Here is a 57671-nt window from a genome sequence, read left to right as displayed (position 1 = left end):
CGAGGATCGTGCGATCGACGGGATTCGCCAGGACTTTGGCGAAGCTGGTCGTGTCCTCCAGCGCCCAGCCGTACGCGGTCGCCGAATAGTCGCGGACACTCACCAGGCAGTCCTGCTTGCGGCGACGCGCTTCCTGCTCGGTCAGGCCGACGCTCGCGATCTGCGGGTTGGTGAACACCGCGTGCGGAGCGAGCTTGTTGGAGAGCGTACGGAGGTCCTCGGGATGGAGGATGTTGTGCTGCACCACTCGCGACTCGGCATTCGCCATGTGCTTGAGCTGGAAGTGGTTCACCGCGTCGCCGAGTCCCCAGACACCTTCCACCGACGTGCGGTAGGTGCCGTCCGTGACGATGTGACCGTGCTCGTCGAGTTCGAGCCCGCCGGCAGTGGCGTCCAGTCGATCGGTGTTCGGCCTTCGGCCGACGCAGACCAGCAGCATGGCGGCCTCGATGGCATGCGTGCCGTCGGGGCACGTCACCGTGACCTGCACCCCGCTCTCGGACGGTGCGACGGACGTGGCCTTCGCGTTCAGCAGCACGCGGTGACGCCGGGACGCCAGTTCGGTGAAGCGGGCCGACACCTGTTCGTCCTCCGCCATCAGCAGGCGTGGCCCGCGCTGCAGGATCGTGACATCCGTCCCGAAAGCGCTGAACACGTGGCTGAACTCCGCTGCGATGAAACCGCCGCCGAGCACCACCATGGACGGCGGCACCTCGTCGATCCGCATGATGGTGTCGGAGGTGTGATAGGCCACGGTGTCGAGGCCGGGGATGTCGGGTAGGACGGGACGCGATCCGACCGCGACGACGAAGGTGTCCGCCGTCATCTGCTCGTCTCCCACCTGAAGCACCTTCGGCGCGACGAAGCGTCCCGGCTCGGTGTAGACGTCAACTCCCTTCTTCCTGCGGTAGTCGACGGCGCTTTCGTGCAGTGGATCGATGTGGTCGAAGACCCGGTCGCGGATGGCTTTCCAATTGACCGGTTCGACGCTCGCGTGGACTCCTAGACGCGTCGCGGCGTGTGCCTCCTCGACCGCGTCGGCGGTGATGACGAACATCTTGCTGGGTATGCAGCCGCGGTTGAGACAGGTGCCGCCGAAGCGGCCCGGCTCCACGATCGCGGTGCGAAGGTGATCGAATTCTTCGTTGAGCAGCATGTTGCCGCTGCCCGTCCCCAGGATGACGAGATCGTAGTGCCGCATGCCCGTCCACCTTCCGTCGACGAGACAGTGACCTTGCGGCGCAGGGTCATGGGCTCATTGCCTCTTTGGTCTCAATTCTGGCTGTACGGCCCTGTTCCCACCACCAGATCGGCTCGACGGCGCGACCTGGCTCGCACCGCCGACCTGATGTTCCGCGACGCGGCGTCACGGATTGCGACGGCCCGTATCGTCTGGGTGTCCGTCCTCGAACGGTCCGCCGGCTGATTCCCCTGGCGGGGTCGGACGGCTCCGGCTGAACTTTCATGTCGGCTAAGCCAGAATTGTCTTACAGGTGGTGCGGGCGGCCCCGGACAGGATTCGGGTGTGCTGCCTCAGCACGGCCGTCCGCGGGCCACGCCCTGAGCGGACACGCGGCAAGGAGGTGGGGATGAGCACCTCACAGGCAGGACAGGAAGCCGCGGCGAGCGGTGTCGAAACGCCCGCGACGACGATGAAGTTCGAGGTCGCGGCCCTCCCGGTCGCCGACGTCGACCGAGCCCTGCGCTTCTACCGAGCGCTGGGATGGAGACTCGACGCGGACTACGAAGCCGGGCCGGAGTACAGGATCGTGCAACTGACGCCGCCCGGATCGGAATGCTCGATCCACTTCGGCCGCGGCGTCACCCCAGCGGCACCAGGCTCCGCCCACGGTCTCTACCTGGTGGTCCAGGACATCGAGGAGGCCCGCGCCGACCTCCTCGGAAGAGGTGTGGACGTGAGCGAGGCCTACCACAACACCTACGACACGGGTGCGCAGGTACGGGTGGACGGTCCCGCACCGGACGGGAGGAGCTACGCCACGTACGCCTCGTTCAGCGACCCCGACGGCAACGGGTGGCTCCTGCAGGAGGTCAAGGAGCGGCTCCCCGGCCGCTGACCGAACTCGTTGCTCAGCCCCGATGGGCTTCGAGCAGCCTCAGCCACACCTCGCTGATCGTCGGGAATGCGGGGACGGCATGCCACAGCCGCTCGACGGGGACCTCGCCGGCCACCACGACGGTTGCCGAATACAGCAGTTCGGCGATACCGGGACCGACGAAAGTGACCCCGACGACCGTGCCCCGGTCCAGGTCGATCACCATGCGGGCCTTGCCCCGATACCCCTCCGCGTACTGGTGTGCCCCGGCCACGCCGCGGAAGTCGTGGTCCACCACCTCGACGCGCATTCCGGCGTTCTCCGCCTCGCGTGCGGTCAGGCCGACCGACGCGACCTCCGGGTCGGTGAAGACCACTTGGGGTACGGCGGCGCTGTCCGCGGTCGCGATGTGCGGACCCCACCTTTGGGTGTCGACCGGTTCGCCGTGGGCGCGCGCGCCGATCACGGGTCCGGCGATGCGCGCCTGGTACTTGCCTTGATGCGTCATCAGGGCCCGATGGTTGACATCGCCGACCGCATAGAGCCAGCCGTCCTCGACTGCGCTGACACGGAAGGTGTCGTCGACGGTGAGCCATCCGCCGGGAGCCAGCCCGATGGTCTGCAGGCCGATGTCGTCGGTCTGCGGTGTCCGGCCGGTGGCGAACAGGATCTCGTCCGCGTCCAGTTGCCCGCCGTCCGACAGCCCGATGTGCACCGCGCCGTCGGGTCCTTCGTCCCGTGCGACGGACGTGACGGAGACCCCGAAACGCAGGTCGACGCCGTCCTCGCGCAAGGTCTCCGCGACCATCTCGCCGGCGAAGGGTTCCATCCGCGTCAGCAGGCAGTCGCCACGGACCAGCATCGTCACCTCGGAACCGAGCGCACGCCAGGCGGTGGCCATTTCGACGGCCACGACCCCTCCGCCGACGACGACCAGACGACGAGGGACGGCATCGGCGCCCGTCGCCTCGCGGTTGGTCCAGTGACGGATGCCGTCCAGACGGGGAAGGTCCGGTAGCGCGGTACGCGTACCCGTACACACGGCGACCGCGTGACGGGCGTCGAGCCGGACCGTCCCGCCCTCCGGGGTGGTCACCACCACCTGACGAGGCCCGTCGAGGCGGCCGTGGCCCCGCACGAGGTCGACGGAGACGGAGTTCAGCCACTCGACCTGGTCCTCGTCGTGCCAGTGGTTGACCATGTCGTCGCGGTGCGCGAAGACGGCGGGCACGTCCAGTGGTCCGTCGACCGCGCGCCTCAGTCCCGGCACACGGCGGGCATCCGCGCGTGCCAGTACCGGCCGGAGCAGCGCCTTGCTCGGCTCGCATGCCCAGAACGAACACTCACCGCCGAGCAACTCCTTCTCGACGATGACCGTACTGAGCCCTGCGGCCCGGGTCCTGTCGGCGACGTTCTCGCCGACGGGGCCTGCCCCGATCACGACGACGTCATATGTGCGAGCGGTGTCGTTCATGGCTGCTCCTGTGTCTTCGCCGACCCTCGCGAAGGCCCGGCAGCGCAACGATAGACACAACCCCGGCGTCGGCGATCGAGGCGCGCGAGGTGTCACACCTCTTGGGCGACATGCCGCGAGTCCGGCTGCGCGAGGCAGCCCGACCGCGTCGGCGGTCATGTCGGGCCCCCGATACGTGGGCGGGGCGGACGGGTGCGAGGAGAGGGGCGGTCGAACGGCTCACGCCGGAGCGAGTCAGCCGCCCTGTCGGTGTCAGGACCCGTGCCGGCCCCCGGGCGACGGGGCTACCGCAGGCTGCGGAACCCGTCGCGGATCTCCTTCACGAGGAGTTCCGGCTGCTCCCAGGCGGCGAAGTGGCCGCCCTTGGGGAGCTTGTTGTAGTGGACGAGGTTCGGGTACGCCTGCTCGGCCCAGCTCTTGGGGGCTGCGTAGAGCTCGTCGGGGAAGACGCTGACGGCGACGGGGAGTTTGACGCCCTTGGCGCCGAAGAACGGGGTGGTGTTCTCGGCGTAGAGGCGGGCGGCGGAGATCGCCGTGTTGGTCAGCCAGAACAGGGTGATGTTGTCGAGGACGTCGTCGCGGGACAGGCCCTCGGGCACGCCGTCGAAGGCCCGCGTGATCATGGCCAGGCTGGCCGCGTCGTGGTCGAGCAGGAAGGCCGCCAGGCCGACGGGGGAGTCCGCCAGGCCGGTCAGCGACTGCGGACGCGAGGCCATCATGTAGGCGTAGTAGACATGCCGGTAGACGAAGTCCAGCTGCTCGACCGCCTTCTTCTCCTCCTCGTCGGCGAGTACGGTCCCGGCCGGCAGCGGGTTGCCGACGGCGATGGCCTGCTCGATGGCCGGGGGGAAGATGCCGGGCATGTTGGTGTGGATGCCGAGCAGTCCCTCGGGCTCGTGCACGCCCAGCAGGTCGGTCACGACGGCACCCCAGTCGCCGCCCTGGGCGACGTACTCGGTGTGGCCCAGACGCTTCATCAGCTCGGCCCAGGCGCGGGCGATGCGCTCCGGGCTCCAGCCCTTGGAGGTCGGCTTGCCGGAGAAGCCGTAGCCGGGCATGGAGGGGATGACGACATGGAAGGCGTCCTCGGCCTTGCCGCCGTGGGCGGTGGGGTCGGTGAGCGGCTCGATGAGCTTGAGCTGCTCGACGACCGAGCCGGGCCAGCCGTGCGTGATGATCACGGGCATCGCGTTCTCGTGCTTGGAACGGACGTGGATGAAATGGATGTCCAGGCCGTCGATCTCGGTGATGAAGTTCGGCACCGACTTCAGCTTCGCCTCGACCTTGCGCCAGTCGTACTCCTCGGCCCAGTACCGGGCCAGCTCCTTGACGGTCGCCAGCTGTGTGCCCTGGGACTGATCCGCAACGGTCTCCTTCTCCGGGAAGCGCGCCGCCTTGATGCGTGAACGCAGGTCCTCCAGCTCCGCGTCGGTGACCTCGAAGGTGAACGGTCGGATCGACGTGTTGTCAGGGGTGACAGGCATCTCGATTTTCCTTGGCTTCTTGCGTGTGGGGATGGGGCGATCGGCAGGGGGGACGGCACGGAGAGGTGCCCGTGGGGCGAGTGGCCCGGATGGGTCCTGCCAGGCGGCCGGGGCTGCCGGCGCCATGTGGACGGTGGACGACGGCCGCCGCGGTGATGAGGTCCTTCCGGCCTGTGAGGCGGGGACAGTGCCGCGACGTCGACAGACCCTCTGTCAGCCGCGGTGGGTCTCCAGCAGCCTCAGCCAGACTTCGCTGATGGTGGGGAAGGCCGGGACGGCGTGCCAGAGTCGGTCGATCGGCACTTCGCCCGCGACGGCGATGGTGGCCGAGTGCAGGAGCTCTCCGACCCCGGGGCCGGCGAAGGTGACGCCGGCGACGGTGTCGCGGTCGAGGTCGATGAGCATGCGCGCCTGGCCGCGGTAGCCGTCGGCGTACTGATGTGCGCCCGCGACGTGGGAGAGGTCGTAGTCCACCACCTTGATCCGGCGGCCGCTCTGTTCGGCCTCACGTGTGGTCAGGCCGACGGATGCGACTTCGGGGTGGGTGAAGACGACCTGGGGCACGGCCGTCCGGTCGGCCGTCGCGACATGCGCGCCCCAGGGGGCGTCGTCGACCTGTTCTCCCTTGGCCCGGGCGCCGATGACGGTGCCGGCGATGCGGGCCTGGTACTTGCCCTGATGGGTCAGCAGGGCTCGTTGGTTGACGTCGCCGACGGCGTAGAACCAGCCGTCGGCGACGTCGGTCACACGGAAGGTGTCGTCCACCTTCAGCCAGTCGCCCGGGGTGAGGCCGATGGTCTCCAGACCCAGGTCCCAGGTCCGTGGCGCTCGTCCGGTCGCCAAGAGGATCTCGTCGGCGACCAGTTCGCCGCCGTCCGTGAGGGAGACGCGCACCTCGCCGTTCTCACGTCCTACCGAAGCGGCGGACGTCCCGAACCGGATGTCGACGCCGGCTTCGCGCAGCCCGTCGGTGACCAGTTCACCGGCGAACGGCTCCATCCGCTGCAGCAGCCCGTCCTCGAGAACCAGCATCGTCACCTGGGAGCCGAGCGCCTGCCAGACGGTGGCCATCTCGACGGCCACGACGCCGCCGCCCACCACGACAAGACGCGCGGGTACCCGGTCCGAACTGGTCGCTTCCCGGCTCGTCCAGGGCCGCACGTTCTCGAGCCCGGGAATGCCGGGAAGAGCCGCGCCGGTCCCCGTGGAAACGGCCACCGCGTACCGCGCCGTGAGCCTGACCGTGTCGCCTTCGGGTGTCTGCACGCTGACCTTGCGGGGCCCGTCCAGCCGGCCGTGGCCGCGTACGAGATCGACCGACACCGATTCCAGCCAGTCGACTTGGTCGTCGTCCTTCCAGTAGGAGGACATCTTGTCGCGGTGGGCGAGGACGGCTTCCACGTCCAGCGGTCCGTCGACGGCATGGCTCAGCCCGGGTACGCGGCGGGCGTCGGCACGCGCCACGACGGGACGCAGCAGGGCCTTGCTGGGGTCGCATGCCCAGAACGAGCATTCGCCGCCGAGCAGTTCACGCTCCACGATCACGGTGCTGAGCCCCGCTGCGCGGGTACGTTCGGCCACGTTCTCGCCGACCGGTCCTGCGCCGATGACGATCACATCGTAGGTACGGGCGGTCTCGTTCATCATGCTTCCGTTCATGAGTGCTTGGTGACTGGGTGTGCCGTCGAGCTGCCGGTCGGGTGGTCAGCGTCCGGGGAGGCGCGTCTTGACCTCCTGCAGGACCCAGCCGTTGCCGTCGGGGTCACTGAAGGTCAGGTAGCAGCCGTAGGAGGCGCGTTCGGGGTGCAGGCCGGACAGGCGCTGCTGGCCCTCACCGTCGTGGGTGACGTCACCGGCGTGGTGGCCGTGGTGGAGGAGGCCGCCGGCGTCGTGGAAGACGTCGCTGACCTCGATGCCCCGGGCGGAGAGCTCGGCGTGGGCCTCGGCGATGTCGGACACGATCAGGTACAGGCCCTGGACGGAGCCCGGGGCGGCGGTGGTCATGCCCTCGCCGAAGATGATCGAGCACTCCGAGCCGCTGGGGGTGAGGTGGACGGCGCGGAAGTCGTCGGTGGCGGTGTAGTCGACGTCCAGGCGGAAGCCCAGCTGCTCGTAGAAGGCCTTGGCCCGGTCCACGTCGGAGACGGGCAGCACGATCATTTCGAGTTTCAGGTCCATGGGGGGTGTCCTTGATTTCTGGTGTGGGGGCGCCGACCGGGTCGGCTCGGTTGTCTGCGGCAGTGGCCGGATCGGCGGTGTCCGCAGTCCCGGAGGCCGTGACGGCAGGTGTCCGGGGTGGGGGTGGATCGTCCCTGGGGCTCGATCCATGACAGGAAACCTACGTCGCGCTTAGCTCGCGCACAAGGTAATCGTGACAAAGGAAAGTGTGACGAAGGTATCCAGATCATCCGGCATAACCGGGCTGCACTGCCTCGCACCGGGTCTCTCGCCCCCTCGCGAGGGCGTCGCAGCAACTAGAGTGCTGGGTGAAAGCGCAGGTAGAGGCGGACTCGGCCGAACTCGCGAGTGTCGGGCGGGTGGACCCGCGATCGGCACGGAGGTGCTTTCGCATGACCCACGACAACGTGCTTCTGCTCATCGACGAGGATGGACGGGTGGCCGCGTGGGAGCAGCCGGCGGAAGAACTGTTCGGTTGGTCCGCAGCTGAAGCGGTCGGCCAGTCCGCGAAAGCACTCATGCGCAAGCTCTGCACCGACGACGGACAGCCCCGCGAAGGGTGCCCCGACGCGGGGGCCCTGCTCATCAAGCCCACTCTCCAGGGCGATTCCCTGGTGTGGCGGGTGCTCGCGGCAGGGGACGGTGCGACGACGCTGGACGCGGCAGTGGTACGGGCGCTCTTCGCGCATTCCTCGGCGGAGCTCTGGGTTTTCGACGATGAGCTGCGCATGGTGCGCGCCGGCCGCCCGGCAGGACTGCGACGTGACCCGCCCGCCGGGCGGCCGCTGGGGGCGTCCTTCAGCGAGGTGTGCGGTTTCGCCGCCCCTGAGGAGGAGGCCGCGGTGGCGCGGGGCGTCCTCGAAACCGGTGTGCCGGTGGTGAACCGGCTCGTGCGCGGTACCGAAAGATCAGCCCGACTCGGCCGCCGCGTGCTCTCCGTCTCCTTCCTGCGCCTCGAGGACTCGGGCGGCACAGTCCTCGGGCTGGTGACACTGGCCGCCGACGTCACCGAACGCGAACGAGCGCTTCGGTCCCAGGCGCTCCTGGAAAAGGTGCGCACCACCATGGGGCACCGGCTGAACCTGGGCGATGTCTGCCTGGAACTCGCCGAGGCCGTGGTGCCGGCCTTCGCGGACACCGCAGTCGTCGAGATGGTGGACAGTGCGGTGCGCGGCGAGGCACCTCCCAAGGTGCCGGTCGGACCAGGCGTGCTGCTGCGCCAGGCGGCCGTACACGGGCTTCGGCCCGTGTCCCAGGTCGGAGCCGTGCATCCGCTGCCGGCCGATACCCCGTTCTCGCACGTTCTCTCGGACCTTCAGCCCCGCCTCCTGCAGATCGACACCGACTGCACTTGGCCGGCCGGTGACCCGGTGCGGGCCGCCCTCGTCGAGAACACCGAGGCGCGTTCGCTGATCGTGGCGCCGCTGGTGATGGACGACCGGATTCTCGGCATGGTCAGCTTCTGTCGCGACGATCCTGAAGACCGCTTCGCGCAGGACGACCTCGCCGTGGCGTCCGCCGTGTGCGCCCATGCGGCACCCTGCATCGACAGGGCACGCCTGTACATGCGCGAATGGATCATCACGTCCAGCGTTCAGCGCAAGATCCTTCCCGGAGAACTTCCCGACCGGCCCACCGTGGAGCTCGCCTCCCTGCACGTTCCCGGCGAGGAGGGCGGTGGCGCATGGTCCGACGCGATCGCGCTTCCCGGCGCGCGCACCGCCCTCGTCGTCGGCGACGTGGCGGGGGAAGGCATCCCGGCAGCCATCACGATGGGACTGCTCAGGACGGCCGTCCACACGCTCGCTGCCCTGGACCTGCAGCCCGACGAGCTCCTGGCCCGGCTCAGCGACACCACGGCCCGCCTCGTCGCCGCACGCGCTGCGCTGCCGCCCATGGACCCCCTCGTCCATGAGCCGCTCACCGCCGACTGCGCCATCGCGATCTACGACCCGGTCGAGCTCACCTGCACCATCGCCCGAGCCGGCCTGCCGGAACCCGTCGTGATCCTCCCCGACGGCACCTCGTCCACGCTCCCCGTCCCTCCGGGGCCACCACTGGCCGCCCTGGACGCCGCTCCCTTCCCGGCGACCACCGTCTCCCTGTCCGCGGGAAGCACGCTGGCCATGGGCACGACTGCCCTGGCGGAGGAGGCCATGGCGCCCACAGGTGCGCTGCGGCCCCTTCTGGACGAGGCCTTCAGCGGCCCCCTGCCAAGGGTGCGCGACGGCATCGAGCATGCCTACACGCAGCGCGGCCGCACGGGGGAGACCCTGCTGCTGCTCGCCCGTACGAAGATGCTGCCCGGTGAGCGGGTGATGACCTGCGGCTTGCCGGCGGGGTCCGAAGCCGCACCGATCGCCCGCAGGGCCGCACGTCGACAGCTCCAGACCTGGGGTCTGGACGACGAGACGGCGTTCACCAACGAACTCATCGTCAGCGAACTCGTCGGCAATGCGACCCGCTACGGCGCTCCTCCGTTGCAACTCCGCCTGATCCTGGACCAGATGCTGACCTGCGAGGTCTGTGACGCCGCGCTCAGCGCTCCGCACGTCAAGCATGCCCGCACCGTCGACGAGTCGGGCCGAGGGCTCTTCATCGTCGCGAGCCTCGCCGAACAGTGGGGCACCCGATACGCCCCTCACGGCAAGACCGTCTGGGCGGAGCAGTCGACCGGGACCATGAAGGCGGCTTGAGTCCTCCGCATGCGCCTGCTCGCAACAAGGACCTCGACTTTGACCCCGTTTAAAGAGTGCGCAATTGAATTGCGCCAATTGAGCTCGTGAGGTAGGATCCTTTGTTGCGACAACCGGCACGAGAGAGGGGTCGTGATGAACGACACCGACACTGCTCAGCGGCCAGCTGACCAGGCGGACGAAGTGAGCCTCCTTCTTGAGGACCAGTTGTGCTTCGCGCTCTACGCGGCGCAGCGGGCGCTCACCAATCGCTACCGCCCGTTGCTGGAGCAGTTCGGCCTCACATACCCCCAGTACCTGGTCATGCTCGTGCTGTGGCAGCACGGCGCTCTCCCGATCAAGCGGCTGGGAACGCTCCTGGACCTCGACTACGGCACGTTGACGCCGCTGCTGAAGCGTCTCCAGGCCCACGGTCTGATCCGCCGTGAGCGCCAGGTGGACGACGAGCGTTCCGTGCAGATCTCCCTCACCGAGCAGGGGAGTGAGCTGCGTGAACGCGCCCGCGTCGTGCCGGCCGCCATCGGTGAAGCCGCGGGCCTCACCGAGCAGGAGGCCAAGGACGCGAAGGCCCTCGTGGAGAAGCTGCGCACCAACATCTCCGCAGCCCACTGACGGCTTCCCGTGGTGGCGGGCACGGCCACGGCCCGCCACCTTCCCGCGGGGTCGGCTCAGACAGCGGCCGTGTCGACGGCTTCCGTGTGCCGGCCGGGCGCCCGCGCGTCCCTCCTCGGTCCGCGAGCAAGGACGTAGAGGAACAGGGCCCCCATGACGGCGACGCCGGCCCACATGGCCTGCTGCCAGCCCTCGACGAACGACTGCCGCGCGGCGTGGGCCAGTTGCCGAGCCCGCGGGCCTTCGCCGTCCGCGGCCTGCATGGCGTTGGCGACTCCTTCGCGGGCAGTGTCGGCGATGCTTCGGGGCAGGCCGTCCAGCTTGTCGTCGACGGCGCCACGGTACCCGGCCGACAGGAGCGCCCCGAGCAGCGCGACCCCCAGTGCGGTGCCGAACTCGCGCGTGACGTCGTTGAGTGCGGACGCGACACCTTGGCGGTCACGGGGCAGGGACGTGGTGATGGCCTCCGTCGACGGTGTCATCGACAGGCCCATGCCGGCACCCATGGCGAGCATGCCCGGGAGCACGGACGGGTAGCCGCCGTCGACGGAGACGATGGAGGCCATGAGCGCCAGCCCGGCACCCGCGAGCAGGATGCCCGTGGCCATGGTCGTACGAGGACCGACCCGCTCCGTCAGCCTCGGGGCGAGACCGGACGACACCATCATGAGGACGGCCATCGGCATCAGCGCGAGTGTGGACAGCAGCCCCGACCAGCCGAGGACGGCCTGGAGGAACGGGAAGAGGACCACGAAGATCCCGGCCTGCACCCCGAAGACCGCCAGCAGCGTGATCGAGCCGCCGGCCAGGCCGCGTTCGCGGAACAGGCGCACGTCCAGCAGGGCGGCGTCCCGGCGGCGCACCTCCCAGGCCACGAAGCCGACGGCGGCGAGGAGGCCGACGGCGAGGCCGGTCACGGTGGCGGGGGCACTCCAGCCGCGCTCGGGGCCTGCCTGCAGGGAGAAGATGAGGCCGACCGCGGCCACGACGGAGGACAGCGCACCGACCGTGTCGAAGGAGTGGCTCGATGTCTCACGGGAGTTGGGGACCGAGCGCAGTGCCATGACGAGCGCCACGACGACCAGTACGACGGGCAGGACGAAGAGCCACCGCCAGCTCGCCACGTCCACGAGCGCCGCGGAGAGGAACATGCCGAGGATGCCGCCGCCTCCGGCGACGCCGGTCCATACGCCGATCGCCCGGCCGCGTTCCTCCGCGGGGAAGGTGGAGGTGATCACGGCGAGAGTGATGGGCATGATCATCGCCGCGCCCACGCCGCTGAGCAGGCGTGCGGCGAGCATGACCGCGGCGGACTGGGCCAGGCCTCCCGCCACGCTTGCCAGGCCGAAGACGGTTAGGCCCGCGATCAGCATGGGTCTGCGGCCCAGCCGGTCGCCGAGGGCGCCGAGCGGGAGCAGCAGTGCGGCCAGGGCGAGTGTGTAGACATTGATGATCCACAGGATGGTGCTCTGCGAGGCGTCGAAGGCGACGGCCAGGTCGGGCTGGGCGACGTTCAGCCCGGACACCGAGGCGATGACGGCCATCAACGCGACGCACACGGCGATCAGGACGGAGCGCAGCTGACGCGCACTCGGCGCGCCGTCGGCGCGGAGGCCGCCGCTCGCGCCGGTTGCCTCCTGTGCGGACCGGTTCGTGGTCATGAATTCCTTCCGAGGGCATGCCGGACGCGACGCCGGAGCACATCCGGTCGCCGGGAGCGGCGGGAGTCGGTCGCGGGCGGGCGGCGCACACCGCGCGGCGCACACCGCGCGGCGCGTGGTGCCTGGCTGCGTACGCGGACGACGGTGGTGCCGCGCGCGGCCGCGGCGTATACGGCGTGACCCGAGTCGACCCGGGTCCGTCCGAGAACGACGCTAAGCGCGCCTTGCGGCCAAGGCATACGATGTTGCCCATGACGCAAGACGACGGCGAGCTGGACAGCCTGGTACGCAAACGCATCCGCGCCCTGCGCGTGGCTCAGGGCTGGTCCCTGGACGAGCTGGCCGGCCGCGCCAACCTCAGCCCGTCCACGCTCAGCCGTATCGAGAACGGCCGGCGCCGACTGGCCCTGGACAGCCTCGTCACTCTGGCCCGCGCCCTCGACACCACCTTGGACCAGCTCGTCGAGACGGCCTCCGACGACGTCGTGGTCAGCCCGATGATCGACGCCGCGCACGGACTGATGCGCTGGCCCGTCAAAGGCGACCCCGGCATCACCGTCGTACGTCAGCGGATGACCGAGCCGCCCCCGGACAACCCCGCACGCATGCGGGCCCACCCGGGCCGGGAATGGCTCGTCGTCCTGTCGGGCACCGCGATCCTCCTGCTGGGGCACCGCCGCATCCGCGTCGAGACCAACCAGGCCGCGGAGTTCCCGACGATGCTTCCGCACGCCATCGGGGCCGAGGGCGGACCCTGCGAGATCCTGGGGATCTTCGACCGCGACGCCCGCCGCGGCCACCAGCGCGCCGACCGCGACACGGACACGGACCGCTCCCGCATGTGACGTCACGCGACTTGAGGACTTGCGCGTTCGGCACCCCGGGCGGCCACCTGCTTGCGGAAGCGGGAAGCGAGCGTGCCGAAGGCGCGGGCGGGTCCTAGCGTGACGACATGCCACACCCACACGCACCCCACCACGGCACGCAGCACGCGCCTCGACACTGGCACGACGCCGACGGCCAGGCGGACATTCTCGACCTGGACGCCGAAGTCCTCTCCGAGCACATCGCCGCCGTCACCGACTGGCTGCCCCTTCGGACACCCCCCGCCCGGATCGTGGATCTGGGCTGCGGGACAGGAGCCGGCACCTTCGCCCTGCTCGACCGTTTCCCCACCGCACATGTCACCGCCGTCGACTCCTCGGCGGAACACCTTCAACGGCTGCGCGACAAGGCACGCGCCCTGGGTGTGGAGGAACACGTGCGCACGGTACGGGCCGACCTCGACGGCGCCGACTGGCCCGACCTCGGCACGCCGGACCTGGTGTGGGCCTCGGCCTCGATGCACCACATGGCTCACCCCGACCGCGTACTGCGCAAGGTCCACGACAGCCTCGCGCCCGGTGGCCTGTTCACCGTCGTCGAACTCGCCGGCTTCCCGCGCTTCCTGCCCGAGAGCGCTCCGGAGGACCGGCCCGGCCTGGAGGAACGCTGCCACGCCGCGAGCGATCAGCAGCACGCCGAGCATGTGACCCACCGCGGTGCCGACTGGGGAGCGATGCTCGCCGCCGCCGGATTCGCCCTGGAAGCCGAGCGGACCCTCACCGTCAGCATCGACGGCTCCCGCGACGAGGCGGTCGGGGCGTACGCCCTCGCCGGCCTGCGACGGATCCGCAGCGGTGTCGCCGAGGTCCTCGAAGCCGAGGACCTCGCCGCGCTCGACCGACTGCTCGACACCGACAGCGCCCGGAGCATCGTGCGCCGCGACGACCTCGCGATGCGCACCGAACGCGCCGTCTGGGCCGCTCGACGCAACTGAACCCCGATCACCCCGGAGGTGCCGGCACATCGGGATGAGGCGGCAGCGCGAGGGCGTGTGGTGGGTGCCGATCGCGGCAAAGGCAGCTTCAGCCCTTGTAGGGGTCGTAACAGTCCAGGGCGGGACGGTAGAGCACATGCCAGGTGCGGCCCTCGATGACTCCGCTGGGCGGCAGGCCGTGGCAGCCCTGGATCCATTCGATCTTCTTCACCATGGCGGAGTCGAAGACCCCGTCGAGGGCCAGCTTCGGCGGCTCGCCACCCCACACATTGCTCAGGCATTGCGCCTGTTCCACGGCGGGGCCGGTGTCCCCGTACGTGAGCGTGGGGCGATACGTCGACGGTGTGTAGGAGCAGTCGGCGGGGGCGGCCACGGCACCATGTGGCAGGGCCAGCCCGAGTGCTGCGGCAGTGCACAGCGTCGTGCTCAGTGTGACCCACCTGCTGCCTCTCATACCGCTCCTTCCGGTCCGGTCCGTCGTCGGGACACGCGGCACCCGAAAGCTGAGGGTATTTCCATTTTCGCGCAGCCTCGACGAGGCTCGCGAGCGGTGCCGTCGCGGCACCGGAACCCGGGCGGGTGGGGGACCGGAAACCGGTCTCCCACCCCTCTGCCCACGGGGGCGGACGAACAGGGTGGCACCGTCAGGGGGAGGCCACCCGGATGGACGGTCTGCGGCGCCGCCCGGACGGTCATGTACCGGAGACCGGAACTGCCGGACCGTGCTCGGTGCCGATCGTACGGGGCACATTCCAGGACGGCGTTTTCCGGAGTACCTCGCCGTGATGTGCGGGCTCGTCCGACGGTACGGGGCCGGTGAACCGACCGTCGTCCACGCCCTGCTTCGGCTGTTGCGCACCTGCGCGGTGGTCGTCGCCGACGACGCCGAGCGGTGCGCGGCGATCGAGGACCCTGCCGACGCGGACCCTGCCACGGCCCGGCGGGGCAGCTTCAGGCCCTACCCCTTGCCGGCCGCAGCTGCTTCTCGCGCCGGATTCCCCTCCCACCGAGCCAGAGGTGGGACTTCCTCGCCCTTCATCAGGAAAGTGTCGGCGTCGAGCCGTGCCCGGTCGCCGATCGTGGTGCCGTAGTGGACCAAGGTGTTCACGCCCAGGGTCACGCCCGCACCGATCGAGACGCGATCGCACTTGAAAGCACCGTCCTCCTGCGAGTGGCACTGAATGACGGAGCCGGCGTTGAGGGTGCAGTCGTCCCCGATGCGGACGAGGGTGCGTTCGGTGATGATGCAGCCGTCGTCGAAGACCCGGTGGCCCATCCGCACACCGAGCAGTCGCCAGATCATGGGCTTGAACGGTGTGCCGTTGAACGCGTGCATGTACTGGTGCGACGAGAGCTTCCAGAAGCGTTCGTGCCTCCAGAAGTCGGGGTCGTAGATCGAGCAGTACAGCGGCTTCACCGGTTGCACGCGGATCACCGTCCGCTCGACGAGCGTGAAGTAGACGATGGTGTACGCCCAGGTGAGCAGCGAGGCGAGCACGAACGACGCCACACCGATGCTGTGGTAGAGCTCGACCGCGGACATCGTGATCAGGGTGAGGACGAAGAAGTGGAACCAGCGCACCACCAGGTGCATGCTCGCGGTCAGGGTGTTGTGCCTGTTCTTGGCGGCGAGGCCACGGCGCAGCTCTTCACCCTGGGCCAGATGGTCGAAGCGGGAATCCCGCATCACCGAGCGGGGGATCTCGAAACTGGGGGAGCCGAGCAGTCCCAGGCCCTCGCGCCAGGGCCCGTCGATGGGAACCATGACCTTCGTCGCCAGCAGGCAGTTCTCACCGGTCCGGCCGCGTGTGGGATAGACGATGCGGTTGCCGAGGAAGTTCCTCGGCCCGATGAAGGTGGGGGTGAGACGGAAGGACGAGCTGGAGAAGTCGACGTTGATGATGGACAGTCCGTCGGCGATCATCGTGCCTCTGCCGACCGTGCTCAGGCGCGGGATGTCGTGCTTGACGAGCGAGCCGAAGTTCGACCCGGTCTGCTGGACCTGGCACAGGTCGTATCCGAGGCGTCGCAGATAGTGCACGATCGCCGAACTGTCACCGAACAGCGTGGTGAAGAACCTGACGTTCGACAGTCGTGTGATCGCGCGCTGGAGGCTGTGGTGGATGCCGTAGAGCGGATACGTCCTGCCGGGTTCGATCGCGAGGCTCAGCAACCGGGGGACCGTGCTCACCACCAGCAGGCCCACCACGATGCCGCCGAAGAAGGCCACCAGGGACGCGACGAACGCCTCGACGTAGAACGCGGGGTGGGTCAAGGCCAGCGGGCCCGGGTTGAACACCGCGTTCAGCTGGGGCACCGCCAGGAGCACGACGCTCACACCGGCCAGCGTCAAGGGCAGATACACCAGCAGGATGGCGAGCAACTGGGACAGGCTGTAGAGCACCCTGCGGCGGGTGCCGCACGCGGCCGGCTCGACGGCCCGGAAGTCGGTTGTCGTCGGCTGCGCCGGCGTGCCGTGCCACGACTGACCGGCCGGGATCGACTGCCCGGAGTGCAGGGAGGAGGCGTGGCCCAGTTGGGAGTCGTCGCCCATCGACGTCCTGATGTCGATGACCGTCTGCTCGCTGACCGTCACATTCCTGCCGAGCGTGACGTGATCCGTCTCGATCCAGCCGTCGTCCGCCCGATAGCAGGACATCAGCGCGTCCTTGCGGATGACCGTGCCGTCCCCGATGGACAGCAGATCGGTGCACACCGGCGCGGTTCGGGTCAGGATGGTGACGCCCTTCCCGATGTGCGCGCCGAGCGCCCTGAGATACAGCGCATAGAGAGGTGACCCGGTGAACAGACGCACCGGACTGGTGCGGATGAGGGACTTGACGCACCAGAAGCGGAAGTAGGCGGCGCTCCATATGGGGATCCTCCGCGGCGTGAAGCGGCCGACGAGCATCCACTTGGCGGCGACGGGCAGCGCGCAGACACCGAGGAAGAGCACCGCGCTGCACAGGACCGCCCGCAGGTAGACGTCGACCGTCCCCGCGCCATCCACGGTCCATTCGTAGCCGATGACGGTGATCGTGGCGCCGAGCGAGGTGAACACCAGGAACGCCAGGAGTTGCGCGGTCCCGCAGAGCGCGTGCTGCCACGGGCGCGCCGGTGGCCGGAGTTCTTCCTCGGGTGCGGCGCCGGGCTCCGTCAGGACGGGCGAGGAAGCCTCCGTCGTCGCCTGCGCGGCTGCCGGTGACCGGACGGTCGCCGCGGAACCGGCGAAAGCGGCAGCCAGGTCTCGGATCGTCGAATGCCGGTAGATGTCCTTCATCGAGACGGTGGGCAGGTCGTCGCGTTTGCGTACGCGGGCGCAGAATTGGGCCATCACCATGGAGTCGGCGCCCAGTTCGCGGAAGAAGTCGCCGTCCACGGGGACGTGTTCGGTGCCGAGGACGCCGGCGAGGACGTCTGCCAGGTGGCTCTCGGTGTCGGCGGTGGGCGCGCCCGTCGGGGATCCGGTCGTCCCGTCGGGGGTGGTGGGCGCCTGCGCCGGGGCGTTGTCCGTGAAGGCGGCGGCCAGGCCTCGTATCGAGGGGTGCTGGTAGATGTCCTTCATCGAGACGGTGGGCAGGTCGTCGCGTTTGCGTACGCGGGCGCAGAATTGGGCCATCACCATGGAGTCGGCGCCCAGTTCGCGGAAGAAGTCGCCGTCCACCGGCACCCGCTCGGTACCCAGGACCCCGGCCAGGACGGCGGCCAACTGCCCTTCGGCACCGGCCGCTGCATCACGTGTCTCCGTGGCTGGGGTTTCGGAGCGCATCTGCCCATCGCCTCCTGTCAGGTCGATGTCCTGTGGGAGCTGAATACGGACGTTCCGGGGCTCTGCACGGCAGGGTCCGGGTGGTGACGGACCGTGTCCAGAAGCTGCCTCGGACGCTCGACCGGGACGGCGCCGTCGGACAGCCGGTCGGCCGGTCGGCGCGGGTGGCAGCCGCGGGTCCCCGCTGCGGAGGTCCAGGGTGGCGTGTGCGAGAACCGGGCCGGCCTTCCACATGCGGGAAAGAAGGTCGTCCGAGGCCCGCGACGCGGACGACGTGGCCCCGAGCTGAGCCCTGTCCCATGATTCAAGGTTGCGGAAAAGATCGCCGCTTCAACCACCCGGCAGGTGGCTGCAGCACCCCCGCCGATCGGCGGGGGTGCTGTGGCCATGTGGCTGGCCGATCGGACCCGGTTGCCGGCACCGTATGGGGACCTGGCAAGGTGCCGGCGTACGTGGCCGGGCCGGGGTTCGCGACCCATCCTGATCACAGGGCGGAATCGGATGGCCACACCTCAAATGCGGATCTTGATGCGGGCGTTCGCAGCAGGCGCGAAGCACGGGATCCCGGTCGAGCGCCTGTCACCCGGTGCCGCGAGCCCGCTACGATCGGTCCATGACGTCACATCGGGCGGATGCCGCGTAGATCTCCGCACGAGTTGCGGAGCATTCTGCCCGACAGGCTCAGCGACGGTGCGGTGAGCACACTGCTCATCAGTGTGTGCCCCGGGCCGCCTGCGTGTGCTGCCATTCACACGTATCTCTTCGTGGACGGCCTCGACCTCGTGGCCCGCAGCGACAGCAGAATGGCCGGCCTCGACCCGAGGCGGCTGCTCCGCCCGGGCGGACCCCTCTACCCGACGGACATGCCGTGCACGGTGGATGTGGCACGCCAGGAGCAGTCCGGGACGGGGCCGGGCACGCTGACGGTCCGCATCCAGCTCCGGGGCGGGACGGTCGTCTGGTCCGGCCTGATGTACCCGGGCCTCGACGGGAGGCCCGTGGACCAGGTTCGGTTCCGCCTGGAGCAGTATCTCGGCGAGGTCGAGCGAGCGTTCACGGCGTTGGAGGACAGACCGTGATCGTCGACCGACCGCATCCGCCGATTTCCCTGTGGTCCCGACCGGGGAGCCCTCGCGATTGTGCGTGGACACTGGGGGGTCGGGTCATTGCTGACGCTGGGGAGGGGCTGTGGCAGACGTCAGTTTCGGGATCTTCGTCATCGTCTTGATGGTTGCGGTGAGCGCGTTCTCCGTACGAGTGGCGTGGCTCCACTGGACCGACTCGGACCGGGCGCCCGATGTGGCCATGTACCGGTACTCGACGAACCCGTCGGTCATCAAAGGGCACGAACGCGGCATCGTCGCCCTCGCCGGCTGGGTGGTGTTCATGACGCTCGGCCTCGTCGCCGCCGGAGCTGCCGCCGCCGGTGCGGGCCCCGCGGTCGACGTGGTCGGTACATGCCTCGCTCTGGGCTCGCTCCCGTTGCTGGCGCTGCACGCCACGATCGCCTGGTTCAACTGGCCGAAGATGCTGGTACCGCCTCACCGGCGCCGCGAGACGGGCTCGGTGACCGACTGGTGGCGTCACCGCCGAGAAGCCCGGGCCACGTCCGAAGCGTCCGCACGACGTCGTGTCACCTGATCCGGGGTTGTCGAACCAGCACGTCTGGTGGAAGTGGGCTGACCGCCCGTACGAACCAATGGAGTTGTGCCCGCATCCCGATCTGTTCGAGGACTGACGACCAGCTCGGCCTTTTCGGTCGGCCCGGCAAAAACCGGTGGAGCAGGGTCGCTGTGCGCCATTACCGTGCTGCCGGACCACGTCGTCTGGTGAAGGGCCTGCCGTTGTACACCCTGTGAGACCTCTCAAGCGCTGATTCGTCGCGCGTCGCCGATGTGCGCCGCGCTGCTTCTTGCTGCGGACTTCTCACTGAAACCGGTGTACTTCTGTGCTCAATAGCTGGGTGGTCATGCCCACCTGCCTGCCGTTCGTTCTCCGCCGCTGTCACGGCTGCGCGTCCGAGCGCTTCCGGGCCGACGGAAAATTTCGCGTCAACGCCCATCACAAGCTCATCGACGCCTGGCTCCTCGTGCTCTGTACGGGGTGCGGGGAAACGGCGAAGCTCACGGTCCTGGAGCGGATGAACGTGCGCTCCGTACGGCCCGAACTGCTGGACCGACTGCACGGGAACGACCCCGCCCTGGCAGCCGAGTTGCTCCAGGACCCGGTCGTGCGGCGCCGCAACCGCATCGCCCTCGACTGGGACAACGCCTGGCGCCTCGACACGGGGGGATCGGATCACCTGGACCACGAGGTGATCGACGTCTCGGTCCGCTTCGCGGCGCCGATCCCTGTGCGGCCGGTGCGGCTGATCGCTGAAGGCTGCGGTCTTTCGCGGGCCGAGGTCGAGAGACTGATCAAGGAAGGCAAGCTCGTCTCGGCAGTCCGGCTGACCGGCAGACACTCCGGCGACTTCACCTTCACGCTGAAGCGCTGAACCCTCGTCGGGACCAGGGTCTGTCCGGCAGCATCGGCCGGACAGACCCTGGTGCCGTGCGGTGCGCTTCAGCCGCGGCGTCCGGCGGACCAAGAGCCGGCCGGCCTTCATGACCGCTCGCTGTCGGCAACGCTCCCCGGAAAACGACGAGTTGGAGGCCGCCGCGCCGGGGAACGCCGAGCCGGAAAACAGCGAGCTTCCGTCGACCGTGCGGAATAGCCTCAGCACACGAGTCGTCCGACGGGGAGGGGTACGGCATGCGAGAACAGGACTGGATCGAACGTGCGCAAGAGGACTTCGAAGCTGCGATGTTCGGCGGGGACACGTCCGCGCTGGACCGGTCCGACGACGCTCTGGACGCGATCGAGGCACCGCTTTCCATGGCCCGAGGAAAGATACTGCACGTCCGGTTCCTGAACGACCGCGAAGAGAACAGCCAGGAACTGACGTTGTTCGAGCGCGCGGCGGAGTTGTACCGGCATCTCGCGAACGCGTCGGGGGAGGCGGACGCGTTGTTCTGGATCGGTTGCTGGCATCAGGTCGTCAAGGGCGACGGCGCGGCCGGCAGTCCGTACTTCGAGCGGTCGTACGCGCTGGCGAAATCCGTCGACGACCGGATGACGATGTCGTACGCGGTACGCCATCTCGGCTTCGCCGACAAGGACGCGGGCCGGTTCGACCAGGCCCGTGACCGGTTGACCGAATCGGTCGCACTGCGCCGGGAGATCGGCTTCAAGCCCGGAGAAGCCGCCGGCCTGGTGGCGTTGGCCTACCTCTCGGCCGAGACCGGGGACCGATCGGCGGCGCTCCACCACCTCGACGACGCCCAGTCGGTCGCCGAGGCGTGCGGTGCCAAGGCCGTGTTGGAGTGGATCGCGCGGGCCCACACGAACATCCGCACAGAGCGGCCGACTCGCTGAGCGGACCTCCGGCCGATCAGGCAGCCATGGAGTTCGACCACCCCCGCGGAGTCGGCACACGTGTGTCGGCCACTGCACGTCCCCGTAGTTGCCGCATGGGGCCGCTCCAGTAGGACAGCCCGAGATCCAGGGGCTTCGTTCGGATCGGCTCGGGTCCGCGGCGCCCGGCACGGCACCTCGCCGCGTTGTCGGACCACCCGAGTACGCCCGGTACGCGGGTGATCCTCCGCCTTGCGAGGCACCGCACCGGACGCCGCGGACCGATCCGAGCCGATCCGAACGAAACCCCTTAGTGGCAGATGGCGCCGCGGGCGGGGGAGCCGACGAGTCTGGCGTACTTGCCGAGGACGCCGGTGGTGTAGCGCGGTGGCGGCGGCTGCCAGAGGCTGCGGCGTCGCTCCAGTTCCTCGTCGTCGACAAGGAGATCGAGACGACGGGCCGGCATGTCGAGGCGGATGCGGTCGCCGTCGCGGACGAGCGCGATCGGTCCCGTGGCGGCGGCCTCCGGTGCCACGTGTCCCACGCACAGACCTGTCGTGCCGCCGGAGAAGCGGCCGTCGGTGAGCAGGAGGACGTCCTTGCCGAGGCCGGCTCCCTTGATCGCGCCGGTGACGGCGAGCATCTCCCGCATACCGGGGCCGCCCTTGGGGCCCTCATAACGGATGACGACGACGTCACCGGGGCGGAGTTCTCCGGCCGTGAGGGCGTCCATCGCGCCTTGTTCGCCGTCGAAGACCCGGGCGGTCCCTTCGAAGGCGTGCGCGTCGAAGCCGGCGCTCTTGACGACCGCTCCCTCCGGAGCCAGCGAGCCGTGCAGGATGGTCAGTCCGCCGGTCGCGTGCAGCGGATCGTCCAGGGGGTGAATGACCTTTCCGTCGGGGGCCGATGGGGCGAGGGCTGTCAGGTTCTGGGCGAGGGTGCTGCCGGTGACGGTCAGACAGTCGCCGTGCAGCAAACCGGCGTCGAGCAGGGCCTTCATGACGACCGGAATACCGCCGATGCGGTCGAGGTCGGCCATCACGTACCGGCCGAAGGGCTTCATGTCCGCCACGAGCGGAGTGCGGTCGGCGATCCGGTTGAAGTCGTCGAGCGCCAGATCGACACCTGCCTCATGGGCGATGGCCAGGAGATGGAGCACGGCGTTGGTCGACCCGCCGAGCGCCATGAGCACGGTGATGGCGTTCTCGAAGGCCTCACGCGTCAGGATCCGGCGTGTGGTGACGCCTGCGTCGATCAGTTTCACGACGGCCTGGCCCGAGGCGTGCGCCAGTTCGTCGCGGCGGGGATCAGGGGCGGGTGGCGACGCGCTGCCCGGAATCGACATCCCCAGCGCCTCGGCCGTGCTGGCCATGGTGTTGGCGGTGAACATCCCGCCGCAGGCCCCCTCTCCGGGGCACGCGTGCCGTTCGATCGCGTCGAGGTCCTCGCGGCTGATCTTGCCGCGCGCACAGGCACCGACTCCTTCGAAGGCGTCGATGATCGTCAGGTCCCGGCCTTGCCAGTGTCCGGGCAGGGTGGAGCCCGCGTAGACGAAGACGGCCGCCACGTCCAGGCGTGCGGCGGCCATCAGCATCCCCGGCAGCGACTTGTCGCACCCGGCCAGCAGCACCGCGCCGTCCAGTCGCTCGGCGAACATCACCGTCTCCACCGAATCCGCGATGACCTCCCGGCTGACCAACGACGCACGCATTCCTTCGTGCCCCATCGAGATCCCGTCCGAGACCGAGATGGTGCCGAACTCGAGCGGGAAGCCGGCGGCATCGCGCACACCCGCCTTGGCCGCCCGGGCCAGACGGGCCAGGGACAGATTGCAGGGTGTGATCTCGTTCCACGACGAGGCGATACCGATCTGCGGTTTGGTGAAGTCCTCGTCCGTCATGCCCACGGCACGCAGCATCGCCCGTGCGGCAGTCCGCTCGATGCCGTCGGTCACGTCTCTGCTGTGTGGCTTGCGGTCGATCGCCTGCTCGGGCACGACGGTCACCATCCTCCTCGGCGTCAGCTCCGGCGACAGCCTGCCGCAGGCCGGCCGCGGCACGAAGCGCCGAGGCCAGCCAGTCGGACGAAATGCATCCGCATGGCTCTGACCGACCGTCGGCCCGGCAGCCGCGCCATGGCTGCGGCCTCGCTCCCGTACTGCTGTCCGTGGGCTGCGCTTCGGCCTCGCCCCAGTGCCGCTGCATATCGGGCGTGCTGGGCGCCCGGACATCTGTCGACGGTCTTGTGGCGCACCATCGCACTCGATAGGTTCCCCTATCGGATAGAGGTCTCTATCGGATAGGAACCTCTATCCGGCAGGGGTGACCGGCATGACGAGAATGGATCGGGGCGCATGGCGAAGCGCGTGACCAAGAGACGGCTGGAGACGAACGAACGGCTGCTCGACGCGGCGGAACAGGCCTTCGCGGAGCACGGCTTCCACGGGGTGTCGATCTCCGAGCTGTGCGCGAGGGCCGGATACACGTCAGGCGCCTTCTACTCGAACTACGCCTCGAAGGACGAGCTCTTCCTCGCCCTGTTCACCCGGCGCTCCGAGGCCGTCCTCAAGCAGCTCGGCGAGGCGATGGACCAGGCCGTCGTGTCCGAGCACCCGGTCACCACGTTCATCGAGCTGGCGAGCGTCGTGGACGAGGAGACACGCACCTGGTTCCTCATCTCCACCGAGTTCACCCTCTACGCCATCAGGAACCCCGAGGCGGCCGAAGCACTCGCTCGCCACGACGCGGCGATGCGGGCGGAGATCAAGGAACTCGTCGCGCCACTCCTCACGAGCGATCCGAACGGCGTGGACGAGACGGACCTCGACATGGTGCTGCGCTTCGTCGTCGCCGTCCGGGAGGGCGGACTGGCGCAGAGCCTGGTGGAACCGACCGCTCTCCCGCACGGCGAGCTGGAACGCCGCTTCCTTCCCGCACTGTTCGGAGGACTCCGATGACGACCGACATCGAGAAGTGGTGGGCCGACGGCGATCTGGTGCCGCTCACCGTCGCGGGAGTGCAGCGCGAGGTGTTCGTCCGCCGGATCGGCCGTGGCCCCGTGATGACCCTGCTCCACGGCTTCCCCAGTTCGTCGTACGACTGGGCACGGGTCGTACCGGCACTCGCCGCGCACCACACGCTCCTCGTGCCGGACTTCCTGGGCTTCGGCGCGAGCGAGAAGCCGTCGGGGCACGACTACTCGATCCACGAACAGGCCGACCTGGTGGCCGCGTTGTGGCAACGCGAGGCAGTGACTTCGACACGACTCGTGGCGCACGACTTCGGCACCACCGTCGCCCAGGAACTGCTCGCGCGCGCCGCCGACCGCAAGTCGACGACCGAGATCACGAGCCTCACCTTGCTCAACGGCGGCATCTACCCGGAGCTCCACCGCCCGGAGCCGGCCCAGTCGGCCCTGCTCGACCCCGAACTCGGTCCCCGGATCAGCGCGTCGCTCGACGCCGAGCTCATGGCGGCCGCCCTCGCGCCGACCTTCGCCGAGGGCTACGACTCCACCACCGACGTGGCGGACATCTGGAAGAGCGTCTGCCGCGGCGACGGCCACCTGAACTCCCACCTGCTGATCCGCTACATCACCGACCGCATCACCCACCGTGACCGCTGGGTGCACGCCATGGAGACCAGCGATCTGCCCAAGACGTTCATCTGGGGCCTGCGCGACCCCATTTCGGGTGCCCACATGGCAGAGCGGATCGCCGAACGGATGCCGGACGCGGCGCTCCACGCCCTGACGGACGTCGGACACTGGCCCCCGCTGGAAGCACCCCAACGCGTCGCGTCCCTGATCCTCGCCACGGCAGAGAGCGAATAGGTCACCCAGGCGTCGACGCAGGCGCACTCACGATCCCACCGCGACTCCGCACACCGAGAGGAACGAATCCCATGGCAACCGCCCAGCCCTACGCACCCGAGATCCTGGACCTGATCCGCGCCAATGTCGGCCCGATCCCCGACGACTTCGATCTCCCGCTCCCGCCCATGAATCTCTCGGTCGAGGAGGAGCGGGAGGTGCGCAAGCAGGAACTCGCCGCCGCCTTCCGGGTGTTCGGCAAGCTGGGATTCTCCGAGGGCGTCGCCGGTCACATCACCGCCCGCGACCCCGAATTCCCCGACACGTTCTGGGTGAACCCCTTCGGCATGAGCTTCAACCAGATCAAGGTCTCCGACCTGATCCGCGTCGACCACGAGGGCAACCTGCTGCACGGCAGGCGCCCGGTGAACCGCGCCGCGTTCTGCATTCATGCCGAGGTGCACAAGGCCCGCCCCGACGCCGTCGCGGCCGCACACGCGCACTCCCTCCACGGCAAGGCCTTCTCGGCGCTCGGAATACCGCTGGCACCCCTCACACAGGACGCCTGCGCCTTCTACGAGGACCAGGGCATCTACAGCGACTACCGCGGGGTCGTGAACGACTCCGAGGAAGGGCGTCGCATCGGCGAGGCGCTGGGCTCGGCGAAGGCCGTGATCCTGCAGAATCACGGCCTGTTGACCGTCGGACACTCGGTCGCCGCCGCAGCGTGGTGGTTCATCACCATGGAACGCTCGTGCCAGGCCCAGCTGCTGGCGATGGCGGCCGGCTCACCGATCGAGATCGACCACGACACCGCCGCGCTGGTCCGCAAGCAGATCGGCGGACCGCTCGCGGGCTGGTTCCAGTTCCGTCCGCTGTGGGACCAGATCACCGCCTCCTCACCCGACTTGTTCGACTGAGGCCGCACCGCGGGCAGGCCCGCCACGGGCCTGCTCGGCGGCAAGGGCGGAGGCGGACAGAAGCGTCGCGGCGGCGAGGCTGCCCCAGAGCGCGGCCGAGCCGTGAGGAGCGAGAGCGGTGATGACCGCCGGGGAGACGGCGAGGCCGAAGCCCGTGGAGAGCTCGAAGCGGGCGAGGGTGCGTCCCAGGACGTGGGGCGGGGCGAGGGCGGTGACGAGCGGGGTGGCGCTGCCGGCGTAGATGATCTCGCCGACGGTGCAGAGCACGGACACCGCGGCGACGGCCGGGGCGGCCCAGCCGCGTCCCAGCGAGGTTGCCGCGAGGAAGCCCAGGTAGGACGCGGTCAGCACCACTCCGGCGAGGGCCAGCACGGTCTGCCGTGCGAACCGGGACAGCAGGACGGTGACCGGAACCTGCAGGGTGACCACCAGCACCGTGTTGGCCACGAAGATGGCGGCCGACCACACGGGGGATGCGTGCAACTGTGTCACCAGGACCAGAGGGAGTGCGATCTCGGGGACGTTGAGGCAGAAGACGTAGACCACGTTGGCGGCCAGCAGCGCGCGTATCCGAGGCGCGGGCACGTCGAACCTGCCATGGGCCTGGGCAGCGGCCGGACGCGCGCGCAGATGGACCGACCACACCAAGGCCGCCGCGGCGAGACAGGCGAGCCCGGTGACGGCCGACAGCGTCCGCAGCGCGCTGGTGCCGCCCGTCAGGCACGCGAGGGCGAGGAGCGCGCCCACGCCCAGGCCGGCGTTGCGCAGGGCGCGGGCTCCCGCGAGAGCGGCGTCGCGTTCCCGGCCGTGGGAGACCGTGGCCACGAGAGCTGCATGGGCGGCGGGCCAAGCCTGGTTGCCGATGCCGAGGAAGAGCGCCGCCGCCGCGAACAGCCAGACGTGCCCCGCAGGGGCGGCCAGCAGCAGCACCACACCCAGTACCCGCACCAGCATCGACGCCGCCACGACCGTGCTGCGCGCGCCCCGGTCCAGCCATCGGCCCACCGCGGGTATGCACCCCAGACCCGCGACGACGCCGGCCGTCATGGCGATGCCGGTGGCAGGCGCCGACAGCCTCAGCACCGTCACCCCGTAGAGCAGCAGAAACGGCCGCAACAGGCCGGTGCCGAGCGCGTCCACGGCCAGGGCGACGGCATATCGGGGGCCTCCGGAGGCCCGGACGAGGGCGCGCGGCCGGATCTTGAGGGTGGTTGTCATGGCGCCCACGGTGGGTTCGGCCGTCGGGCCGGTCACGTCGGTTGACGGACAGCGTCAACCGACGCCGTCGCCGGCCGCCGGGTCGGCGATGCTGGGGGGATGACGTTGAGGATCGACATCGGCGGCCTGCCGTCCGAGCGACTGCGGTTCGCCGCCTCCCCGCTCGCCGAGCTGACCGCGATGCTGCACGTGCTGGCCGAACCCGGGCACCATCCGCAGTTCGCCGGCTGGGCCGGGGACGTCTGGTCGGGGCTGCGGCCGGAGCCGGCCGAGCGGCTCAGGGAGGCAGAGTTCCTCTGGCGCTCCTCACAGGCCGACTTCCTGATCCCTGCCCGACCCCGGCCGACCCTCGCCGAGGAGTTGGACGACGTGGACCGGATCGACGACGAGACGTATGTGACCGCCGCGCTCGTCAGCACCTGCGGCAGCAACCGGGTCCCCTTCAGCACTGCGTCGCCACTCACCGACGCGACCGCCCGCGAACGGGCCCTGGACCTCGCCCAGGCCCGCGGCCCGCGACAAGAGGCCTTCGCGGAACGGCTGCTCGCGGACCCCGCAGCCGTGCGGGCGCGCGTACGCCAGACCCTGGAGCAGTGCGCCGAGGCCTTCTTCGACGCCGCCTGGAAGGATGTCGCCCTACAACTCGCCACCGACCTGCGGCTGAAGAACGACCTTTTGAAGCGACAGGGCATCGGCGCGGCGCTCGCATCGGTGTCCGACGCGGTCACCCTGGCACCGGACGGCGACTGCATCGTCGTGGACAAGCTGCAGGACAAGGCGACCGCCGCCCATGGCACCGGCGTGAGCTTCATCCCCAGCGTCTTCGGCAGCCCGCACCTGGTGGTGGTGCACGCGCCGGGATGGCAGCCGGTGGTGCAGTACCCCGTGGCCGGGCCGCGACCGTCGCAACCGGTGTCGCTGGAAACGGTCACGCTACGACTGGAGGCCCTGGCACATCCTGTACGGCTGCGGCTGCTGCGCACCCTCGCCCGCGGCCCGCACACCACCGGTGAACTGGCCCACGCCTGGCAGCTCTCACCCCCTGAGGTCTCCCGCCACCTCGCCGTCCTGCGCCGCGCGGGCCTGCTCACGTCCCGGCGGCACGGTCGTTACGTTCGCTACACCCTCGAACTGCCTGGTGTGGCGGCGCTGGGGTCCGACCTGCTGGCGGCCGTACTGCGCTGAGGGGCCTCCGCCTGCCGCAACGGGGAAGACCGCGACCTTCGTGGCGGCGAGGTCGTCAGCCCAGGTAGAAGTCCTTGCGTGCCGCCACGAACTCCTCGATCGACTCGGCTGGGGCACCGCTGAGGCGCTCGACGTCGGCGGAGGCCCGGTCGTACCGGTTCTGATGGTGGAGGCGGCACATGGTGACGATGTGCTCCTCGACGTGCGGCGGCAGGCCGATCGTGGAGAGCACCTCCTCGCGCCACCGGTCGAGAGGGACGTCCACGTAGGAGACCGGCCGACCCAGTGCCTTCGAGAAGGCGTCGGCCATCTCCGTCATGTCGACCGTGCGTGGGCCGGTCAGTTCGTAGACGTGCCCCACGTGGGGGCCGGGGTCACTCAGCACGGTCGCGATCACCCTGGCGACGTCGTCCACGGCGATCGGCGAAGTGCGTCCGTTTCCGAAGGGCAGCTCGATGGTGCCGTTCCTCTGGATCGTCCGGGCCGTGAGCGTGGTGAACAGCGGGTTGTCCAGGAAAGCGGTGGGGCGGATGTGCACCACCGGCAGGCCCGACCAGTTGAACACCTGCTCCGCCAGCCAGTGCAGCCGCTGCTGGCGGGACTCCGTGGTGCTGGTTGCGGTCATCTGCGACACGGTCATCTGTGACATGTCGACGAGGGCGTCCAGCGTGCCGTACTCCCGCGCGACACTCGCCACGACGGTCGCCGCGAGAAGATGGTCGGGCGACACGGGCATGGCGAAGTACATGCTCCGGGTGCCCTCCAACGCGGCCGCGACGGTGTCCGGTCGTGTGAGGTCGCCGAGGACGACCTCCGCACCGAGCGCACGCAGCCGCGCGGCACGGTCGTCGTCCCGGCGGACCATGACCCGTACGGGCACGTCCTGCGAACGCAGCCTCTCGACGACGTTTCGGCCCACGTCGCCCGCGCCGGTGATGAGGGCGAGGTGTCTGGCAGCCATGGGTCTGCCTCCTTCTCCGTGAGCGGACCGCATCGCACGCGCATGCGCCGTCGTGCGTGCGTCCGCGCCTGTCCCTGCGTCCGCGCGCGGAACGGGCGTGCGTCCCCGGTCGGCGACGGCGTCCGAAGGTGCCGCGGGAGGACGACGAAGCGGAGCCGTGGAGGATGCCGGCGACCTCGTGAGACGTGACGTGTGCGCCTGCGGTGTCCGGGCTGCCGCACTTGACGACTTCGGCGCCCTTCGAGCGTACGCCCGATCGATCGGTCAGGGCGGCCGACCGAAGCGGCCGCCACTCCACCGAGCCGGACGATGTGACCGCGGTGACGCCGACGGCCGGGATGCGGTCGCGGCCGCCGAGGGCGACGCTGAAGGGGCGCACCCCCGCGGCCGCTCACCTCTGCTGACACCGACAGCGGGGGAGCGAAGCGGCACGGCAGAACGAGCGGCACAGAAGGGACCACCATGCCTGCCCTGCGCGTCGCCGTCGCCGGAGCGACGGGGAACATCGGCGCCCGTACCGCCACAGCCCTGGAACGGGCCGGACACGACGTCGTGCGCATCAGCCGCTCGCTCGGTGTGGACCTGACGACGGGCGACGGTCTCGACGCCGCTCTGAGAGGTGTCGACGCCGTCGTGGACGCCACGAGCCACGAGGCGACCGACCGGGACGAGGCCGTGGCGTTCTTCGCCACCACCACCCGGAACCTGCTCGCCGCCGAGGCGCGGGCCGGTGTCCGTCACCACGTGCTGCTCACGATCGTCGGCGTCCATCGCATCGAAGGCAACGCACACTATGCGGGCAAGCGGGAGCAGGAGCGCCTCGTGGCCGACGGCCCGGTGCCGTGGACCGTCGTTCCCTTCACGCAGTTCCACGACTTCGCCGCGACGGTGGTGAGTTGGACCGAACGGGGTGGTGTCGCCACGATCGCACCGTTGCTCGTGCAGCCGATCGCCCCCTCGGACGTGGCCGACGTCCTCGCGGAGATCGCCACCGGCACACCGCAGGGGCACTACCGCGATGTCGCCGGCCCGGAACCGCAGGACCTCGTGGACATGGCCCGACGTACCAACGACGCACGCGGGCACAGGGTCGAGCTCGTGCCGACGTGGTCATCGATCTTCGGTACGGAGATGGCCGGCGACGTGCTCCTGCCGGGCGACGGCGCTCGCATCGCGCCCACCACCTTCGACGAGTGGCTGGCCGGGCCGCAATAGCCTCACCCCCGGCGCCGTGAAGCCGCGGTGCGGGGAGGCCCCTGCGCTGTGACGTCGCGGCACCGCGCCCCCCTGCGCCGAGACGTCACGGCGTTGTCGTCGCCCGAGGGCCCGGTGCCACCGGATCTCACCGTCGTGCCACTCGTCCGTGGGTGTGAGCCCCGCGGCGACGGCGGCCCATGCCCGGCAGCGGGTCTCATGAAGCGCCGGTGAAAACCCTGTGGAAGCGGTGTCGGTGGGACCGCTTATGCTGCACCCGAAGATCACGCGGGACCTGGGGAGGGCGCTGCATGTTGGGCAAGCTGTTCGGCAAGGGTGGGGAGAGACCGGAGGCGGATCCGCACGCCCTTCCCGTCCCGCGCAGGCAGAAAGGCGGCATGTACGCGCTGCGCGCGCTCGGCGACAGGCGGGTGCTGACGCTGGTGGAGGCGGCGGACGCCGGTGACTGGGAGGCGGTCAAGGCGGCGCTGGTCCCCTTCGACCTCGGCCGCGATCACCAAGTCCTCGGTGAATTGGCCGACTTGGACGGTGTGCAGGACTGGATCGGTCAGGCCGTCGAGGAGGACAAGGAACACCGCGCGACGGCCCTGCTGATATCCGGGACGCGCCACATCAGCTGGGGCTGGGAAGCGCGCACCTCCGCACGCGCCGTGAACGTCTCGCAGGAGCAGTGGCGGGTCTTCCACGAGCGGCTCCGGATCGCCGAGGAACAGCTCCTCGAGGCCGCCGAGCTCCAGCCGGACTGGGTCACACCATGGCGCCGCCTGCTGACCTCCGGGCGCGGTATGTCGCTGGGCCCGGCCGTCAACGAGACCCGGCTCGACGCCGCTCTGCGCCGCGACCCGCTGGACCTGGAGACCCATGTCGAGTGGGTGTCGCAGTTGCAGCCCCGTTGGAGCGGCGAGCCCGGCCAGGCCCTGGCGTTCGCCCGCGACGCGTTCGCCCGTGCCCCGCTGGGGCATCGCCTCGGCTGCGTCATCGCCATGGCGCACATCGAGGACTGGGTCGAGTCGGACCGCGGCGACTGCCTGGAAACCCCGGAGATCCAGGCCGAGTTGCGGGACGCGGCCGACCGCAGCATCCTCCACCCCGCCTACGTACGTCGGCCGGGCTGGCAGCACGACTTCAACATGTTCGCCATGGCCCTGGCGCTGGCCGACGAGCGTCACACCATCCGGCGTGTCTTCCTGACCCTCGACGGCGCCTACACCAAATGGCCCTGGACGTACTTCGCGGAGCCCGAGAAGCAGTTCGCCCGTCACCACCGGCGCGCTTGAGCGTTCGCTCCCCGGTCCCGCCCGCCCCCAGCGGCGTTCCTGAGCGTCCCCCCTCGATTCCGCCCGTCATCACCACTGCCGCGCCCGAGCGTTCGCCGCGCCGGTTGCGCCCGCCACCGCCACTGCCGCTCCTGAGCGCACGCCGCCCCGGTCCCACCCGTCCCCGTCGCCCTCACAGGACTGTCCGATGACTCTGCCCGACACCGCCGCGAACCCGGTCGGCGCCGACCGCACCTTCCAAGTGGATCTGCGCGGCCTCGTCGATCTCCTCTCCCACCACCTCTACTCCAGCCCCCGCGTCTACCTGCGCGAACTCCTGCAGAACGCGGTGGACGCGCTGACCGCCCGGCACGGCCTCGAACCGGCCGCGCCCACCGACACCTACGGCATCCGCCTCTACGCCGACGGTTCGGTGGTACGCGTCGAGGACGACGGCGTCGGTCTCACCGAGACCGACGTGCACACCTTCCTCGCCACGATCGGCCGCAGCAGCAAGCGCGCCACGGGCGTCCCCGCGGACGAGCCCATTCGAGGCTGGGGGAAGATCGCCGAACAACGCGGCGACTTCATCGGCCAGTTCGGAATCGGCCTGCTCTCCTGCTTCCTGGTCGCGGACGAGATCCACGTCCTGAGCCGCTCCGCCCGCACCCCCGACGCACCCGCCGTGGAGTGGCGCGGACGCGGCGACGGCAGCTACACCGTCCGCACCCTGCCCGCCTCCGCCCGCCCCAGGCCAGGCACCACCGTCACCCTCACTCCGCGGGCGGATGCGGGGGAGTGGACCCGGCCGACGCAGGTGCACGCGCTGGCCCGGCACTTCGGCTCCCTGCTGCGCCACCCGGTGACCTTCGACGACGGCACGGGCGGCCCAGGCGCGTCCGTCAACCCCGAGCCGGCGCCTTGGACCCGTACGTACGCCACTCCGGGAGCCCGCTCCCGGGCCCTGGCCGCGTACGGCGAGGACGTCTTCGGTTTCGCACCGCTCGACACCATCGAACTGGACCTCCCGGCCGTCGGCCTGAAGGGCATCGCGTGTGTGCTGCCCGAGGCGGTGCCGGCCGGGCGCCGCCACGGCCACCGCGTGCACGTCAAGGGCATGCTGCTGTCCGAGCAGGCCGAGGAGATCCTGCCCGAATGGGCGTTCTTCGTCCGCTGCGTCGTCGACGCGGAGAGCCTGCGCCCGACGGCGTCCCGCGAGTCCCTGTACGAGGACGACACCCTCGCCGCGGTCCGCGACGCCCTCGCCGAGCGGCTGCGCGCGTGGATCGCCCGGGCCGCCGCCAGCGACCCGGACCTGCTCGCCCGCTTCCTCCAGGTCCACCACCTGGCCGTGAAGTCGCTCGCGGTGCACGACGACGAGATCCTGCGGATGCTGCTGCCCTGGCTGCCGTTCGAGACCACCGACGGGCACGCCACCCTCGACGAGTTCGCGCGCACGCACCGCACCGTGCTCGTGACGTCGAGCGTGGAGGAGTTCCGGCAGGTCGCCGCGATCGCCTCGGCCGCCGGTCTCGGCGTCGTCAACGGCGGCTACACCTACGACCGCGAACTGGTTCACCGACTCCCCGAGATCAGGCCCGAGAACAACGTCGCCGACCTCGACCCGGCGACCCTCACCGCCCATCTCGACCCGGTCGACCGGGAGACGGAACTGGCCGCCACGGCCTACCTCTCCATGGCCCGCGACGCCCTCGCCGTCTTCGACTGCGACGTCGCGCTGCGCTCCTTCCAGCCCGCGTCCGCGCCCGCACTCCTCGTCGACAGCCGCGAGGCCCGGCACGAGCGCACCCGCTCCCAGCTCGCCCGTGAGCAGGAGGGCGGCCTGTGGGGCGACATCCTCGGCGCCCTGCGCCAGGAAGCCCCGCGCGCCCAGCTGATCCTCAACCAGCTCAACCCGCTGGTCCGCACCGCCGTCACCATCGACGAGCCCGAACTGGCCCGCACCAGCGCCGAAGCCCTCTACGGGCAGGCCGCGATGCTGTCCCGGCGCCCGCTGCGGCCCGCCGAATCGAGCCTCATCAACCGCTCCTTCCTCGACCTCCTCGCCCACGCCCTCCGCAAGGACATCTGACGATGCCGACCGCACCCCAGACCACCGACGAGCTCTTCCAGGCCCTGAGCGAGAACGACCGGCGCCCCTACGGGCGTACCCGCACCGTCACGGCCGAGGAACTCGTCGACGCCGCCGAGCAGTTCGGGGAGCCGGAGCCGCTGGCGTACGCGCTCCTGGAACTCCAGGAGGCCTACACCTACGGCGCCGAACCCCGGAAGTCGCCCGTCGTCTTCGCACGGCTGCTGAATCTCTTCGACGAGCAGCCCGACGTCTTCGACGAGCGCCTGCGGCACATGCTGTTCTGGCGTTTCAAGTGGGTGGCCAACGCCCTGCGCGCCCTGCCGGAGGTGCCGCTGGCGAGCCTGCGCCAGTGGCAGACGGAGATGCGCGACCGGTACATGAAGGCAGGCCTCGACCTCCAGCCGTACTACGGCCAGGCATACCAACTGGCCGCCCACGTCGGTGAGGACACCGCCCTCGCATACGAACTGTGGGCCGGCCGCAGCCGCAGCCGGCTCAGCGACTGCGAAGCCTGCGAGATCTGCGAGCGCGCCCTGCACCACCTCGCCGCGGGCGACGACGAACGGGCGCTGCGCACATGGGAGCCCGTGCTCGCCGGGAAGGACTCCTGCCAGGAGGAGCCTGCCCGCTCCATCTCGTACGCGCTGCTTCCGCTGCTGCGCACGGGCGGCGTCGACACGGCCAGGGAGCTGCATCTCGCCGGATACCGCGCCTGCCGCCGCAACCCCTCGATGGCCGGAGAGGTCGGCCGGCACCTGGAGTTCTGCGCGCTCACCGGCAACGAGGCACGCGGCCTGGAACTGCTCTCCGAGAACCGCAACCTGTTCGACGAAGTGGACTCGCCGCAGGGCCAGTTCGACTTCCTCACCGGCGTGGAGGTGCTCCTCCGGCGTGTGGAGCTGCTCGGCCACGGCGACCTGCCCGCCGCCGGTTACGCGGGCCGCACGTGGACGGTGGCGACCCTGCGCGCCGAGGTACGCGGCCGTGCCGACGACCTCGCCGCCCGCTTCGACGCCCGCAACGGAACCGCGGCCCACACCGAACGCCGCGGGGCGCGCCTCGACCGTGCCCCGCTCCTGGACGCCCTGGAACTGACCCTGCGCACCCGCGGCCTCGACGAGGTGGGCCCGGCCGCCGCTCCCGTCGCCGCGCCGGCCGGTCGCCGGACCGTCACGGTCGCCGAGGCGCTGCCCGAACTCATCCTCCAGGCAAGGGCGTTGGACGAGCAGGGGCACCCGGACGCACAGGCCTGCTGGGCGCGGCTGCACACGCTTGTCACGGCCCGCGACTACACCCACCCCGACGACCCGGCCGTGGGTCCGCTCGTCCAACTGCGCGCGGATCTGCTGGCCGACGAGGCGGGCCGGGCGGGCGAGAAGGACGAGTTCGCCGACGCCGCCGCCCTCTACGAGGAGGCCGCGGGCCTGTACGAGGACGCCGGAGCGCCCGGGCGCGCCGCACTGGCCCGGGGCGGCGCCCTGCTCGCCGCCGCGGGCGTTCCCGCGGAGGACGGCGACGCAGCCGATGCGAAGGCCGCCGCGCTGAGCGCCGCCCACGCCTCCATGGTCCGCCTGCACGAGGAGACGCCCGGTCTCACCCCGTACCAGGAGGCCCGCCTGCTGCGGCTGCGGGCGACCGTCCTCGGCCTGCGCCTTCAGGCGTCGCGGAGTGAGGAGCACATCGCGCCGGTCTTCGCCGAGGTGGACCTGCTGCACGACTTCGCCACCCGGCACGACGTCGTCCCGCAGATCTCCGGCGCCCGCCTGTTGCGGGCCAGCACGCACGCCCTCTCCGGCGAACTGCCCACCGCGGTCACCGAGATCGACAGCCTCATCGACGATCTGAAGGCGCACGGACCCGCCTGGCACCTGCCCCGCACGCTGGGACTGCGTGGCCGGTTCCAGCTCGGTCTCCGGGACGCCCAGGCCGCGCACGCGGACCTCGCGGAGGCCGTTCGACTGGCCGCCGACTGGCCGGCCGACGCGGTCGACACGGCCCGCCTCCACGGCGATCTCGCCGAGGCCTGCATGCACCTGGGGCGCCCCGACGAGGCACTGCGGTACCTGACGCGCTCGGCGGAACTGGACCTTCGACGCGGTAGCCGGACGGACGCGTTCTGCACCTACAGCAACGCTGCCCAGCTGAGCCTGGACCTGGGCCGTGTCGAGGACTGCATCGCTCTGCTCGACTCCGTCCTGGTCGAACCGGACGTCGCCGCCGGCGAACTGGACGACCGGCTCGTGGCCCAACTGCGCCTGACACGCGCCCGCGCACTGAACTCGGGAGACGACCTCAAGGCCGCCACGGCGGAACTCGTCGCCCTCGCCGCCGAGTCGGCCGACTGGGACGACGACCCGGGGAGCCACGTCATGATCGCCGGGGAGACGGCTGTGCTCCTCGGCAAGTCCGGCGAGTTCGACCGGGCCCGCGAGGCGGCGGGCCAGGCACTCGCCGCGCACGCCAGGGCCCCGCGCTACGAGCAGCTCAGCAACTGCCTGCGCGAACTCGCCCGACTCCAGGCGCAGCAGCAGGGCCCCGACGGCCTGGCCGAGGCCCTCGCCCACCTCGCCGACGCCGGCCGGATCGCCGACGAGGCCCGCGCCGCCGAGTACGAGGCCCACAGCCGCTCCCTGGACACGGCCCTGGCGTACGAACACGGGCGGGTCTACGCCTACGCCGGCGAGTACGAGGACTCCCTGGCCGCGCTGGAGAAGACCTTCGCCCTGCTCGGTGAACCGGGACCGGACCAGGACCACGCCGAGGAGTGGGCCGAGTGCGTCCGCCTCGCGGGTGCCGTGGAGGGCCTCTACCTGAAGCGGCCCGCCCCGGCCCTCACCCGCCTCGACGCGGCCGTCTCCCGGCTGACCGGCCTGGGCCACACCGAGGCGACCGAGCCGCTGACCTCCTTGGCGGCCAGGCTGCGCGACGAGAAGTGATGCCACGACCGGTGCCGGCGCGTCGAATCGCGCCGGCACCGGGGTGCCCGGTGCTCACCTGCGGGGCGGCCGCTCGCGGCTGCCGTCGCCGGACATCTGGTGGACCGGGTCGGCTCGGGGATAGATTGCACAGCCGTGATCTCTGACAGAGGACCCGCCGAGAACGCGACCGTCCTGCGATACGGACGGCGGCAGTTCATAGCGGGGATGCTGGCCACCGTGCCGGCGAGCGTTCTGTGCGTGTTCGGACTGGACCTGCTGTTCGTGCCCGGAGCCCCCATCGTCTTGGCGCTCCTGCTCGCGGCGTCGGGCGCCGCTGGTGTGTGGATGTTCCGGCGGGCCTGGCGGCAGCGGAAATGGGCCATCGCCTTCGACCGCACCGGGTTCTGGTGGCTGCGGGGCGACGCGACCGAAGTGCTCCCGTGGAGCGCGCTGGACGGGGTCGGCATCCGTAGACAGATGATGGCGTTCGGGGGCGCCTTCCGATCGCCTCCGGGCAGGTGGGGCAAGGCCTTCGTCCTTGAGGTGTGCCCTCGCGACGGGAACCCGGAGCTGATCGACATCAGCCTCTGCCACTACGCCTGTGAGCGGGCCCTGTGGCGCTGGGCGCCACAGGCGCTGCTGTTCGGGGAGGAGACACGGATGTAGGAGCCGTCCTGCGGCTCGGCCTCGGCGAACTCGTGTTGTTCGCCGCTCTGGTGAAGCGGGCGTCCTGCTCATGCGCCCCAGTGGACCCCGAGCCAGGCGAGGGCCGCGACGGTCAGGGCGCTGACACCGGTGTCCAGGGTCGGCTGGACGACCGGAGCGAAGCGGGGACTGTGGTTCACGGGGACGTCTTGCGCGATGGTGCCGTTTCGGGCTGCTTGGGCGTAGAGGGTGGGGTCGGTACCGCCGATGCCCCAGTACGTGAAGGGCACGCCGAATGCCTTGGGGATCTCGCTCATGTCCTCGCTGGCGGTCTGCAGATCGATGGTGTGCATGTCGTCGCCGAAGTGGGCCGCGAACGCCTCGGCGACGCGCCGGGTGGGCGCCTCGTCGTTGATCGTGGGCGGGAAGGTGACGGTCTTCTCGATCTCGGGTGCCTTCGGGGACCGGGACGCCTCGCACTCCGCTTTGACGATCCGTTCGATGGCCTGGAGAACCGTCGTGCGCGAGGCGTGATCATACGTACGGACGTTGAGCTGGATGACCGCGCTGTCGGGAATGATGTTGGGGTCCGTGCCGGCGTGGATGCTGCCCACGGTGACGACCGCGGGTGTGATGGCGGCCAGTTCCCTGGAGACGATGGTCTGCAGCCGCACGACGATCATCGCCGCCATCACGACGGGGTCCACCGCCGCCTGGGGCATGGACCCGTGTGCACCCCGGCCATGGACTGTGATGCGGAGGCTGTCCGCGGCTGACAGGAACGCTCCGGAGCGGATACCTACATATCCCGCCGGACAGGGCAGGACGTGTTGGGCGAGCACCACGTCGGGTCGGGGTGATCTGGACGTCAGGTCATCGTCGATCATGGCGTGCGCCCCGTCGCCGTTCTCCTCCGAGGGCTGGAAGAGCGCCACGAACGTGCCTCGCCAGGCCCCCTTGGCCTGGGCCATCAGCCGTGCGCAGCCGATGAGGCAGGTCACGTGCACATCGTGCCCGCAGGCGTGCATCACAGGGAGCTCGACGCCGCCGTCTCCGGTCACGGTGACCGCGGAGGCATAGGGCAGCCCGGTCTGCTCGCGCACAGCCAGAGCGTCCATGTCGGCACGGGCCATGACGACGGGGCCCTCGCCGTTGGCCAGCACCCCGAGTACGCCTGTCCCGCCGATGCCGTCGGTGACCTCATAACCGAAGTCCCGCAGGGCGTCGGTCGCCTTCCGCGCCGTGCGGTGCTCCCGCAGGCCGAGTTCGGGATGTCTGTGCAGGTCCTTGTACAAGTTCTCGAGGTCGGAGCGGGCGCCGTCCAGGCCGGCCAGCACGGTGCGGGCACGGTCGTTCATAAGGACTCCTTGCCTGAGTGGGATCCTCTCCCGGGGCCGGGGCCGGGGCCGCGTCGGCAAGGCCAGTTCGGAATTGCCCAGGCCTCGCGGTGCGCCAGGCACGCCCGTGGGGCGTGCGCCGCCCTGCCCTCGTACCGGCGGCTTCCAGTTGTCACATGCGGCAGGGCTGCTCTGTCAATGGTGCGTGAGCGGGCCGGCGCGGTCTTGACGAGTGCCGGGACCGGGGTGAAGTCCGGGCCGGCGCCGGCAAGGGGGGCAGCGGAGGCGGCCGTCTTTGCCTCACGGGCCGGCTCCGCTTTACCCGACGAACGGAAGGAAGAACATGTCCGACTCAACCTCCTCCCCCCTGCACTTCGCAGACCGTGTCGCCGTCGTCACCGGCGCGGGATCCGGAATCGGCCGGGCGACGGCGGTGGCCCTGGCAGAGGCGGGGGCGCACGTTCTGGGCGTGGGCCGCCGTAAGGACGCCCTGGAGCAGACCGCCGGGAAGCATCCCGGTGTCGAGATCCTTCCCCTCGACATCTGCGGGGACGGCGCCGCCGAAACCGTGGTCAGCACCGCCGTGGAGCGGTGGGGCCGACTGGACCTGCTGGTGAACAACGCCGGCGCCGCCGCCATCATGCCCCTGGCAGAGACCGACCGAGCGGTGATCGGCAATCTGTTCGAGCTGAACGTGACGGCGCCCAGCCTGCTCGCCCATGCGGCCCTGCCGTACCTGCGTGAGACCTCCGGTTCCATCGTGAACGTGTCCAGCACCTACGGCCACCGCCCTCTCGCGGGCGCGGCGCACTACGCCGCCACCAAGAGCGCCCTGGAACAGCTGACCCGAAGCTGGGCGCTCGAACTCGCCGGTGAAGGGGTCCGGGTGAACGCCATCGCCCCTGGGCCCACCGAGACCGACGTCCTGGCGGCAGCGGGACTGTCCGAGGGGGCCATCACGGAGCTGCGCGCCGCTGAGCGCGGGCAGATCCCCACCGGCCGCCTGGGCGACCCCGCGGACATCGCCACCTGGATCCTGCGCCTTGCTGATCCTCGGGCATCCCAGGTCACGGGGCAGGTGCTGACGATCGACGGTGGCCTGGAACTGACCTGACCGATTCCCCACCGGTACGGGTCGGCGAAGGAGTCAGTGCTCGGAACGCGCCCGTTGCGCAGCTAACCGCGCTGCTCGTAGCGCCGCCACTCGCGTCCGCCGTCAAGTGACGTCCAGAGCCCTTCGCCTCGCACCAGGTCGTACGTCGCCGTCGTGGCGTCCGCGATGCCGTAGAGCGTCGTGCCGTCGACGCTGAGCGAGGTGAATGTCGCCGGTGTCCTCAGCTCGTGGAAGGCCCGGTCGGTGCGGTCGTCGGCGAGCCAGTAGCGGCCGCCTTCTTCGCCGACGAGCAGCCGCCCGTCCGCGAGCACCTCCAGGATCAGCGACTCCGGGCCGTGCTTCAGCTCCCTCCAGGGAATGCCGCCGCCGAGGACCGTCCGCCAGTGCCCGCCGCCGTCCGTCGTCACCAACAGGCCGTGCACACCGTCGTCCTGCGTGAGGGACAGCCCGGCGGCGCCACCGCGTGCGGCGAGGACACCCCCTGCGTAAGGCTTCGGGACGGCTGTGGAACCGAGGGTGCGGCCGTCGCGCTGCCGTACGACACGGTCCGGGCCGCCGGTCGGTGGCTGGTCCAGACTCCAGGCCGTGCCCCGCTCGTCGACGGCGAGGCGGACGGCCTCGTCCGGCAGCCGGGCCGGGGGCGCCATGGCGCGCGTGGCGGGTCGGTAGACGAGAGCCGGTTCCCGCTCGGCGATCAGGATGTCGCCGGGGCGAGTGCGCAACGGAGTCTCGCTCATGGTGACCTTGTGCCGCTTGCCGCGTACATCGAGGGCGTACGCACCCTCGGTCCCCTCCTGCGGCACCCGAACGAAGCCCCCGGGCCCCCCCTTGAACGCGGCCGGCAGCGCCTCCGCGTCCCCGTGTTCCGCGTGCTCGGCGACCGTACGGCCGTCGGGGTCGACGATGCGCCAGGCGGTGGCGGCCGGTCCCTCGTCGTCCTCGACATTGCCGGCGTCGTACGTCAGGAGCAGCGAGCCGTCGTCGGCGCGGACCACGCCGGTGGGTGCGCCGGCCGCCTCGATGACGTCGGCGGGGCGCGGGTGAGGATCTTCGATGACGCGCTGGTACCTCGCCGCGCGGTCCCCGGAGGCACCGTCGTCGGAGCGGTCCTGGCCGCACGCGCTCAGCGTCAGCGCCGCACTCGCCGCGGCGACGAGCCCGACCGACCACTGTCCGCGTTTCCTCAGCCACGCCATGGCCACATCCTCACACAGGGCGGGGGAGCGCTGCGGAGAGGATCAGGCCCCACGCGCACACCGCCCAGGTTCCCGCCTCCCCCACACCGGCGGCCGTGCATCCGGGCGCCGTCGTGGGATTCGTCGAGCAGCGGCTCCGGGCGGGCGGCCGCGGGTCTTCTGCGCACCCCGGCGGCGCGGGACGGCTCGGCCGCGCCTCGTCCGGTTGCTGAGTTGATCGGGCCATTCAAAAATGGTGCTCGTCGCAGCGCTTCTGCGACCGCATGTCGCCCCAGGGGGTTCCGAACGAAACCCCCTGGTCCGCACGCCGTTTCCGCACGCCCTTCACTAGAGCGTTTCCGCGCCTCCGCCTATCTGCGAGGGGCGAAGGAGGAACCGTTGTCCAGCGCGTTGATCCAGGTGTTCAGAACACCCGACCTGCGGAAAAAGCTGGCCTTCACGCTGGGTGTCATCGTTCTGTACCGCATCGGCTCCCACGTTCCCGTGCCGGGGATCTCCTACAAGAACGTACAGAGCTGTGTGGACGCGGCAGCCTCGGGCAACGGCGGCCTGCTGGGTCTGGTGAACATGTTCAGCGGTGGGGCACTCCTGCAGATCACGGTCTTCGCCCTGGGGATCCTGCCCTACATCACCGCGAGCATCATCCTGCAGTTGCTGACGGCGGTCATTCCGAGGCTGGAGGCGCTGAAGAAGGAAGGCGCGGCCGGGCAGGGGAAGATCACGCAGTACACCCGCTATCTGACGGTCGCCCTCGCCGTCCTGCAGGGCACCGGTCTCGTCGCCACCGCCCGTAGCGGCGCGTTGTTCCCCGGCTGCCCGACGGCGGGGAGCATCGTGCCGGACACCTCCATCCTCACGACCGTGGTCATGGTCCTCACGATCACGGCGGGCACGGCCTGTGTGATGTGGATGGGCGAGCTGGTCTCCGAGCGGGGAGTCGGAAACGGCATGTCGCTGCTCATCTTCATCTCGATCGCCTCCACTCTCCCGGGTGCACTGTGGGCCGTGAAACAGCAGGGCGAGATCGCGGACGGTTGGCTCGGGTTCGGCGCGGTCGTCCTCGTGGGTCTCGCCATGGTCGGCCTGGTCGTCTTCGTGGAACAGGCCCAGCGGCGTGTGCCGGTCCAGTACGCGAAGCGGATGGTGGGCCGTAAGTCCTACGGCGGCACGGCGACCTACATCCCGCTGAAGGTGAACCAGGCCGGCGTGGTCCCCGTCATCTTCGCCTCGTCCATCCTGTACGTCCCCGCCCTGATCGCCCAGTTCTCGCACTCGACCTCGGGCTGGGCGACGTGGATCACACGCAACTTCGTCAAGGGAGACCATCCGTACTACGTGGCCGCGTACTTCCTGTTGATCGTGTTCTTCGCCTTCTTCTATGTGGCGATCACTTTCAATCCCGAGGAAGTGGCGGGAAACATCAAGCAGGCCGGCGGGTTCATTCCGGGCATCAGGGCCGGCCGGCCGACGGCCGAGTACCTCAGCTATGTGCTCAATCGGCTGACCTGGCCCGGGTCGCTGTATCTGGGACTCATCGCGCTCGTGCCGACCGTGGCGTTCGCCAGTTTCGGCGGCGCCAATCAGCTCACCGGCACGAGCCTGCTGATCATCGTGAGCGTCGGCCTGGAGACGGTCAAGCAGATCAACAGCCAGGTCGAGCAGCACAGGTACGAGGGCTTCCTTCGCTGACGGCCGACCGCCCGCGCGGCCCGACCGTGCGTTTCCGCGGGTGCGCGTCAGGCGCGGCCGGACGAGGTCTGTGACCCCTGCTGCTTCAGCCGCTCCGCGACCGTCTCCAGCAGTTCGTCGGAGAAGTCCTCGTCGGCCACCGCCCGGGACATGAGTACGGCACCGACCAGGGCGCTGAGGGTGAGCATCGCCTCGGCCCGGGCGTCCTCGGCGTCGTCGTCCAAGCCGGCGATGAGGTCCAGGTATGTGCCCACCTGCTGCTCGTAGGCCTCCTTGAAGTGCTGGTCGCCGCGGCCCGCGGAGGCGCCGAGGGAGACGAGCGCACAGCCGGTGGCGGGCCCGTCCCGGTGCTGCTTCGCGAGGTAGGCGTCGATGAGGCCCGCTCGCGCGTCCTGGTCGTTCTTGCGTGCGGCGCGCTCCATCTTCGCGGTGCCCTCGGTCAGGGCGACGGCGGCCGCCTGGGCGATGAGATCGTCCCGGGAGTCGAAGTGCTTGTAGAAGCCGCCGTGCGTCAGCCCGGCCTCGTTCATGAGGTCCGCGACGCCGGGACGGGTGACGCCTTCGGTGCGGATCCTGCGTGACGCGAGGCGCAGGACCCGTGCACGTGTCGCCGCCTTCTCCGCCTGCGAGTGGCCCATGTCCGTCCTGCCTTCCGTGGGGCGGCGGGGTCGGATCGCCGCGCATCTGGATGACGAAAATCATACACCTTTGACTTTCTGGATGACAGTCGTAATCTTCTTTCTGGATGACAAGGAACATCCAGATTGGAGCGGGAACCGTGTCTCAGACCTATGACCCCGACCGCACGGCCGTACTGCTGATCGACCCCTTCAACGACTTCCTGTCCGACGGCGGCAAGATCTGGCCGCGCCTGGAACCCGTCGCCGAGGAGGTCGGACTGCTCGCACACCTGCGCTCCGTCGTCGCCTCCGCCCGCGAGACCGGCATACGTGTGATGTTCGTGCCGCACCGCCGCTGGGAGCCGGGTGACTACGAGACGTGGGATCACCCCAACCCCACCCAACTCGCGATCATGGAGCGCCACAGCTTCGCCCGCGGGACCTGGGGCGGGGAGTTCCACCCCGACTTCCAGCCACGGCCGGGCGACGTCGTCGTCCAGGAGCACTGGGCGCAGAGCGGCTTCGCCAACACCGACCTCGACTTCCAGCTGAAGCAGCACGGGATCACCCATGTGGTGATCGTCGGCCTGCTGGCGAACACCTGCATCGAGTCCACCGGCCGCTTCGCCATGGAACTCGGCTACCACGTGACCCTGGTGCGCGACGCCACCGCGGCGTTCCTCCCCGCGATGATGCACGCCGCGCACGAGCTCAACGGCCCCACCTACGCCCACGCCATCTCCACCACGGACGAACTCACCACCGCATTCGAGGGAGCGCGCGCATGACCCTGACCGGAGACCTGCTGATCGGAGCGACACAGGTGCCCGCCACCACGGGGACCATGAAGGCGCTCAACCCCGCCACCGGCGAACTCGTCGAACCCGAGTTCGCCTTCGGGGGTCCGGCCGAGGTCGACCGCGCGGTCCGCCTGGCCGACGAGGCCTTCGACGGCTACAGCCACACCGGGCCGGCCGAGCGGGCCGCGTTCCTCGACCTGATCGCCGACAAGCTCGAAGCGGCCAAGGGCGATCTCGCCGCACGCCTCGCCCTGGAGACCGGCCTGCCCGCCGCGCAGTTCGAGGGCGAGGCCGTACGGACGGCCGGCGTCTTCCGCAAGTTCGCCACCGTCGTCCGCCAGGGCCGTTTCCTCCACGCGACCATCGACCCCGCACAACCGGACCGGCAGCCCGCACCGCGCCAGGACCACAGGCTGCAGAAGGTGGCACTCGGGCCCGTGGTGGTCTTCGGCGCGAGCAACTTCCCGATCTCCTACTCGGTCGCCGGCGGCGACACCGCCTCCGCCCTCGCCGCCGGATGCCCCGTCGTCGTCAAGGCGCACAACGCGCACCCCGGCGCCTCGGAGATCGAGGGCCGCGTCATCCAGCAGGCCGTCGCCGAGGCGGGACTGCACGAGGGTGTCTTCTCCCTCGTCCGCGGCGCCGGCAACGAGATCGGTGAGGCGCTGGTGGACCACCCGCTGGTCCGTGCCGTCACCTTCACCGGCTCCGAGGCCGGCGGCATGGCCCTCTACCGGCGCGCCCAGCAGCGCCCCGACCCCATCCCCGTGTTCACCGAGATGACCAGTGTCAATCCGACCTTCGTCCTGCCCGCCGCTCTGGCGGCCCGCGCCGCCGAGATCGGCGGTGGCCTGGCACAGCGCGCCATGTACAACGTCGGACAGGCCTGTCTGAAGCCGGCCGTCCTCCTCGCCGTCGACGGCCCCGGCTTCGAGGAGCTGCGGGACGCGGCGCGCGCCGAGGTGGAGAAGGCCGCCGCACGCACCATGCTGACGCCCGGCATCCACGACGCCTACGTCCGCAACGTGCAGCGCATGGACGAACACGGCGCCACCCGGATCGCCGCGGGCGCCCCGGCCCCGGACGACACGTGGGACGGCCAGTCCCTTCTCTACGAGGTCACCGGGGAACAGCTGCTGGCCGCGCCCGCCCTGCGAGAGGAGGTCTTCGGCCCGGCCGTCCTGCTCGTCAAGCTGGCCGATACGGATCAACTCCTCGACGTGGCCCGTGTGTTCCGCGGACAGCTGTCGGCCACGCTGCACGCCGAGGCCGCGGACCGTGCCGCCGTCGAGCAACTCCTGCCGATCCTGGAGCGCCGCACCGGCCGGATCGTGTTCAACGCCTTCTCGATGCCGCAGGAGGTCTCCTACGCCTCCACCCACGGGGGCCCGTTCCCGGCCACCTCCGACAGCCGTTTCACCTCGGTGGGCATGGGCGCCATCGAGAGGTTCGTCCGTCCGGTCACCTACCAGAACTTCCCCGACGACCTGCTCCCGGAGCCACTGCGCGCGGCCAACCCGCAACGGCTGTGGCGAGTTGTCGACGGCGAGCTCACCCGGAACTGACCCGTCGTCACGGACCTCGCTCTCCGAGCGAGGTCCGGCCACTCACGTGAAACGAAAGGAGCCCCGTCATGACCGTCGAGGACCAGGCCGGCGAGGAGAACGAACGCGAGGCACGGGAAGAGGTGCGCAGGAAACTGCTCGGCGCATGGCAACTCGTGTCCTACACCGCCACGAGCGCCGACGGCGACGTCGTACAGCCCCTGGGGCCCACCCCGTACGGGCTGATCCTCTACACACCCGAGGGATACATGTCCGCCCAACTGGGCCGCGGCGACCGTCCGCCCCTGGAGTCGGCACGTCTCGAGGACGCGGCGACCGACGAACTGGCCCGGGCAGCGATCGGGTACGTCGCCTACGGCGGACCGTTCGAAGTCACCGGCTCCGACACGGTGGTGCACCACGTCACCACCAGCCTCTTCCCGAACTGGATCGGACGGACGCAGGCGCGCACGGTGAGATTCGACGGACCACTCCTCCGGCTGGGCCTCGCCACTCCCACCCGGCTGTGGGGCGCGGAGCGCACGGCCGAACTCACCTGGAGCAGGCCGGCCTGACGCCGGGTGCCCGCCCCCATCGGGTCGACCGGCCACCGCCGCCGCACCGCCTGTCGGCCGTGGTTCGGCGTTCAGGTCAGTTGCTTGTGCATGACGATGCACGGCCGGCCGTGCTGTCTGTCGACGCGGCGGTCGATCTCCTGCCAGCCCAGCGAGCTCCAGAATCCGAGCGCGGACGGGTTGTTCTCCAAAACGGCGAGACGGATTCCGTCCCGTCCCTCCTTCCGGAATCGATCCTCGACCAGGCCGGTCAGCAGCCGGCCGATGCCCTTGCGACGAGAGCCGCCGTGCACCATCAGCATCCCGATCCAGGGCCGGCCGTCCGTGGGGTGACGGTCGAGGAGGCAGAGGAGTCCGACCGGTTGCCCCTGCTCGTCGCGGGCGAGCAATACCTCGGCACCCTCGACAGCGGCTTCCTCACGCAGGTCGGCTTCGACTCGGTCGGCCCGGATGTCTTCCGGTTCGTACTCGCCGGAGGCACGACAGTAGTCGGGATTGCTCGCGTAGAGCTCGACGACCTCCGAGATCTCCTTCGCGGTGAAATGAAGGGGTGAGAGGGAAAGCGCAGGCATGCGGGCAAGGGTAGACAGCCCTGCCGTTCGATCCGCGTACCGGACGCCCGTCGTCCTGCTGACGGCGGGCGCCGCCGGGCTCACCCGGCCGGGGCGAGAAGCCGTCCCGGCTGCGCCCGGGCCACCTCCGCCTTGAAGTCGCCGACGGGCGGGGTCAGCTGTCGCAGCCGATGCCGTCGCCGTCCCGGTCGAGGTGCGGGGCGTAGCCGGGTTCGCCGCGGTGGATGGGCGCGGCTCCGGCGGCACGGGCTTCAGTGCAGTTGGCGTAGTACACGCTGCTGTCGTCGCTGCTCCCGCCGCCACCGCCGCCGGTCGTCGCGCCATCGGCCTGGGCCTGCGCGGTGACGGTGACCTTGACCTTCACCTTGCGGGTCTCCGTGACCGTGGGCGCTGGCTCAGGGGCGGCGGTCTCGGTGGCGGTCGCCGTGACGGTGACGGTGGGCCGGGGTCTGGCCGAGGCGGGCTTGGCGTCGTCCTTCTCGGGGTCGCCGGTTCCGGCGGCGATGCCGACGAAGAAGGCGAGGGCGAGGGCCGGAAATACGTAGCGCTTCCGGGCCCAGCGTGGGGCGACCCTGCCGGCAGGTGGCGCGTCGGGCGGTCGTGGTGTGGTGTACGGGTTGGTCATGGTCCCCCCAGGTGGTTCGAGTGGGATGACGGTAGTGCGCCGGGTCTCCCGGTGCGGGGGGAATGGGTGGATCGGTCACCGGGCCGTGACCGACTGCCGGGCCGGTCGTGTGCCGATTGTGCTCGGGGCCTGTGGACCGCGTGCGTCGAACTCCGTGCCCCAGAACCGTTGTTCACAGCAGCCGCGTCTCGGCCTCGGGGAGTTTCGACCACCAGTGGTGGTAGCGGCTGTAGACCGTTGTTTCGCGTTCGCCGAGGAATTTCGTCAGGGACCCGGCCTCCGCGGCGAGCCCGTCCCAGTCGGCGGGGGACAGGGGGTGGAAGGCGGTGGCCTCGATGCCGCCTTCCAACGGGCGCCACACACCCGCGACTTGGCCGTCCACGAGCAGCGTGGGCAGTACGTCGCCGTTCCGGCGGATCACCAAGGGGCGGTACTCAGGAGGTATCACCCGGCCGCGGTCGGCATAGGCCAGCAGAACGCTGTCCCACATCGCCATGAGCCGGGGCGGGGCGGGGGTCTCGGCGGGAGGCCTGGAGGCACCCGGGAGGTCGAACAGCGGGCCTCCGTCCGGGCCCTGAAGCTGCTCGACGGACTCGTCCAGGGCGCGCAGTGCCTCGCGGACGGCCGCCCGCTGGACCATGGCGAACTGCGCGACGTCCACCACCGATGCGGGCCCGAACCCCGCCAGGTAGCGCAGGATCAGAGCCTCCAGCGCATGCGGCGGCATCGCCCGTCCGGTGAGGGCGGACCCCGTTCCCGCCGCGACGAAGGACGGCCGGTGACCGAACGACCACAGCGCATCCGTCGGGGCATGATGCAGCGGCGCGTACGCCTTCAGCCCCCACCACGCCCCCTCCTTCTTCTCGGCGCCGAGCCGCCTCTCGACCCACGCCTGCATCTCGGCCGAGGTGCGCGGCCGGTCGGCAAAGGACAGCAGCTCCGGCACCAACTCGTCGGCGTCCGCCGGGGTCAGCCCCGAGGCGGCGAAGCGGAAGCCGAGCCGGGAGGCGTACAGGGTGGGCTGCATCGCGGCACGGAAGGCCGGGTAGTCCTCGGCGTGCACGGCGTGCAGGGTGATCCGCATCAGGGTCGCTTTGACCGCCGAACGCCCGGTGAAGGCGGCATCGAGGTCGGCGGCGGCGAATCCGGTGAGCCGGTTCCACAGTGCGAGGTAGGGCGAGGCCGGGTGCTGCGCCTGGAGCGCGACCACCCGCCGTAGACCGTCGGCGACGGTCAACGACTCACGTCCGAGCAGCAGTTGGCGACTGAGGGTGGCTCGGTTGAGTTCGCGCGCGCTGATCGTCACAGGGGAGGATTCTGCCCCACATCGCGACCCCGGCCCCCATGCTCCAGGAGACCGCTGCGCGCAACGGCCGTGCGTCACCGGGCAGACGTCGACCGGGAGCTGCTGCGTCGCTCGACGCAGGACTCGAACCGCGCTGGACCTGCGGGGCATTACAACTGTTGCCGGCTTTCGCAGGTCCAACCCGTCGCAGGCAACACATGAGCGACCTCAGGGACAACACACCATGACGCAGAGGCACTCCGCGGTCGTCGCCGCCGCTTCCTTCCTGATACTGACCGGCACGGCCATCAGCGCGGCCCCCGGTGCAGTTGCGGGAACACCCGGCGGCACGCACGCCGTCGACCGCAACAGCGACTTCGACGGCGACGGCTACGACGACGTCCTGATCGGGGCGCCCACCGGCACCGACGGCACCCACAAGAACGCCGGCTACGTCACCGTCCAGTACGGGTCCGCGCGCGGCGCGGGGACCGCCACCGGCACACGCAAGGCGCGTACCGCCGTCTTCGGCCAGAACACCCCCGGTGTCCCCGGCACCGCGGAGGCCGGCGACGGCTTCGGCACCGCCGTGGCGACCGGCGACCTCGACGCCGACGGCTACGACGACGCGATCGTGGCCGCGCCGGGCGAGGACGTCGGCACGGTGAAGGACGCGGGCCGGGTGACCGTCCTGTTCGGGTCCCGGAACGGACTGGGCGCGACCCGCAGTGTCACCTTCGGGGCAGCCGTACCCGAGACGGGTGTCGCGTTCGGGCTGGCCGTCGCGGCGGCACGGCTCACCGGAGCCACGCCCGGCGACGTGCTCGCCATAGCCGACCGGCAGGGCGCGACGCTGTTCACCCATGGAGCCGGAGCCTTCAAGGCGACGGGCCGCCTCGACACCACCGGTGTCCCGGGAGGCGACAAGATCCAGCCGGCGTCGCTGACCACAGGCGACTACGACGACGACGGCTACGCCGAACTGGTCGTGTCCGGCCGCAGCCTGGAGGAGGACGGGACGGGACGCGCGGCCGTGTACGCCGGCGGGGCCACGGGCTTGACCTACACACGTGACCTGCCCGGTGGTCCGGCCACCGCCTCCGGGGACATCGACAACGACGGGTACGACGATCTCGTGTTCGGCAGGCCCGACCGCCTCGAGGACGTGTACGAGCCGCTCACCGGCGGAACCGTCCTCGTGTACCTGGGAAACCCCAGGGGGTTCGAGGACGTCGATGAACTCGGCACCCCGGCACAGGTATGGGCCCAGTACACCGCCGGTGTGCCGGGCACCGCCGAACTCGGCGACGGATTCGGCGCCGACGTGTCCCTGGCCGACGTCGACGGCGACGGCTACGCCGACCTGGCCGTCGGTACACCCGGCGAGGACATCGGCACCGTGCGGGACGCGGGCGCCGTGGTGGTGCTCCGAGGCACGGCCCGCGGACTGACCGCCACCGGTGCGGCATCCTTCCACCAGAATTCCGCGGGCGTGCCCGGCACGGTGGAGAAGGGCGACCGCTTCGGCGGGCAGGTCAGGTTCGTGGACACGAACGGCGACGGCCGCTGCGAACTGCTGGCCGCGGCGCCCGGCGAGAACACCGCCGACGGGGTCGCCTGGCTCCTCCCCGCATCGGCCGGCGGCATCGTGACGCACGGATCGTGGTCCTACGGCGGCGCTTCCCTGGCCGCGCCGGGCACCGACGCGCGCTTCGGCACGGCGATCGACGAGTGAGCTGAACAGCCGTCAGCCTTGAACTGACCCGGTGCACCGCTACGAGATTCGCGCGCCTTCACCTGGTACTGCTCCACCTCGCCTGCAGCATCATGTGTTTCAGACGATTTCGCACCTCATTCGGAAACGGGCAGTCAGTCGAGGAGTTCGGCTGATGTCTTGACCACGCCGGCGAGGGTGCTCCGGCCCCCGGGATGTTCGATGTGGTCGACGTGGCAGCCGTCGTTCTCGAGTGCGGCCACGATGCAGACGCGGACGGTGATCAGCGAGCGCCGAGCCGGGCCGGAGCGCGACGCGCAGGGCGCTGGGGAAGGGTGCGGTCGTCGGTGTCGCGCTCCTCGAATGCGAAGCGGCGCGGCAGAGCAAGCCGACCCCACGAGCCCTACGTCAGATCCTGGCTCCGCGTCCCCATCGCATGCAGGGCCGGTGCACGGGCCCGATGAAGGGTCGACGTGTCCGCCGCTCCAGCACGTTCCGGAACGCGCGAGATTCCCGGCCCCGCCGAGATGACCCGCGATCAGACCCTCATCGCCGCGGATGGCCCGCGGACCAGCAGGCAGCTTCCGGATGTTGCCGGTGTCGCATGGATCCCGCCGCTCGGCACCCCGTTTCTGTGGTCAAACGGCCGCCGCCCACATTTCCACGCCTTGACCTGCAGAAATCTCACAGCACCGAGCTGTCACACCTCTGCCGGCCGCCTCGTCGCCCCGCCGGAAGTCCGGGACGCCGTCGGCGGGGGTTCCCGACGCCGGCCGGCGAGTCGAGCGCAGCTTCGTTGAAGATCTCCGCGGGGCAAGGGGTGTAGCCCTGGCGGCCGATGAACCGCAGGCCGCCGCCCTCTGACGTGAACAGGCCCGGGGGCGAGACGCGCGGTCACGCGGCGCGGAAGTGGGCTCAGTCGTGCCCCATGCCTCGCTTCACATACGACGCCAAGGCCGGCGTGTGTGCCGCAGCCGTCGCCTGCACATCGGCGAGACACTGCTCGGCCAGCGCCCTCCGCCAGGCCGTCTCGGCCTGCGCCATGGCGTTGTTCACCGCGCACGGCCGGCTGAAGCCGCTTTCCGGTACCTGCTCCCCGATGCTGCCGCACCGGCGGATCTCGGCACAGCGGAACAAGGGCTCGTCTCCCTCGATGGCGAGCACCACGTCCAGCATGGACACCGCCTCGAGTGGCACGGCCAGCCGAAAGCCGCCTCGTGCGCCCGGCACCGACTCGAGCAGTCCGGCCTTGACCAGGTGTTGCAACTGCTTGTTCAGATAGGACGCCGACAAGTCGTGACCAGCGGCCAACTGTGCGGTCGAAACCGGCTCCCCGCCGCCCAGCCACGCCAGGTTGAGCAGCGTGTGCACGGCCCACTCGACACCCTTGCTCGTCCGCATATCCGGATAGTAGACACCCACTTAGCTTGTTCTTTGTCTTCCGGCATCGTCCTGTGGAACTGGACCTTGATCATTACCGCCGACGTCTGACGGGCGAGCGTGACGTTGCCTCACCGAAGTGTTGGGGTGGGCAGTCGCGTGACCATTGATCTGTGACGATCCATAGCGCACTGACCTGGCAAGATGCTCACATGGAAACTGGGTTCCCTTGGGGGTCAACACCAACCGTCGATCTCCGCCTGTGGCGTTCTGACGCCATCGTGCTGTTCGATTGGCTGATGAGCACCGACCTGAACGCCGTACCGATCACGCACCCGGCTCAGAAGCAGGCTCTCGCGGACCTGCTGGCGCGTTTGGAGGAGGTGGACGTCATCGAGTCCACCGGCGAAGAGATCGCCGCAGCACAGGCCGAAGTGGCCAAGGACATGGGTTGGTAGGGCGCCAGCAGCAATCAAGCTGGGATGGAATTCGCGCGAGGTTCGTTGTCGCAGGCCCCCTCGAAGGGCGTCCCGAACTGGGTCGCTCACATGGGGATCCGCCGGCCCTCGGAGAAGCCCACCACCTCTGACCGGCTCACCCCCGCCCGGGTCCGCCGGGGGTTCAGGAACATCCGCGCTCACCTCGCCTGCCCGACCCGTGTTCCCGAACCCCGAGGAGCAGGCCCCGGACGCCCACCCGGCGCCAAGAACAAGCACCGGGCACCCCGCTACGACGTCGGCGAAACCGTCAAACGCCCCGAGACCCTCAAAGCCATCGGCAAGCCCGGCAGGCCCTGGTGGATGAAGAACAAGCTCAGTGCGGGTCGAAGCCCGACGGCCTTCGACCGGGCACGCCGTCGCACCTTCAGCAGACGGACTCCGAGGCGGGCGATGCTGTCGACGTCGGTCCTGGCCCGGGGCCCCCGGCAAGTGTTCACGCGCCGGGAGCCGTATCGAGCGTGTCACCCGTACGGAGCGTCGGGCGGCTCGGAGCGGAAACCCCCGGCGGCTGCGGCGAGTTGCTGCAGGCGTTCGGCGGTGCCGTCGCGACGGGCGCGCCACAGCCCGTGCTTGGCCAGCAGGCCGTTCGAAACTGTCAGAAGGGCCTTGTACGGTGGCGCGGCCAGGCCCTTGGACGTGTGGGGGGCGTAACGGGCACCTTCATCGGTGACCGTCAGCCAGCCGGTGAGGGTTCGCATGCCGAGTCCGATGCACTGCGGCCGGAAGGCGTGGGCGAGGAAACCGGCCCTACGCCCGCCCGACGGCAGCAGTCCCGGCGGCACATCGAGGCGCAGCCCTGTGTCGTCGTGCCCGGTGACCGCTACCGGGACGATGACAGGAAGCCCGTCCGCGCCCTGGTAGGCCAGAACCCGGTGCGGCAGTTTGCCGATTCGGCGGGCGACCGCGGAGACGTCGACGCGCGGCTCCGTACCGTTCTTCGGCGGCTTCTGCCCGGCCGGCATCGCCGGCCGATCGGCGCCGGTGACGGTCACTGTGCCGCGGGCCGTCAGGTCGGGCCACACAGCGACACGCTGGAGGTCGACGTCGACGAAGACGCGCTCTTGGTGATACTCGCGCAGCAGCCAGTCCCAGATCGGCCCGCGCTTGGTCTCCCCGAAGAACGGCTCTGAGGCCCGCCGCAGTGCCGCGAGGCGCTGCGGTGACGGTTGCAGGTCGACCGACGCGGTGCCCTGCGCGAGTACGTACGAGTCGGTCGTGGCGAAGCCGTGCTCCCGAGTGTGATAGGCGAGTGATACATGCGGGTTCCGCAGGATGCGCTCCAGCTTCTTCGGGAAGCCGAGCGAGGTGGTGAAGCTGAGGCGGCCTGCCTCCCGATCTCCGAGGCCTACCGGAGAGACGCTGGTGACCACTGCGCCCCCTGCCGGGGTGACGTATGCGGCCGCCACGGTGAGGTCGCCCCTGATGGCGGGATCCGCCGCGTCCGGCCATCTGACGGGGGCCGGGGTCACGAACCGGTCCCGCGCAGGATCCGCAGGTCTTCTGCTGCCTGGTGGCGCATCGCGGGGAGGAGCGGACGGACCGGCTCCGGCAGGGCCGCGAGGATGAGCTCGACCTCCGCGGGCGTACCCACCTCGTGGAGGAATCCGACCATGAGATGCCCGGCCACTGGCGGCGTGGTGGCGATCACCCGCCGCGAGAATTCCGACCATTCCGCCGGACTGATGTGGTCGCGCAGCGCGGGGAAGAGCATCGGCTCTTCATGGGCCAGGTGGGCGTGCACCGTGTCGCGTACCGCGACGGCTGCTCGGTGGAGCGCATCCCGGACTCCGTCACCCGTGCCGCCTTCACCCTGACCGGCTCCGGAACCGGCAGTTTCGACGGAACTGTCGTCGGTCCCGTCATCGCTCGTCGCGACGGAGGCAAGCCGGTCGAGCGCCTCGTCCAGTCGCTCGTGTTCCCCGCTCAGCTCATCCAGCGCGAGCGCGGTGGCCGGCGCCGCCGCGACGATCCGCGGCCACAGGTCCTCGTCCTCGCTCTCGTGGTGATGGCGCAGGTTCACAACGAGGAAGTCGCGCAGCTGCTCCAGCGCGCTCAGCGGCACCGAAGGGCGAACCGCCGCCTCTGCCAGCAGGGTGGTGGCGACTCGGTGGACGTCGTGAGCAAGTCGCGTCTCGAGGACCGCGATGGGCTCATCAGGAAGCTCTGTCATGCTGAATACCTGTTCCTCATCTGAGTGTTGGTGGCGGAAAGGTGCGCGGACACGGCGGCGCGTTCGACCGGGTCGTCATGGCCGTCGAAAGTCCACGGGCCGGAGACGAAGTCCGAACCGACCGCGGGGTCGGGTTGCGGATCACAAAGGGGCCGGTTCATGTGGACCCGGGCGCGGGTGACACCGGCGCCGACTCACCGCACGCGGACACCGGCGCGGAAGACTGCCTGTACGTCAAGAATGGCGGCAGGGTCGTCCGCGGGGTTGCCGGTGACGACCAGAATGTCGGCGTCGGCACCGGCGGTGATCCGGCCCTTGCGGCCCTCCACACGACACAGGCGGGCCGCGGAACTGGTCATGGAAATGAGCGCGTCCAGTGGTGCGACGCCCAGCCGGGCCAGGTCGGCCACGCCGTGCGGGAGAACGTTGTGAGGCTTCGCGGGCATGATACCGGCGTCCGTGCCGATGACGACGTTGGCGCCGTGCTTGTGCAGGCTGCTGTAGAGATCCAACAGAGCATTGACGAACGCGGCCGCGGCCTCGGGCATCTGGTGGGTCACGCCGGGGTCCTGACCCAGCGTCAGGCTGACGAAGGTTCCCTTCCTCACGATGGTGTCGATGAGGTCGAGGTCGGGAGCGATGCCGTCAGCGGAGAGGAAGGAGACGTGCTCCAAGCTGTCGACGCCCGCTTCGACGGCGTCCGTGATGGCCTGAACGCCGTGAGCGTGGGCAGCCACCGGCAGTCCGAGGCGGTGTGCTTCGTCCACGACGGCACGCAGGTCGTCCAAGCCGTACTGTGACGCGTGCGGCGCCACCGAATCGGGTGTCATGTGCCCGCCGCTGGCCATGATCTTGATGACGGCACAGCCGCGGGCGTGATGCTCGCGGACGGCCCCACGAAGCGCTTCGGCGCCCTCGACCTCACCGCCGAAGAAGTGGCAGTGGCCGCCCGGCGTGGTCAGCGGAGGTCCGGCGGCCAGAATTTCCGGGCCCAGCTCCGGGCGCCCTGCCATCTCTTCCGAGAGGGTCAGTGAGAGGTATCGGCGGTCACCGAGGTCGCGCACGGTGGTGACGCCGGCCAGCAGAGCGGACCGGGCCGCGGCCCGCATGTGTGCCAGCAGCTCGCTGTCGGAGGTGGAGCCCAAGGACGTCACGGGGTCCGGGCCGGCGTCGAAGGCAAGGTGGACGTGGGTGTCGATGAGGCCGGGCAGCAGGCAGGCCGAGCGGCCGAGGTCGATGACCTCGCTGCCGTCGGCGGGCAGCGCCCCGGTGCGGTCCACGCGCACAATGCGGTCCCCCGAGACATACACAGTGGCGGGGCCCGACAGACTGAATCCGTCGAACATCGAACCGGCGTGTATGGCATAGGAATTCATCGGTATGTCTCCCATCGGAAAGCGTGCGTCACGCGGGTCTCCGGCCAGTACCGGGCGGTGGAGATCCGCGGCTGCACAGGTCTGGCCGACCCGCCGACATGCGCCTTTGCTCCGTGAGGATCCAGGGCATGGACACCCACGTCGAAGGTCAGGTCGCGGCCCGTCAGCGGCGGTCGACTCGCGTCAGGTAGACGAGGTGGCCCACCCGGGTGTGACAGTCCCGACCTGCGGCCTTTCGCCGGTGGCGGTCCCGTCGTGGATCGTGATGCCGTAGGGCGGGCCGAGGCGAGACCACTGAGGTCGCTGTTGGTCACCGGGAGCCGGGTCGTGGACGGCAGGCATCGCCCCAGCGAGTATGAGCATATGCACCTAATGTGGTAAGGTGTGAGCTCCGAACTTGGAGACTTTCTCCGCGCCCGACAGGTGGTCCTCTCGTCCGCGAACGTCGGGATCACTGTCCGCGATCAGCCGCGCCGGGTGTCGCACCCGTGGTGCGAAGAGGTCGCGCGATGTTCCGGGACGGGCGTGAACTGCGTGATCTTTTGCCGGCGAAATTCTGGATAAAAAAAATCGTGATTTGCACTCCCGGTGCAGGGCGCTCACCCGAACATCGGCGAGAGCGAAGGAGGCTGCGTCGATGGACGTGATGCGTACGCCCAGTCCGCCTGACTTGCTCGAGAACGAGTGGGAATCCCTCCGGCCCGCCGTCTTCGGAGCGGCGTACCGCCTGCTCGGCAGCGTGGCCGATGCCGAGGACGTGGCCCAGGACGTGTGGTTGCGGGCAGCCGCAGCGGACCTGCGCGACGTCCGTGACCTCCGGGCCTGGCTTCTCACGGTGGCCGCGCGACGGTCGTACGACATCCTCAAGTCGGCCCGCGTCCGCAGAGAAACATATGTCGGGCCGTGGTTGCCGGCGCCGTTGCTGACGGGGCCGGACGCTTCGGAACCGGTGCTGGTCGACGAATCCGTCGGGTCGGCGATGCTGCTGGTGATGGAGGAACTCAAGCCGGCGGAGCGCGTGGCCTTCATCCTCCACGACGTTTTCGGTCTCGAGTTCAGCCAGATCGCCGACGTGCTGGGCGCCTCCGCAGCGGCTGCCCGTCAACTCGCCTCACGAGCACGGCGGAAGGTGGCCACGGCGAAGCGGTCCACATCACGTGATTCCTGGGCGGAGCGCGAGCGTCTGGTCACCACGTTCCGCGATGCGTACGAAGCGGGGGACATGGCCGGGCTGGTACGTCTCCTGCACCCAGATGCCGTCTTTGTCAGTGACGGTGGCGGCAAGCTCCCCGCGGCGCGCAAGGCCATCCACGGCGGCGCGCGCATCGCCATGGTGATGGTACGCGTGGGGCGTCGGTGGTGCCCGGACAGCATCGAGGTCATCGAGGTCGGAGGCGAGCCGGCGCTCCTGCTGCGTCGGGACGGGCGGGTCGTCTCCGTGGACACGGTGGAGATCAAGGACGGCCTGATCGCCGCCTATCGCAGGGTCCTCAACCCGGACAAGCTCGCACACGTGTGACCCCTCGGGCCGGGCGAGGCGCCGGAGGGCCACTGCGCGGCAGCCTCGGCGCCGATCCTCACCGGCGCCACGGCCTGGGGGCGCCGCCGGTCGGCGCCTGGGGCGGTTCCTGCGGGACGCCACGGGCGCCGGGCGCCGAGTGGTGCTCGTCATCACCTGTTCAAAGGGTGATGTCAACATGAGGGGGGGGCGGGCCCCCGCGGGGCGGGCCCCCCCCCCGGTGGTTGGGCGCGGGGCGGGGCCCCGCGGGGGCGGGGTTTTTTTTTTTTTTTGAGCAAACAAAACA

47 protein-coding genes and 1 pseudogene (1 of these 48 only partly in view) are annotated in these 57671 nt (G+C 70.1%); 27 read left to right on the top strand and 21 right to left on the bottom strand.

Annotated features, from left to right (window positions below; translation table 11 throughout):
- Positions 1–1201: the 5' portion of a mycothione reductase gene (locus ACZ4IF_RS39400; protein WP_467572364.1), read on the bottom strand. The gene continues 155 nt to the left of window position 1, outside the view; 1201 of the gene's 1356 nt are visible here — the first part of the coding sequence; the start codon lies at positions 1199–1201; its stop codon lies beyond the left edge, outside the window.
- A 451-nt stretch (positions 1202–1652) separates the two neighbouring features.
- On the opposite strand from ACZ4IF_RS39400, the gene ACZ4IF_RS39395 reads away from it, so the two are divergent.
- Complete coding sequence (locus ACZ4IF_RS39395; protein WP_467572401.1) at positions 1653–2078, top strand: VOC family protein; 426 nt, start codon at positions 1653–1655, stop codon at positions 2076–2078.
- Between the two features lie 13 nt (positions 2079–2091).
- Here ACZ4IF_RS39395 and ACZ4IF_RS39390 read toward each other — a convergent pair whose 3' ends face one another.
- From ACZ4IF_RS39390 to ACZ4IF_RS39375, 4 genes are all read right to left on the bottom strand, one after another.
- Complete coding sequence (locus tag ACZ4IF_RS39390) at positions 2092–3531, bottom strand: dihydrolipoyl dehydrogenase family protein (protein WP_467572361.1); 1440 nt, start codon at positions 3529–3531, stop codon at positions 2092–2094.
- A 284-nt stretch (positions 3532–3815) separates the two neighbouring features.
- Positions 3816–5015: an epoxide hydrolase family protein gene (locus tag ACZ4IF_RS39385; RefSeq protein WP_467572358.1), complete on the bottom strand. Its 1200-nt coding sequence runs from the start codon at positions 5013–5015 to the stop codon at positions 3816–3818.
- 213 nt (positions 5016–5228) lie between these two features.
- Positions 5229–6659: a dihydrolipoyl dehydrogenase family protein gene (locus ACZ4IF_RS39380; protein WP_467572397.1), complete on the bottom strand. Its 1431-nt coding sequence runs from the start codon at positions 6657–6659 to the stop codon at positions 5229–5231.
- 60 nt (positions 6660–6719) lie between these two features.
- Entirely contained in the window at positions 6720–7193 is a 474-nt protein-coding gene (locus ACZ4IF_RS39375) for a VOC family protein (RefSeq protein WP_467572356.1), read from the bottom strand.
- 392 nt (positions 7194–7585) lie between these two features.
- Here ACZ4IF_RS39375 and ACZ4IF_RS39370 point away from each other — a divergent pair, with 392 nt between their 5' ends.
- Both ACZ4IF_RS39370 and ACZ4IF_RS39365 read left to right on the top strand, forming a co-directional pair.
- Positions 7586–9889, top strand: coding sequence for a SpoIIE family protein phosphatase (locus ACZ4IF_RS39370; RefSeq protein WP_467572353.1), 2304 nt, complete (start codon positions 7586–7588; stop codon positions 9887–9889).
- A 183-nt stretch (positions 9890–10072) separates the two neighbouring features.
- Positions 10073–10501 (top strand): MarR family winged helix-turn-helix transcriptional regulator, encoded by a 429-nt coding sequence (locus tag ACZ4IF_RS39365; protein WP_467572349.1) that lies wholly within the window; start codon positions 10073–10075, stop codon positions 10499–10501.
- A 56-nt stretch (positions 10502–10557) separates the two neighbouring features.
- Here ACZ4IF_RS39365 and ACZ4IF_RS39360 read toward each other — a convergent pair whose 3' ends face one another.
- Complete coding sequence (locus tag ACZ4IF_RS39360; protein ID WP_467572347.1) at positions 10558–12162, bottom strand: MFS transporter; 1605 nt, start codon at positions 12160–12162, stop codon at positions 10558–10560.
- 242 nt (positions 12163–12404) lie between these two features.
- Here ACZ4IF_RS39360 and ACZ4IF_RS39355 point away from each other — a divergent pair, with 242 nt between their 5' ends.
- The gene (locus ACZ4IF_RS39355; RefSeq protein WP_359497261.1) at positions 12405–13007 is read left to right on the top strand and encodes an XRE family transcriptional regulator; all 603 of its coding nucleotides are present in this window, start codon (positions 12405–12407) and stop codon (positions 13005–13007) included.
- A gap of 107 nt (positions 13008–13114) precedes the next feature.
- Positions 13115–13981 (top strand): class I SAM-dependent methyltransferase, encoded by an 867-nt coding sequence (locus ACZ4IF_RS39350; RefSeq protein ID WP_467572343.1) that lies wholly within the window; start codon positions 13115–13117, stop codon positions 13979–13981.
- Positions 13982–14069: 88 nt separating this feature from the next.
- Here ACZ4IF_RS39350 and ACZ4IF_RS39345 read toward each other — a convergent pair whose 3' ends face one another.
- Entirely contained in the window at positions 14070–14435 is a 366-nt protein-coding gene (locus ACZ4IF_RS39345) for a peptidoglycan-binding domain-containing protein (RefSeq protein ID WP_467572340.1), read from the bottom strand.
- A gap of 504 nt (positions 14436–14939) precedes the next feature.
- Positions 14940–17750, bottom strand: coding sequence for a Pls/PosA family non-ribosomal peptide synthetase (locus ACZ4IF_RS39340; RefSeq protein ID WP_467572337.1), 2811 nt, complete (start codon positions 17748–17750; stop codon positions 14940–14942).
- A gap of 764 nt (positions 17751–18514) precedes the next feature.
- On the opposite strand from ACZ4IF_RS39340, the gene ACZ4IF_RS39335 reads away from it, so the two are divergent.
- The 4 genes from ACZ4IF_RS39335 to ACZ4IF_RS39320 all read left to right on the top strand — a co-directional run bounded on the left by ACZ4IF_RS39335 (position 18515) and on the right by ACZ4IF_RS39320 (position 21167).
- Complete coding sequence (locus ACZ4IF_RS39335; RefSeq protein ID WP_467572335.1) at positions 18515–18829, top strand: hypothetical protein; 315 nt, start codon at positions 18515–18517, stop codon at positions 18827–18829.
- A gap of 109 nt (positions 18830–18938) precedes the next feature.
- On the top strand, positions 18939–19391 hold the full coding sequence (locus ACZ4IF_RS39330) for a hypothetical protein (RefSeq protein WP_467572333.1): 453 nt from the start codon (positions 18939–18941) through the stop codon (positions 19389–19391).
- Between the two features lie 307 nt (positions 19392–19698).
- The gene (locus tag ACZ4IF_RS39325) at positions 19699–20247 is read left to right on the top strand and encodes a DUF1062 domain-containing protein (protein ID WP_467572331.1); all 549 of its coding nucleotides are present in this window, start codon (positions 19699–19701) and stop codon (positions 20245–20247) included.
- Between the two features lie 257 nt (positions 20248–20504).
- On the top strand, positions 20505–21167 hold the full coding sequence (locus tag ACZ4IF_RS39320; protein ID WP_467572328.1) for a tetratricopeptide repeat protein: 663 nt from the start codon (positions 20505–20507) through the stop codon (positions 21165–21167).
- Positions 21168–21456: 289 nt separating this feature from the next.
- Here the strand turns inward: ACZ4IF_RS39320 and ilvD are convergent, their stop codons facing one another.
- Positions 21457–23154, bottom strand: coding sequence for a dihydroxy-acid dehydratase (ilvD, locus tag ACZ4IF_RS39315; RefSeq protein WP_467572325.1), 1698 nt, complete (start codon positions 23152–23154; stop codon positions 21457–21459).
- A 345-nt stretch (positions 23155–23499) separates the two neighbouring features.
- Between ilvD and ACZ4IF_RS39310 the strand changes: the two genes are divergently transcribed.
- The 3 genes from ACZ4IF_RS39310 (at position 23500) to ACZ4IF_RS39300 (ending at position 25876) form a co-directional block, all read left to right on the top strand.
- Positions 23500–24102, top strand: a complete 603-nt coding sequence (locus ACZ4IF_RS39310; RefSeq protein ID WP_467572322.1) for a TetR/AcrR family transcriptional regulator — start codon at positions 23500–23502, stop codon at positions 24100–24102.
- Positions 24099–24977, top strand: a complete 879-nt coding sequence (locus ACZ4IF_RS39305) for an alpha/beta fold hydrolase (protein ID WP_467572319.1) — start codon at positions 24099–24101, stop codon at positions 24975–24977. The genes ACZ4IF_RS39310 and ACZ4IF_RS39305 overlap by 4 nt, the downstream gene beginning before the upstream one ends.
- A 71-nt stretch (positions 24978–25048) precedes the next feature.
- Positions 25049–25876 carry a class II aldolase/adducin family protein gene (locus ACZ4IF_RS39300; RefSeq protein WP_359497286.1) on the top strand — a complete coding sequence of 276 codons (828 nt, stop codon included), beginning with the start codon at positions 25049–25051 and terminating at the stop codon, positions 25874–25876.
- Here ACZ4IF_RS39300 and ACZ4IF_RS39295 read toward each other — a convergent pair.
- Positions 25856–27094, bottom strand: a complete 1239-nt coding sequence (locus ACZ4IF_RS39295) for an MFS transporter (protein WP_467572314.1) — start codon at positions 27092–27094, stop codon at positions 25856–25858. The genes ACZ4IF_RS39300 and ACZ4IF_RS39295 overlap by 21 nt on opposite strands.
- A 99-nt stretch (positions 27095–27193) precedes the next feature.
- On the opposite strand from ACZ4IF_RS39295, the gene ACZ4IF_RS39290 reads away from it, so the two are divergent.
- Complete coding sequence (locus ACZ4IF_RS39290) at positions 27194–28279, top strand: DUF5937 family protein (RefSeq protein WP_467572311.1); 1086 nt, start codon at positions 27194–27196, stop codon at positions 28277–28279.
- Between the two features lie 55 nt (positions 28280–28334).
- On the opposite strand, the gene ACZ4IF_RS39285 is transcribed toward ACZ4IF_RS39290, so the two are convergent.
- Positions 28335–29240, bottom strand: a complete 906-nt coding sequence (locus ACZ4IF_RS39285) for an NmrA family NAD(P)-binding protein (RefSeq protein WP_467572309.1) — start codon at positions 29238–29240, stop codon at positions 28335–28337.
- 462 nt (positions 29241–29702) lie between these two features.
- Here ACZ4IF_RS39285 and ACZ4IF_RS39280 point away from each other — a divergent pair, with 462 nt between their 5' ends.
- From ACZ4IF_RS39280 to ACZ4IF_RS39260, 5 genes are all read left to right on the top strand, one after another.
- On the top strand, positions 29703–30455 hold the full coding sequence (locus ACZ4IF_RS39280) for an SDR family oxidoreductase (protein WP_467572306.1): 753 nt from the start codon (positions 29703–29705) through the stop codon (positions 30453–30455).
- A 290-nt stretch (positions 30456–30745) separates the two neighbouring features.
- Positions 30746–31732 (top strand): hypothetical protein, encoded by a 987-nt coding sequence (locus ACZ4IF_RS39275; RefSeq protein WP_467572303.1) that lies wholly within the window; start codon positions 30746–30748, stop codon positions 31730–31732.
- Between the two features lie 187 nt (positions 31733–31919).
- Entirely contained in the window at positions 31920–33803 is a 1884-nt protein-coding gene (locus ACZ4IF_RS39270) for an HSP90 family protein (RefSeq protein ID WP_467572300.1), read from the top strand.
- Positions 33804–33805: 2 nt separating this feature from the next.
- Positions 33806–36742, top strand: a complete 2937-nt coding sequence (locus ACZ4IF_RS39265) for a hypothetical protein (protein WP_467572297.1) — start codon at positions 33806–33808, stop codon at positions 36740–36742.
- Positions 36743–36877: 135 nt separating this feature from the next.
- Complete coding sequence (locus ACZ4IF_RS39260) at positions 36878–37390, top strand: hypothetical protein (RefSeq protein WP_359497302.1); 513 nt, start codon at positions 36878–36880, stop codon at positions 37388–37390.
- Between the two features lie 68 nt (positions 37391–37458).
- On the opposite strand, the gene ACZ4IF_RS39255 is transcribed toward ACZ4IF_RS39260, so the two are convergent.
- Positions 37459–38727 carry a M20 family metallopeptidase gene (locus ACZ4IF_RS39255; RefSeq protein ID WP_467572294.1) on the bottom strand — a complete coding sequence of 423 codons (1269 nt, stop codon included), beginning with the start codon at positions 38725–38727 and terminating at the stop codon, positions 37459–37461.
- Between the two features lie 322 nt (positions 38728–39049).
- Here ACZ4IF_RS39255 and ACZ4IF_RS39250 point away from each other — a divergent pair, with 322 nt between their 5' ends.
- The gene (locus ACZ4IF_RS39250) at positions 39050–39820 is read left to right on the top strand and encodes an SDR family NAD(P)-dependent oxidoreductase (RefSeq protein ID WP_467572291.1); all 771 of its coding nucleotides are present in this window, start codon (positions 39050–39052) and stop codon (positions 39818–39820) included.
- Positions 39821–39882: 62 nt separating this feature from the next.
- Here ACZ4IF_RS39250 and ACZ4IF_RS39245 read toward each other — a convergent pair whose 3' ends face one another.
- Positions 39883–41016: a hypothetical protein gene (locus ACZ4IF_RS39245; RefSeq protein WP_467572288.1), complete on the bottom strand. Its 1134-nt coding sequence runs from the start codon at positions 41014–41016 to the stop codon at positions 39883–39885.
- A gap of 378 nt (positions 41017–41394) precedes the next feature.
- Here ACZ4IF_RS39245 and secY point away from each other — a divergent pair, with 378 nt between their 5' ends.
- Positions 41395–42705, top strand: coding sequence for a preprotein translocase subunit SecY (gene secY / locus ACZ4IF_RS39240; RefSeq protein ID WP_359497311.1), 1311 nt, complete (start codon positions 41395–41397; stop codon positions 42703–42705).
- A 47-nt stretch (positions 42706–42752) separates the two neighbouring features.
- Here the strand turns inward: secY and ACZ4IF_RS39235 are convergent, their stop codons facing one another.
- A complete protein-coding gene (locus ACZ4IF_RS39235; protein WP_467572285.1) occupies positions 42753–43343 on the bottom strand; it encodes a TetR/AcrR family transcriptional regulator in 591 nt (196 codons plus the stop codon).
- A 140-nt stretch (positions 43344–43483) separates the two neighbouring features.
- Here ACZ4IF_RS39235 and ACZ4IF_RS39230 point away from each other — a divergent pair, with 140 nt between their 5' ends.
- The 3 genes from ACZ4IF_RS39230 to ACZ4IF_RS39220 all read left to right on the top strand — a co-directional run bounded on the left by ACZ4IF_RS39230 (position 43484) and on the right by ACZ4IF_RS39220 (position 46244).
- Positions 43484–44113, top strand: coding sequence for a cysteine hydrolase family protein (locus ACZ4IF_RS39230; protein ID WP_467572282.1), 630 nt, complete (start codon positions 43484–43486; stop codon positions 44111–44113).
- Positions 44110–45690: an aldehyde dehydrogenase (NADP(+)) gene (locus tag ACZ4IF_RS39225; RefSeq protein ID WP_467572279.1), complete on the top strand. Its 1581-nt coding sequence runs from the start codon at positions 44110–44112 to the stop codon at positions 45688–45690. Before ACZ4IF_RS39230 ends, ACZ4IF_RS39225 begins: the two co-directional genes overlap by 4 nt.
- A 68-nt stretch (positions 45691–45758) precedes the next feature.
- Positions 45759–46244: a lipocalin-like domain-containing protein gene (locus tag ACZ4IF_RS39220; RefSeq protein ID WP_467572276.1), complete on the top strand. Its 486-nt coding sequence runs from the start codon at positions 45759–45761 to the stop codon at positions 46242–46244.
- A gap of 71 nt (positions 46245–46315) precedes the next feature.
- On the opposite strand, the gene ACZ4IF_RS39215 is transcribed toward ACZ4IF_RS39220, so the two are convergent.
- From ACZ4IF_RS39215 to ACZ4IF_RS39205, 3 genes are all read right to left on the bottom strand, one after another.
- Entirely contained in the window at positions 46316–46816 is a 501-nt protein-coding gene (locus ACZ4IF_RS39215; RefSeq protein WP_467572273.1) for a GNAT family N-acetyltransferase, read from the bottom strand.
- A gap of 154 nt (positions 46817–46970) precedes the next feature.
- A complete protein-coding gene (locus ACZ4IF_RS39210; RefSeq protein WP_467572269.1) occupies positions 46971–47441 on the bottom strand; it encodes an excalibur calcium-binding domain-containing protein in 471 nt (156 codons plus the stop codon).
- A 172-nt stretch (positions 47442–47613) separates the two neighbouring features.
- Positions 47614–48747, bottom strand: a complete 1134-nt coding sequence (locus ACZ4IF_RS39205; RefSeq protein ID WP_467572266.1) for a winged helix DNA-binding domain-containing protein — start codon at positions 48745–48747, stop codon at positions 47614–47616.
- Between the two features lie 223 nt (positions 48748–48970).
- Here ACZ4IF_RS39205 and ACZ4IF_RS39200 point away from each other — a divergent pair, with 223 nt between their 5' ends.
- On the top strand, positions 48971–50461 hold the full coding sequence (locus ACZ4IF_RS39200; protein WP_467572263.1) for an esterase: 1491 nt from the start codon (positions 48971–48973) through the stop codon (positions 50459–50461).
- 894 nt (positions 50462–51355) lie between these two features.
- Here ACZ4IF_RS39200 and ACZ4IF_RS39195 read toward each other — a convergent pair.
- A complete protein-coding gene (locus ACZ4IF_RS39195) occupies positions 51356–51841 on the bottom strand; it encodes an RrF2 family transcriptional regulator (RefSeq protein ID WP_467572260.1) in 486 nt (161 codons plus the stop codon).
- 152 nt (positions 51842–51993) lie between these two features.
- Here ACZ4IF_RS39195 and ACZ4IF_RS39190 point away from each other — a divergent pair, with 152 nt between their 5' ends.
- Together ACZ4IF_RS39190 and ACZ4IF_RS39185 are read left to right on the top strand one after the other, a co-directional pair.
- On the top strand, positions 51994–52278 hold the full coding sequence (locus ACZ4IF_RS39190; RefSeq protein WP_359498336.1) for a hypothetical protein: 285 nt from the start codon (positions 51994–51996) through the stop codon (positions 52276–52278).
- A gap of 96 nt (positions 52279–52374) precedes the next feature.
- Positions 52375–52617: pseudogene (locus ACZ4IF_RS39185) on the top strand (NF041680 family putative transposase); the annotation flags it as partial.
- Positions 52618–52781: 164 nt separating this feature from the next.
- Here the strand turns inward: ACZ4IF_RS39185 and ACZ4IF_RS39180 are convergent.
- The 3 genes from ACZ4IF_RS39180 to ACZ4IF_RS39170 form a co-directional block, all read right to left on the bottom strand.
- Entirely contained in the window at positions 52782–53789 is a 1008-nt protein-coding gene (locus ACZ4IF_RS39180) for a pyridoxamine 5'-phosphate oxidase family protein (RefSeq protein WP_467572256.1), read from the bottom strand.
- Entirely contained in the window at positions 53786–54490 is a 705-nt protein-coding gene (locus ACZ4IF_RS39175; RefSeq protein ID WP_467572252.1) for a hemerythrin domain-containing protein, read from the bottom strand. The genes ACZ4IF_RS39180 and ACZ4IF_RS39175 overlap by 4 nt, the downstream gene beginning before the upstream one ends.
- Positions 54491–54684: 194 nt before the next feature.
- Positions 54685–55866 (bottom strand): metal-dependent hydrolase family protein, encoded by a 1182-nt coding sequence (locus ACZ4IF_RS39170; protein ID WP_467572249.1) that lies wholly within the window; start codon positions 55864–55866, stop codon positions 54685–54687.
- A 637-nt stretch (positions 55867–56503) separates the two neighbouring features.
- On the opposite strand from ACZ4IF_RS39170, the gene sigJ reads away from it, so the two are divergent.
- Positions 56504–57385 carry an RNA polymerase sigma factor SigJ gene (gene sigJ, locus ACZ4IF_RS39165; RefSeq protein WP_467572246.1) on the top strand — a complete coding sequence of 294 codons (882 nt, stop codon included), beginning with the start codon at positions 56504–56506 and terminating at the stop codon, positions 57383–57385.
- The last annotated feature ends 286 nt before the right edge of the window (positions 57386–57671 follow it).

It is taken from the genome of Streptomyces sp. NPDC025784, assembly GCF_055558435.1.
The sequence above is the reverse complement of the archived record's forward strand: the minus strand, read 5'-3'. Positions and strand labels throughout refer to the sequence as shown.

Coding starts and splice junctions, on each gene's coding strand:
- ACZ4IF_RS39215 (WP_467572273.1), bottom strand. CDS start 46,816: ATGCCTGCGCTTTCCCTCTCACCCCTTCATTTCACCGCGAAGGAGATC.
- ACZ4IF_RS39290 (WP_467572311.1), top strand. CDS start 27,194: ATGACGTTGAGGATCGACATCGGCGGCCTGCCGTCCGAGCGACTGCGG.
- ACZ4IF_RS39375 (WP_467572356.1), bottom strand. CDS start 7,193: ATGGACCTGAAACTCGAAATGATCGTGCTGCCCGTCTCCGACGTGGAC.
- ACZ4IF_RS39395 (WP_467572401.1), top strand. CDS start 1,653: ATGAAGTTCGAGGTCGCGGCCCTCCCGGTCGCCGACGTCGACCGAGCC.
- ACZ4IF_RS39200 (WP_467572263.1), top strand. CDS start 48,971: ATGACGCAGAGGCACTCCGCGGTCGTCGCCGCCGCTTCCTTCCTGATA.
- ACZ4IF_RS39250 (WP_467572291.1), top strand. CDS start 39,050: ATGTCCGACTCAACCTCCTCCCCCCTGCACTTCGCAGACCGTGTCGCC.
- ACZ4IF_RS39305 (WP_467572319.1), top strand. CDS start 24,099: ATGACGACCGACATCGAGAAGTGGTGGGCCGACGGCGATCTGGTGCCG.
- ACZ4IF_RS39195 (WP_467572260.1), bottom strand. CDS start 51,841: ATGCGGACGAGCAAGGGTGTCGAGTGGGCCGTGCACACGCTGCTCAAC.
- ACZ4IF_RS39360 (WP_467572347.1), bottom strand. CDS start 12,162: ATGACCACGAACCGGTCCGCACAGGAGGCAACCGGCGCGAGCGGCGGC.
- ACZ4IF_RS39355 (WP_359497261.1), top strand. CDS start 12,405: ATGTTGCCCATGACGCAAGACGACGGCGAGCTGGACAGCCTGGTACGC.
- ACZ4IF_RS39350 (WP_467572343.1), top strand. CDS start 13,115: ATGCCACACCCACACGCACCCCACCACGGCACGCAGCACGCGCCTCGA.
- ACZ4IF_RS39370 (WP_467572353.1), top strand. CDS start 7,586: ATGACCCACGACAACGTGCTTCTGCTCATCGACGAGGATGGACGGGTG.
- ACZ4IF_RS39345 (WP_467572340.1), bottom strand. CDS start 14,435: ATGAGAGGCAGCAGGTGGGTCACACTGAGCACGACGCTGTGCACTGCC.
- ACZ4IF_RS39270 (WP_467572300.1), top strand. CDS start 31,920: ATGACTCTGCCCGACACCGCCGCGAACCCGGTCGGCGCCGACCGCACC.
- sigJ (WP_467572246.1), top strand. CDS start 56,504: ATGGACGTGATGCGTACGCCCAGTCCGCCTGACTTGCTCGAGAACGAG.
- ACZ4IF_RS39225 (WP_467572279.1), top strand. CDS start 44,110: ATGACCCTGACCGGAGACCTGCTGATCGGAGCGACACAGGTGCCCGCC.
- ACZ4IF_RS39210 (WP_467572269.1), bottom strand. CDS start 47,441: ATGACCAACCCGTACACCACACCACGACCGCCCGACGCGCCACCTGCC.
- ACZ4IF_RS39285 (WP_467572309.1), bottom strand. CDS start 29,240: ATGGCTGCCAGACACCTCGCCCTCATCACCGGCGCGGGCGACGTGGGC.
- ACZ4IF_RS39220 (WP_467572276.1), top strand. CDS start 45,759: ATGACCGTCGAGGACCAGGCCGGCGAGGAGAACGAACGCGAGGCACGG.
- ACZ4IF_RS39295 (WP_467572314.1), bottom strand. CDS start 27,094: ATGACAACCACCCTCAAGATCCGGCCGCGCGCCCTCGTCCGGGCCTCC.
- ACZ4IF_RS39280 (WP_467572306.1), top strand. CDS start 29,703: ATGCCTGCCCTGCGCGTCGCCGTCGCCGGAGCGACGGGGAACATCGGC.
- ACZ4IF_RS39320 (WP_467572328.1), top strand. CDS start 20,505: ATGCGAGAACAGGACTGGATCGAACGTGCGCAAGAGGACTTCGAAGCT.
- ilvD (WP_467572325.1), bottom strand. CDS start 23,154: ATGGTGACCGTCGTGCCCGAGCAGGCGATCGACCGCAAGCCACACAGC.
- ACZ4IF_RS39275 (WP_467572303.1), top strand. CDS start 30,746: ATGTTGGGCAAGCTGTTCGGCAAGGGTGGGGAGAGACCGGAGGCGGAT.
- ACZ4IF_RS39255 (WP_467572294.1), bottom strand. CDS start 38,727: ATGAACGACCGTGCCCGCACCGTGCTGGCCGGCCTGGACGGCGCCCGC.
- ACZ4IF_RS39170 (WP_467572249.1), bottom strand. CDS start 55,866: ATGAATTCCTATGCCATACACGCCGGTTCGATGTTCGACGGATTCAGT.
- ACZ4IF_RS39380 (WP_467572397.1), bottom strand. CDS start 6,659: ATGAACGAGACCGCCCGTACCTACGATGTGATCGTCATCGGCGCAGGA.
- ACZ4IF_RS39235 (WP_467572285.1), bottom strand. CDS start 43,343: ATGGGCCACTCGCAGGCGGAGAAGGCGGCGACACGTGCACGGGTCCTG.
- ACZ4IF_RS39175 (WP_467572252.1), bottom strand. CDS start 54,490: ATGACAGAGCTTCCTGATGAGCCCATCGCGGTCCTCGAGACGCGACTT.
- ACZ4IF_RS39390 (WP_467572361.1), bottom strand. CDS start 3,531: ATGAACGACACCGCTCGCACATATGACGTCGTCGTGATCGGGGCAGGC.
- ACZ4IF_RS39310 (WP_467572322.1), top strand. CDS start 23,500: ATGGCGAAGCGCGTGACCAAGAGACGGCTGGAGACGAACGAACGGCTG.
- ACZ4IF_RS39385 (WP_467572358.1), bottom strand. CDS start 5,015: ATGCCTGTCACCCCTGACAACACGTCGATCCGACCGTTCACCTTCGAG.
- ACZ4IF_RS39245 (WP_467572288.1), bottom strand. CDS start 41,016: ATGGCGTGGCTGAGGAAACGCGGACAGTGGTCGGTCGGGCTCGTCGCC.
- ACZ4IF_RS39265 (WP_467572297.1), top strand. CDS start 33,806: ATGCCGACCGCACCCCAGACCACCGACGAGCTCTTCCAGGCCCTGAGC.
- ACZ4IF_RS39300 (WP_359497286.1), top strand. CDS start 25,049: ATGGCAACCGCCCAGCCCTACGCACCCGAGATCCTGGACCTGATCCGC.
- ACZ4IF_RS39340 (WP_467572337.1), bottom strand. CDS start 17,750: ATGCGCTCCGAAACCCCAGCCACGGAGACACGTGATGCAGCGGCCGGT.